General features: G+C 67.8%; 52 protein-coding genes and 2 tRNA genes. 36 read left to right on the top strand and 18 right to left on the bottom strand.

Annotated elements, in window-relative coordinates; genetic code table 11:
* Positions 1 to 484: 484 nt before the first annotated feature.
* From Q0Z66_RS05960 to Q0Z66_RS05900, 13 genes are all read left to right on the top strand, one after another.
* Entirely contained in the window at positions 485 to 1,369 is an 885-nt protein-coding gene (locus Q0Z66_RS05960) for a TadA family conjugal transfer-associated ATPase (RefSeq protein ID WP_298038915.1), read from the top strand.
* The gene (locus tag Q0Z66_RS05955) at positions 1,363 to 2,253 is read left to right on the top strand and encodes a type II secretion system F family protein (RefSeq protein ID WP_298038911.1); all 891 of its coding nucleotides are present in this window, start codon (positions 1,363 to 1,365) and stop codon (positions 2,251 to 2,253) included. The genes Q0Z66_RS05960 and Q0Z66_RS05955 overlap by 7 nt, the downstream gene beginning before the upstream one ends.
* 26 nt (positions 2,254 to 2,279) lie before the next feature.
* The gene (locus tag Q0Z66_RS05950; protein ID WP_298038910.1) at positions 2,280 to 2,477 is read left to right on the top strand and encodes a DUF4244 domain-containing protein; all 198 of its coding nucleotides are present in this window, start codon (positions 2,280 to 2,282) and stop codon (positions 2,475 to 2,477) included.
* 1 nt (position 2,478) lies between these two features.
* A complete protein-coding gene (locus Q0Z66_RS05945; RefSeq protein WP_298038907.1) occupies positions 2,479 to 2,823 on the top strand; it encodes a TadE family type IV pilus minor pilin in 345 nt (114 codons plus the stop codon).
* On the top strand, positions 2,823 to 3,149 hold the full coding sequence (locus tag Q0Z66_RS05940; RefSeq protein ID WP_298038905.1) for a helicase: 327 nt from the start codon (positions 2,823 to 2,825) through the stop codon (positions 3,147 to 3,149). Before Q0Z66_RS05945 ends, Q0Z66_RS05940 begins: the two co-directional genes overlap by 1 nt.
* Before the next feature lie 94 nt (positions 3,150 to 3,243).
* Positions 3,244 to 3,870: a YceI family protein gene (locus Q0Z66_RS05935; RefSeq protein WP_298038902.1), complete on the top strand. Its 627-nt coding sequence runs from the start codon at positions 3,244 to 3,246 to the stop codon at positions 3,868 to 3,870.
* Positions 3,871 to 4,040: 170 nt separating this feature from the next.
* Positions 4,041 to 6,866 carry a type I DNA topoisomerase gene (gene topA / locus Q0Z66_RS05930; protein WP_298038899.1) on the top strand — a complete coding sequence of 942 codons (2,826 nt, stop codon included), beginning with the start codon at positions 4,041 to 4,043 and terminating at the stop codon, positions 6,864 to 6,866.
* Complete coding sequence (gene tmk, locus Q0Z66_RS05925; RefSeq protein WP_298038897.1) at positions 6,863 to 7,489, top strand: dTMP kinase; 627 nt, start codon at positions 6,863 to 6,865, stop codon at positions 7,487 to 7,489. The genes topA and tmk overlap by 4 nt, the downstream gene beginning before the upstream one ends.
* Before the next feature lie 45 nt (positions 7,490 to 7,534).
* Entirely contained in the window at positions 7,535 to 8,689 is a 1,155-nt protein-coding gene (locus Q0Z66_RS05920) for a DNA polymerase III subunit delta' (protein ID WP_298038894.1), read from the top strand.
* A gap of 2 nt (positions 8,690 to 8,691) precedes the next feature.
* Positions 8,692 to 10,251 (top strand): alpha/beta hydrolase, encoded by a 1,560-nt coding sequence (locus Q0Z66_RS05915; RefSeq protein WP_298038891.1) that lies wholly within the window; start codon positions 8,692 to 8,694, stop codon positions 10,249 to 10,251.
* 58 nt (positions 10,252 to 10,309) lie between these two features.
* Positions 10,310 to 10,382: transfer RNA gene (locus tag Q0Z66_RS05910), tRNA-Thr, on the top strand.
* 122 nt (positions 10,383 to 10,504) lie between these two features.
* On the top strand, positions 10,505 to 11,038 hold the full coding sequence (locus Q0Z66_RS05905) for a DUF1697 domain-containing protein (RefSeq protein ID WP_298038889.1): 534 nt from the start codon (positions 10,505 to 10,507) through the stop codon (positions 11,036 to 11,038).
* The gene (locus Q0Z66_RS05900) at positions 11,035 to 11,682 is read left to right on the top strand and encodes a YigZ family protein (RefSeq protein WP_298038887.1); all 648 of its coding nucleotides are present in this window, start codon (positions 11,035 to 11,037) and stop codon (positions 11,680 to 11,682) included. Before Q0Z66_RS05905 ends, Q0Z66_RS05900 begins: the two co-directional genes overlap by 4 nt.
* A gap of 820 nt (positions 11,683 to 12,502) precedes the next feature.
* On the opposite strand, the gene Q0Z66_RS05895 is transcribed toward Q0Z66_RS05900, so the two are convergent.
* Positions 12,503 to 13,144 (bottom strand): TRIC cation channel family protein, encoded by a 642-nt coding sequence (locus tag Q0Z66_RS05895; protein WP_298038884.1) that lies wholly within the window; start codon positions 13,142 to 13,144, stop codon positions 12,503 to 12,505.
* A gap of 79 nt (positions 13,145 to 13,223) precedes the next feature.
* Positions 13,224 to 13,880 carry a fasciclin domain-containing protein gene (locus tag Q0Z66_RS05890; protein WP_298038883.1) on the bottom strand — a complete coding sequence of 219 codons (657 nt, stop codon included), beginning with the start codon at positions 13,878 to 13,880 and terminating at the stop codon, positions 13,224 to 13,226.
* Positions 13,881 to 14,033: 153 nt separating this feature from the next.
* Here Q0Z66_RS05890 and Q0Z66_RS05885 point away from each other — a divergent pair, with 153 nt between their 5' ends.
* The 5 genes from Q0Z66_RS05885 to Q0Z66_RS05865 all read left to right on the top strand — a co-directional run bounded on the left by Q0Z66_RS05885 (position 14,034) and on the right by Q0Z66_RS05865 (position 18,855).
* Positions 14,034 to 15,740, top strand: coding sequence for a cytochrome c biogenesis protein DipZ (locus Q0Z66_RS05885; protein ID WP_298038881.1), 1,707 nt, complete (start codon positions 14,034 to 14,036; stop codon positions 15,738 to 15,740).
* Positions 15,741 to 15,784: 44 nt separating this feature from the next.
* Positions 15,785 to 16,384, top strand: a complete 600-nt coding sequence (gene sigK / locus Q0Z66_RS05880; RefSeq protein WP_298038879.1) for an ECF RNA polymerase sigma factor SigK — start codon at positions 15,785 to 15,787, stop codon at positions 16,382 to 16,384.
* On the top strand, positions 16,381 to 17,136 hold the full coding sequence (locus tag Q0Z66_RS05875) for an anti-sigma factor (protein ID WP_298038876.1): 756 nt from the start codon (positions 16,381 to 16,383) through the stop codon (positions 17,134 to 17,136). The genes sigK and Q0Z66_RS05875 overlap by 4 nt, the downstream gene beginning before the upstream one ends.
* A 20-nt stretch (positions 17,137 to 17,156) precedes the next feature.
* On the top strand, positions 17,157 to 17,786 hold the full coding sequence (locus tag Q0Z66_RS05870) for a DNA-directed RNA polymerase subunit beta (RefSeq protein WP_298038873.1): 630 nt from the start codon (positions 17,157 to 17,159) through the stop codon (positions 17,784 to 17,786).
* 184 nt (positions 17,787 to 17,970) lie between these two features.
* Positions 17,971 to 18,855: an aminodeoxychorismate lyase gene (locus tag Q0Z66_RS05865; RefSeq protein ID WP_298038870.1), complete on the top strand. Its 885-nt coding sequence runs from the start codon at positions 17,971 to 17,973 to the stop codon at positions 18,853 to 18,855.
* 9 nt (positions 18,856 to 18,864) lie between these two features.
* Here Q0Z66_RS05865 and pstB read toward each other — a convergent pair whose 3' ends face one another.
* The 7 genes from pstB to Q0Z66_RS05830 all read right to left on the bottom strand — a co-directional run bounded on the left by pstB (position 18,865) and on the right by Q0Z66_RS05830 (position 26,928).
* Entirely contained in the window at positions 18,865 to 19,644 is a 780-nt protein-coding gene (gene pstB, locus Q0Z66_RS05860) for a phosphate ABC transporter ATP-binding protein PstB (RefSeq protein WP_298038867.1), read from the bottom strand.
* A gap of 28 nt (positions 19,645 to 19,672) precedes the next feature.
* Entirely contained in the window at positions 19,673 to 20,752 is a 1,080-nt protein-coding gene (pstA, locus tag Q0Z66_RS05855; protein WP_298038864.1) for a phosphate ABC transporter permease PstA, read from the bottom strand.
* Between the two features lies 1 nt (position 20,753).
* A complete protein-coding gene (gene pstC, locus Q0Z66_RS05850; protein WP_298038862.1) occupies positions 20,754 to 21,725 on the bottom strand; it encodes a phosphate ABC transporter permease subunit PstC in 972 nt (323 codons plus the stop codon).
* Between the two features lie 116 nt (positions 21,726 to 21,841).
* Entirely contained in the window at positions 21,842 to 22,948 is a 1,107-nt protein-coding gene (locus Q0Z66_RS05845) for a phosphate ABC transporter substrate-binding protein PstS (protein WP_298038860.1), read from the bottom strand.
* A 118-nt stretch (positions 22,949 to 23,066) separates the two neighbouring features.
* Positions 23,067 to 24,029 (bottom strand): NUDIX hydrolase, encoded by a 963-nt coding sequence (locus tag Q0Z66_RS05840; protein ID WP_298038858.1) that lies wholly within the window; start codon positions 24,027 to 24,029, stop codon positions 23,067 to 23,069.
* Positions 24,026 to 26,191 carry an RNA degradosome polyphosphate kinase gene (locus Q0Z66_RS05835; RefSeq protein WP_298038854.1) on the bottom strand — a complete coding sequence of 722 codons (2,166 nt, stop codon included), beginning with the start codon at positions 26,189 to 26,191 and terminating at the stop codon, positions 24,026 to 24,028. The genes Q0Z66_RS05840 and Q0Z66_RS05835 overlap by 4 nt, the downstream gene beginning before the upstream one ends.
* Positions 26,192 to 26,244: 53 nt before the next feature.
* Entirely contained in the window at positions 26,245 to 26,928 is a 684-nt protein-coding gene (locus Q0Z66_RS05830) for a response regulator transcription factor (RefSeq protein ID WP_298038850.1), read from the bottom strand.
* A 138-nt stretch (positions 26,929 to 27,066) separates the two neighbouring features.
* Between Q0Z66_RS05830 and Q0Z66_RS05825 the strand changes: the two genes are divergently transcribed.
* From Q0Z66_RS05825 to Q0Z66_RS05815, 3 genes are all read left to right on the top strand, one after another.
* Complete coding sequence (locus tag Q0Z66_RS05825) at positions 27,067 to 27,357, top strand: hypothetical protein (protein WP_298038848.1); 291 nt, start codon at positions 27,067 to 27,069, stop codon at positions 27,355 to 27,357.
* 160 nt (positions 27,358 to 27,517) lie between these two features.
* A complete protein-coding gene (locus Q0Z66_RS05820; protein ID WP_298038846.1) occupies positions 27,518 to 28,135 on the top strand; it encodes an FABP family protein in 618 nt (205 codons plus the stop codon).
* A 1-nt stretch (position 28,136) separates the two neighbouring features.
* Positions 28,137 to 29,255: a glycine cleavage T C-terminal barrel domain-containing protein gene (locus tag Q0Z66_RS05815; RefSeq protein WP_298038844.1), complete on the top strand. Its 1,119-nt coding sequence runs from the start codon at positions 28,137 to 28,139 to the stop codon at positions 29,253 to 29,255.
* Positions 29,256 to 29,289: 34 nt separating this feature from the next.
* On the opposite strand, the gene Q0Z66_RS05810 is transcribed toward Q0Z66_RS05815, so the two are convergent.
* Entirely contained in the window at positions 29,290 to 30,111 is an 822-nt protein-coding gene (locus tag Q0Z66_RS05810) for a class I SAM-dependent methyltransferase (protein ID WP_298038841.1), read from the bottom strand.
* A 47-nt stretch (positions 30,112 to 30,158) separates the two neighbouring features.
* On the opposite strand from Q0Z66_RS05810, the gene Q0Z66_RS05805 reads away from it, so the two are divergent.
* Positions 30,159 to 30,905 (top strand): phosphoglyceromutase, encoded by a 747-nt coding sequence (locus Q0Z66_RS05805; RefSeq protein WP_298038839.1) that lies wholly within the window; start codon positions 30,159 to 30,161, stop codon positions 30,903 to 30,905.
* Between the two features lie 120 nt (positions 30,906 to 31,025).
* On the opposite strand, the gene phoU is transcribed toward Q0Z66_RS05805, so the two are convergent.
* Positions 31,026 to 31,724, bottom strand: coding sequence for a phosphate signaling complex protein PhoU (phoU, locus tag Q0Z66_RS05800; protein WP_298038836.1), 699 nt, complete (start codon positions 31,722 to 31,724; stop codon positions 31,026 to 31,028).
* A 194-nt stretch (positions 31,725 to 31,918) separates the two neighbouring features.
* Here phoU and Q0Z66_RS05795 point away from each other — a divergent pair, with 194 nt between their 5' ends.
* Positions 31,919 to 33,136, top strand: a complete 1,218-nt coding sequence (locus Q0Z66_RS05795) for an ATP-binding protein (RefSeq protein WP_298038834.1) — start codon at positions 31,919 to 31,921, stop codon at positions 33,134 to 33,136.
* Complete coding sequence (locus Q0Z66_RS05790; protein ID WP_298038832.1) at positions 33,133 to 33,816, top strand: response regulator transcription factor; 684 nt, start codon at positions 33,133 to 33,135, stop codon at positions 33,814 to 33,816. The genes Q0Z66_RS05795 and Q0Z66_RS05790 overlap by 4 nt, the downstream gene beginning before the upstream one ends.
* Before the next feature lie 69 nt (positions 33,817 to 33,885).
* Here the strand turns inward: Q0Z66_RS05790 and Q0Z66_RS05785 are convergent, their stop codons facing one another.
* Positions 33,886 to 34,383 carry a DNA modification methylase gene (locus Q0Z66_RS05785; protein WP_298038830.1) on the bottom strand — a complete coding sequence of 166 codons (498 nt, stop codon included), beginning with the start codon at positions 34,381 to 34,383 and terminating at the stop codon, positions 33,886 to 33,888.
* A gap of 135 nt (positions 34,384 to 34,518) precedes the next feature.
* Here Q0Z66_RS05785 and Q0Z66_RS05780 point away from each other — a divergent pair, with 135 nt between their 5' ends.
* From Q0Z66_RS05780 to Q0Z66_RS05760, 5 genes are all read left to right on the top strand, one after another.
* On the top strand, positions 34,519 to 35,001 hold the full coding sequence (locus tag Q0Z66_RS05780; RefSeq protein ID WP_298038829.1) for a CarD family transcriptional regulator: 483 nt from the start codon (positions 34,519 to 34,521) through the stop codon (positions 34,999 to 35,001).
* A 92-nt stretch (positions 35,002 to 35,093) separates the two neighbouring features.
* Entirely contained in the window at positions 35,094 to 36,275 is a 1,182-nt protein-coding gene (gene ispD, locus Q0Z66_RS05775; protein WP_298038827.1) for a 2-C-methyl-D-erythritol 4-phosphate cytidylyltransferase, read from the top strand.
* Positions 36,276 to 36,309: 34 nt separating this feature from the next.
* A complete protein-coding gene (cysS, locus tag Q0Z66_RS05770) occupies positions 36,310 to 37,719 on the top strand; it encodes a cysteine--tRNA ligase (protein ID WP_298038824.1) in 1,410 nt (469 codons plus the stop codon).
* The gene (gene rlmB, locus Q0Z66_RS05765; RefSeq protein WP_298038821.1) at positions 37,712 to 38,719 is read left to right on the top strand and encodes a 23S rRNA (guanosine(2251)-2'-O)-methyltransferase RlmB; all 1,008 of its coding nucleotides are present in this window, start codon (positions 37,712 to 37,714) and stop codon (positions 38,717 to 38,719) included. The genes cysS and rlmB overlap by 8 nt, the downstream gene beginning before the upstream one ends.
* 65 nt (positions 38,720 to 38,784) lie before the next feature.
* Positions 38,785 to 39,423, top strand: a complete 639-nt coding sequence (locus Q0Z66_RS05760) for an NAD(P)-dependent oxidoreductase (protein ID WP_298038818.1) — start codon at positions 38,785 to 38,787, stop codon at positions 39,421 to 39,423.
* 3 nt (positions 39,424 to 39,426) lie between these two features.
* On the opposite strand, the gene Q0Z66_RS05755 is transcribed toward Q0Z66_RS05760, so the two are convergent.
* Together Q0Z66_RS05755 and ugpC are read right to left on the bottom strand one after the other, a co-directional pair.
* Positions 39,427 to 40,731: a DUF4032 domain-containing protein gene (locus tag Q0Z66_RS05755; protein WP_298038815.1), complete on the bottom strand. Its 1,305-nt coding sequence runs from the start codon at positions 40,729 to 40,731 to the stop codon at positions 39,427 to 39,429.
* A 67-nt stretch (positions 40,732 to 40,798) separates the two neighbouring features.
* On the bottom strand, positions 40,799 to 41,902 hold the full coding sequence (gene ugpC, locus Q0Z66_RS05750) for a sn-glycerol-3-phosphate ABC transporter ATP-binding protein UgpC (RefSeq protein ID WP_298038813.1): 1,104 nt from the start codon (positions 41,900 to 41,902) through the stop codon (positions 40,799 to 40,801).
* A gap of 290 nt (positions 41,903 to 42,192) precedes the next feature.
* Here ugpC and Q0Z66_RS05745 point away from each other — a divergent pair, with 290 nt between their 5' ends.
* The gene (locus tag Q0Z66_RS05745; protein WP_366938977.1) at positions 42,193 to 43,041 is read left to right on the top strand and encodes a thioredoxin domain-containing protein; all 849 of its coding nucleotides are present in this window, start codon (positions 42,193 to 42,195) and stop codon (positions 43,039 to 43,041) included.
* A gap of 40 nt (positions 43,042 to 43,081) precedes the next feature.
* A tRNA-Thr gene (locus tag Q0Z66_RS05740) sits at positions 43,082 to 43,157 on the top strand.
* 62 nt (positions 43,158 to 43,219) lie between these two features.
* Here the strand turns inward: Q0Z66_RS05740 and Q0Z66_RS05735 are convergent.
* The gene (locus tag Q0Z66_RS05735; RefSeq protein WP_298038808.1) at positions 43,220 to 43,519 is read right to left on the bottom strand and encodes a hypothetical protein; all 300 of its coding nucleotides are present in this window, start codon (positions 43,517 to 43,519) and stop codon (positions 43,220 to 43,222) included.
* Between the two features lie 75 nt (positions 43,520 to 43,594).
* On the opposite strand from Q0Z66_RS05735, the gene Q0Z66_RS05730 reads away from it, so the two are divergent.
* A complete protein-coding gene (locus Q0Z66_RS05730; protein WP_298038806.1) occupies positions 43,595 to 44,314 on the top strand; it encodes a tyrosine-protein phosphatase in 720 nt (239 codons plus the stop codon).
* A gap of 4 nt (positions 44,315 to 44,318) precedes the next feature.
* Here the strand turns inward: Q0Z66_RS05730 and Q0Z66_RS05725 are convergent, their stop codons facing one another.
* The gene (locus Q0Z66_RS05725; RefSeq protein WP_298038803.1) at positions 44,319 to 44,972 is read right to left on the bottom strand and encodes an SOS response-associated peptidase family protein; all 654 of its coding nucleotides are present in this window, start codon (positions 44,970 to 44,972) and stop codon (positions 44,319 to 44,321) included.
* Between the two features lie 80 nt (positions 44,973 to 45,052).
* Between Q0Z66_RS05725 and Q0Z66_RS05720 the strand changes: the two genes are divergently transcribed.
* Positions 45,053 to 45,997 carry a DMT family transporter gene (locus Q0Z66_RS05720; RefSeq protein WP_298038800.1) on the top strand — a complete coding sequence of 315 codons (945 nt, stop codon included), beginning with the start codon at positions 45,053 to 45,055 and terminating at the stop codon, positions 45,995 to 45,997.
* Here Q0Z66_RS05720 and Q0Z66_RS05715 read toward each other — a convergent pair whose 3' ends face one another.
* Together Q0Z66_RS05715 and msrB are read right to left on the bottom strand one after the other, a co-directional pair.
* Complete coding sequence (locus Q0Z66_RS05715; RefSeq protein ID WP_298038798.1) at positions 45,998 to 46,540, bottom strand: nitroreductase family protein; 543 nt, start codon at positions 46,538 to 46,540, stop codon at positions 45,998 to 46,000.
* Positions 46,537 to 46,950 (bottom strand): peptide-methionine (R)-S-oxide reductase MsrB, encoded by a 414-nt coding sequence (msrB, locus tag Q0Z66_RS05710; RefSeq protein WP_298038796.1) that lies wholly within the window; start codon positions 46,948 to 46,950, stop codon positions 46,537 to 46,539. Before msrB ends, Q0Z66_RS05715 begins: the two co-directional genes overlap by 4 nt.
* Positions 46,951 to 47,030: 80 nt before the next feature.
* On the opposite strand from msrB, the gene Q0Z66_RS05705 reads away from it, so the two are divergent.
* The 3 genes from Q0Z66_RS05705 to Q0Z66_RS05695 are packed head-to-tail and all read left to right on the top strand — an operon-like array spanning position 47,031 to position 48,926.
* On the top strand, positions 47,031 to 48,023 hold the full coding sequence (locus tag Q0Z66_RS05705; RefSeq protein ID WP_298038795.1) for a DUF2332 domain-containing protein: 993 nt from the start codon (positions 47,031 to 47,033) through the stop codon (positions 48,021 to 48,023).
* A 9-nt stretch (positions 48,024 to 48,032) separates the two neighbouring features.
* A complete protein-coding gene (locus Q0Z66_RS05700; protein ID WP_298038792.1) occupies positions 48,033 to 48,290 on the top strand; it encodes a DUF3263 domain-containing protein in 258 nt (85 codons plus the stop codon).
* 60 nt (positions 48,291 to 48,350) lie between these two features.
* The gene (locus Q0Z66_RS05695; RefSeq protein ID WP_298038788.1) at positions 48,351 to 48,926 is read left to right on the top strand and encodes a LytR C-terminal domain-containing protein; all 576 of its coding nucleotides are present in this window, start codon (positions 48,351 to 48,353) and stop codon (positions 48,924 to 48,926) included.
* Positions 48,927 to 49,169: the final 243 nt, after the last annotated feature.

The following is a 49,169-nucleotide window of genomic DNA, read 5'->3' as shown; positions in this document are numbered from 1 at the left end:
CATTGGCACGCGCTCCTTTGCGGCGGGACATGGTCGCGCAGGGAACACGACCGTGAGGGCGAATCTAGCCTTCGGGCGTTTTCGTCAATACTGCCGAAAGTCGGTAGTCGGATGGGTTTTGCAGGGCGGGGCGGCTTGCGTACACTCGACGACAGCCGAAATTCTCTTTCCGGCCTGGGCACGCTCATCCTCCCCCGGACGGGGCGTGCCTATGGCGGCACCTCATTCCCCCCGTGAGGTGCCGCCTTCATCGTCTTCGACGAGGACCGCCGCGAGTCTTTCTGCACGTCTCGCTCGCGCATGGAGTTGCTCACAGGGCGCACGGATCCGATCTGACCGCGGATGCTGCGGCGCCTACTTTCGTGGCATGACGACGCCCTTCATCATCCAGCCCCGCGAGAGCATCCGCATCGCGCCCGGCGGTGCGCGCACCGCGGATCTCGACCCGGCGTTCGGGCCGATCGCCGAGCACTGCGCCGATCCGATGGTCACCGACGTCTTCGTCAACGGTTCCGAGGGGCTTTTCGTCGATCGCGGAGAGGGCGTCGAGCGCATCCACGGATGGACGGCATCCGAGAGGGAGGTGCGCGACTTGGCCGTCGCGCTGATCGGTGCCGGGGGTCGGCACCTCGATGACCAGTCGCCGTGCGTCGATGTGCGTCTCGCTTCCGGGGTTCGGGTCCATGCCGTGCTCGCTCCGGTGTCCACCGCCGGCACCGCCATCTCCGTGCGCATCCCGCGGGTCGATGCCGATGATCTCGAAGCTCTCGCCGCGCTCGGCACCTTCGACGCCCGCCAGCGCATCTGGCTGGAGACGCTCGTCGCCGAGCGCGCGAACATCCTGCTCACCGGAGGGACGGGCACCGGCAAGACGACTCTTCTCGCGGCGCTCCTGCGAACGGTGCCTCCCACGGAGCGCATCGTCACGATCGAGGATGTCGCGGAGCTCCGCCCCGGGCATCCTCATCACGTCGCCCTCGAAGCGCGTCAGGCGAATCTCGAAGGGGCAGGATCGATCACCCTCGCCCGTCTGGTGCGCGAATCATTGAGAATGCGCCCTGACCGGCTCGTCGTCGGGGAATGCCGCGGTGAAGAGGTGCGCGAGCTGCTCTCGGCGCTGAACACCGGTCATGACGGCGGCGCCGGCACACTGCATGCCAGCGGTCTTGTGGATGTCCCCGCGCGTCTGGAGGCGCTCGGGGCGTTAGCGGGTATGGATGCCACGGCGCTCGCCCGTCAGGCGGTGAGCGCTTTCACGATCGTGGTCCACTTGGCTCGCGGGGCCGATGGCGTGCGCCGCATCGCCCAGGCCGGTCGTCTCGTCCTGCGCGATGACCGTCTGGCGATCGAGGACGTTCAGCCATGGTGAATCAGCGCGAACTGCCCGCCACAGCCGAGGCCGCGGCGGTGGCCGTGCGCACCCTCGCTGTGCTGCTGCAAGCAGGTGCGGCGCCTGCGGCGGCCTGGAGGCACCTCGCTGAGTCGGGAGACCCGCACGCCGAGCGCGTGGTCTCGCGGTGCGATGCCGGTGCACCCCTTTCTCTGGCGATCGAGGAGGAGGGCGGTGCGTGGTGCGATGTCGCGGCTGCCTGGGAGATCGCCACGACGGTCGGGGCGCCGCTCGCCGAGGTGCTGCGCTCGCTCGCCGAGACGATGCGCGACACAGCCAGCGCCGCCGACGATGTGCGCATCGCGCTCGCCGAGCCCGCCGGTACGGCACGGCTGCTGCTCTGGATGCCGTTGGCCGGGCTCCTGCTCGGATTCGCCCTCGGATTCGACACGCTCGGTGTGCTCGTCACACAGCCCATCGGCACAGCCTGCCTGGTCGCGGGTCTGCTCCTCGTCCTCGCGGCGCGGCTGTGGACCCGTCGTCTGCTGCGTCGAGCGCAGCCCGATCCCGGGACCCCCGGAATGCACGCCGAGCTCGTCGCCGTCGGAGTCTCCGGCGGTGCATCCATCGAGCGCACGCTCCGGCTCATCGGCGACAGTGCAGCGGCTGATCGGCTCTGCGGCGACCGTACCGACGACGTACTGCGGCTCTCGCGCGCAGCCGGTGTTCCGGCCGGAGAGCTGCTGCGCGCCGCGGCCGCACTCGAGCGCCACGAGTCCCGCGTCGCCGGCCGGCTTCGCGCCGCGAAGCTCTCATCCCAGCTGCTCATCCCGCTGGGCGTGTGCACGCTGCCCGCGTTCCTGCTGCTGGGCGTCGCCCCACTCATGATCTCCGTGCTCACCTCGACCCCGCTGCCGGTCTGACGGCGGCCAGAAGAAAGAAGGAACACATGAACACGCTCCCACCGCTGACCCGGCGCCGGGCCATCACGCTCTTCTCCGATGAGGCAGGCGCGGCGACCGCAGAGTATGCGATAACCACGATGGCGGCAGTCGCCTTCGCGGGCCTCCTCGTCGTCATCATGCGGTCCGATGAGGTGCGCGGGATCCTCACCGATCTCGTGCGTCGCGCACTGACCGTCTCCTGATATGCGTCGGCTCTGCGCGGATGAGCGCGGTTCCGTCGCCGCGGAGCTCGCGCTCGCGCTGCCGGCGGTTGTGATCACTCTGCTCCTGGGGGCGAGCGTGCTCGGTGCGGCGGCCCAGCAGGTGGCGTTGCAGGATGCGGTGGCGGATGCCGCCCGGCTGCTGGGGCGCGGGGAGAGCGCGGCCTCAGCCCAGGCCGTCGTCGCCGCGGCCGTGCCCTCCGCGCACATGTCGGGCCACACCCGCGGCGAACTCATCTGCGCGAGCGCGCAGGTCGATGCTCGCATCGGCGCGCTGATCAGAATCCCGCTGTCGGCGTCGAGCTGCGCGTTGTCCGGCGGGCTCTGATGGCGGGGACGGCGCTCGCCGCAGGCGTGCTGGCGGTCTCCGCGACGCTGACGATGGGCCTCGCCGGCTTCGGCGGGGCGGCTGTGACCGCTCAGCGCGCAGCGGGGGCGGCGGATGCGGCGGCGCTGGCCGCGGCGGATGCCGCCTCCGGAGCCGTCATCACTGCGGAGGAACCGTGTGCGCTTGCCGCGCGGGTGGCAGCGGCATCCGCCGCCCGGCTCACCTCCTGCGTGCTCGTGGGGGTCACCGCAACGGTCGAGGTGCGTGTCGCTTTCGGGGTCCTCGCTGCCGGCTCCCGGGCTCGGGCGGCGCCTGCTCCCGGGTGACGGAGGGAAGCGCCCGACGGACTTGGTAGACTTACACGGTTGCGGACACGTGCGATGCCAGTATCGCCGTGTCGTTTTCATACGGGGAGTTCTGATGGTTGATCGGGAAAAAGTAAACGGGCATTGGGAAATCGACCCGGACCACACGCGGATCGGTTTCTCTGCGCGCCACGCGATGATCACATCGGTGCGCGGCTCGTTCAACGAGATCAAGGGAAAGCTGAAGGTCGACGTCGATGACCCCACCGCTTCCTCCGCGGTCGTCAGCCTGAGCGTCGCCAGCATCGACACGCGTAACACCAAGCGTGACGAGCACCTGTGCAGCGCAGACTTCTTCAACGCAGAGAAGTGGCCGTCGATCACGTTCGTCAGCACGAGCATCGAAGAGGTCGACGAGAACGCGATCGCCGTGATCGGCGACCTCACCATCCGCGACGTCACCCGTCAGATCATGATCCCTCTGGCCGTCACCGGTGTGCAGGAAGACTCCTTCGGGATTCTCCGTGCCGGCTTCGAGGGAACGCGTCGTCTGGAGCGCCGCGACTACGGCCTCGAGTGGAACATGCCGCTCGACACCGGCGGTGTGCTGATCTCCGATCGGATCACGCTCGAGTTCGAGATCTCTGCGATCAAGAGCGACGCCTCGGCCGTCGCGAGCGACGTCGCGGAGAGCGACGAACCCGCCGCCGAGGCTGACGAATCCGCTCCCGAGAGCGACTGACCGCCTCTCGGGTTCATTCGGCGTACGCTGGTCTTGTAGCCGTCTCCCGCGCCCTTCAGGGGCCACCCGAGGGATTCTGACGGCATATACCCGAGACTGCACGCACAGCTCCGCTGTGAGCTCACCACCACCGTGGTGTGTATGGTGTGCTTCGAAGAAAGGACGCACCCTTGACTGAAGGCAAGAAGCTCGTCATCGTCGAGTCGCCGACGAAGATGCGGTCGATTCAGGGGTACCTCGGCGATGGCTACGAGGTGCTCAGCTCTGTCGGTCATATCCGTGACCTCGCAGACAAGAAGGACATCCCCGCGGCTGACAAAGCCGCGTACGGGAAGTACTCGATCGACATCGACAACGGCTTCGACCCGTACTACGTCGTCTCCGATCGCAAGACGAAGACGGTGGCCGAGCTCAAGCGTGCGCTGAAGACCGCCGACGAAGTCCTGCTCGCCACTGATGGTGACCGCGAGGGCGAGGCGATCGCCTGGCATCTGCTCGAGACGCTGAAGCCGAAGGTCCCGGTCAAGCGGATGGTCTTCCACGAGATCACGAAGGACGCCATCCAAGCGGCGATCGGCAATACGCGTGAGCTCGATCTCGCGCTCGTCGACGCGCAGGAGACACGACGCATCCTCGACCGCCTCTACGGCTGGGACGTCTCGCCGGTGCTCTGGTACAAGGTCAAGACGGGGCTTTCGGCCGGGCGTGTGCAGTCCGCAGCCACCCGCATGATCGTGGAGCGCGAGCGCGAGCGCATGGCGTTCGTCTCAGCCGACTACTGGGACGTCACCGCGTCCGCAGCGGCAGGCAGTGCCTTCGGCGTGCGTCTCGTCCGCGTCGACGGCGGACAGCTCGCTCGAGGGACCGACTTCGATGACACCGGAAAGCTCAAGAAGGCCGTCGTCGTCCTCGACGAGGGGAAGGCCACAGCTCTTGCGCATGCCGTCGACGCCGTCGGCGCCGGCACCGTCACCAAGGTCGAGGCCAAGCCGGGAACACGCAGTCCCTACGCGCCCTTCACAACGTCGACGATGCAGCAGGAAGCCGGGCGCAAGCTGTCGATGAGTGCCAAGCAGGCCATGAGCGTCGCTCAGCGTCTGTACGAAAAGGGTTTCATCACGTATATGCGTACCGACTCGGTCGCGCTGAGCACCCAGGCCGTTCAGGCCGCGCGCAGTCAGGCCGTGGCGCTCTACGGCGACAACGCGGTTCCGCTGAAGCCCCGGGTATACAAATCCAAGAGCAAGAACGCGCAGGAGGCGCACGAGGCGATCCGTCCCTCGGGCGACAACTTCCGCAAGCCCGCATCGGTGTCGGGCGAGCTCGATCGTGAAGAGCTGCGCCTGTACGACCTCATCTGGAAGCGCACGGTCGCGAGCCAGATGTCCGATGCCAAATACGAGACGACGACCGTGACGCTGTCGGTGGATGCCGCAGGGCAGAACGCCGAGTTCACAGCATCCGGAACCGTCTACACCTTCAAGGGCTTCCTCGAAGCCTATGAAGAGGGGCGCGATGAGAAGCGCGCCGATGCCGATGCCGACTCCAACCAGTCGCTGCCGGCTGTCGCCGTCGGCGATGAGCTCACGATGTCGGATGCTGAGCCGAAGGGCCATAAGACCAGCCCGAAGCCGCGCTTCACCGAGGCCTCGCTCGTGAAGGCTCTGGAGGAGCGGGGGATCGGCCGTCCCTCGACGTTCGCCAGCATCATCGGCACCGTGATCGATCGCGGCTATGCGACCAAGCGCGGTCAGGCGCTCGTGCCGACGTGGATGGCGTTCAGCGTCGTGCGTCTGCTCGAGGAGCACTTCACCGACCTGATCGACTACGACTTCACCGCGGCGCTCGAGGACGACCTCGATGCGATCGCCACGGGGGAGCAGAAGCGCGTCGAATGGTTGACGTCGTTCTACTTCGGCTCCGATGAGCACACCGGTCTGCGTCAGATCGTCGACAACCTCGGCGAGATCGATGCGCGCGCGCTGAACTCGACGAAGATCACCGACAACGCAACGCTCCGGTTCGGCAAGTACGGTCCCTACCTCGAGGTCATCGACCCGGCCAAGCCCGATGAGCGCGGCCGCATCGTCAACGTCCCGGAAGAGCTCGCGCCCGATGAGCTCACGCCGGAGAAGGCCCTCGAACTGATCGACGCGCCGGTCGCCGGTGATCGTGTCCTCGGCACGAACCCGGAGAACGGCCGGGAGATCGTCGTGAAGGACGGCCGTTACGGACCCTATGTGCAGGAGAACCTGCCGGAGGAGCCGGTCGACGTCGACGCGGCGACCGGTGAGGTCATCGAGAAGCCGAAGAAGAAGACGGCGAAGAAGGACGCGCCCAAGCCGCGCACCGGATCGCTGTTCCGTTCGATGTCCGTCGAGACTGTCGACCTCGAAACGGCGCTGCAGCTGCTGAGCCTGCCGCGCGTCGTCGGCACGGATCCGGAGACGAATGACGAGATCACGGCGCAGAACGGCCGGTACGGTCCGTACCTGAAGAAGGGCACGGATTCGCGTTCGCTGGAGAGCGAGCAGCAGATCTTCGACGTCACCCTCGAACAGGCGCTGGAGATCTACAAGCAGCCGAAGTACGGTGCCGGTTCGCGTCGGGCCTCCAGCGCGCTCGCGGAGTTCGAGGCCGATCCGGTCAGCGGCAAGCCGATCCGCATTCGCGATGGCCGCTTCGGTGCGTATGTCACCGACGGTGAGACGAACGTCACGATTCCGCGCGGCCAGAAGCCCGAGGACATCACGTTCGAGATCGCCGTTCAAATGCTCGCCGATAAGCGAGCCAAGGGGCCCGCCCCCAAGCGCGGCGCGAAGAAGGCTCCTGCCAAGAAGACGGCGGCGAAGAAGCCCGCGGCGAAGAAGGCTCCCGCGAAGAAGGCGGCGCCCAAGACCGACGAGGAGAAGGCTGCAGCGCGGTCGGCTGCGGCGAAGAAGGCTGCGGCGACGCGTGCGGCCAATGCTGCGGCGAAGAAGGCAGCCGCTTCGTGACCGAGCGCCCGGGACTCTGGATCACGCTCGAGGGCGGCGATGGCTCGGGGAAGACGACGCAGGCTCAGCTGCTGGAAGCATGGCTCGGCGAGACGGGCCGAACGGTCGTGCGCACGCGCGAGCCGGGCGGCAGCGAGGTCGGTCAGCTGATCCGCGACATCGTCCTGCATCACCGGGGGGACATCGCGCCGCGCGCCGAGGCGTTGCTGTACGCCGCGGACCGTGCGCACCACGTCGCGACGGTCGTGATGCCGGCGCTGGAGCGCGGGGAGGTCGTGCTGCAGGATCGCTACCTCGATTCCTCCGTGGCCTATCAGGGCGCTGGACGGGTGCTGGACGCGGACGAGGTCCGCGCCCTGTCGCTGTGGGCGGCCGAGGGGGCTCTGCCGGATCTGACGGTGCTGCTGGACTTGGATCCCGCGGCGGCGCGGTTGCGCCTGGACGCGGCCGACAAGCCCTTCGACCGGCTCGAGGCGGAGAAGCTCGACTTCCACGTGCGGGTCCGGGATGCCTTCCGGAAGCTGGCGGATGCGGAGCCGGAGCGGTTCCTGGTTCTGGATGCCGCGGCATCCGTCGAGGATATCTCCGCGGCGATCCGGTCCCGGGTCGCCGACCTGATCTGACGAGTGGGCACGGGCGCTGTCGGCGGCGCCGGTTAGGCTGAGTACATGACCGTCACGCTCGCCCCCTTCCCGTGGACGGATGTCTGGGGGCAGGATGCCGCGGTCGAGACGCTGCGCGATGCGGCCGCTGATCCTGCGGCGCTGTCGCACGCATGGTTGATCACCGGGCCGCCCGGATCGGGGCGTTCGACGCTCGCGCATGCCTTCGCGGCGGCTCTCATCGCCTCCGGGCCCGATGACGAGCACACCATGCGCCAGGTCCTCGCAGGTACGCACCCCGATGTCACGGCTCTGCGCACCGATAAGGTCATCATCACGATCAAAGAGGCCCGTGCGCTGGTCGAGCGATCGTATTTCGCCCCTTCGGCGGGCCGGTACCGCGTGATCGTCGTCGAAGACGCCGATCGCATGGTCGAGCGCACGTCGAACGTGCTGCTCAAGGCGCTGGAGGAGCCGCCGGAGCGCACGGTGTGGGTGCTGTGCGCGCCGAGCGAAGCAGATCTCCTCCCGACGATCCGCTCCCGCGTGCGGCCGCTGCGCCTGCGCGAGCCCGACGTCGACGATGTCGCACGGCTCATCGTGCAGCGCACGGGCGCCGAACCGGGGATCGCCGAGCAGGCGGCGCGCCACGCTCAGCGGCACATCGGTATGGCGCAGCGCTTGGCGACGGATGAGGCGGCGCGCCGCCGCCGGGCGACGACCCTGCGCGCAGTGCTCGATGTCCGCGGCGTCGGCACCGCGGTGGAGACGGCGGGGGAGATCATCCAGGCGGCGACCGATGACGCGAAGGCCCTGACCGCCGAGCGAGATGCCGCCGAACGCGCGTCACTGCTGCGCACGGTGGGCATCGCCGAGGGACAGGCCGTGCCCCCGGCCGTCCGCTCACAGATCTCAGCGTTGGAAGACGACCAGAAGAAGCGCGCGACGCGCAGCCTTCGGGACGGGATCGACCGTGTGCTCACCGATCTGCAGTCGCTGTTCCGCGACGTCATGATGCTGCAGTACGGCCGCGGAGACGATCTGATCAACCGTGAGCTGAACACCGACCTTGCGGCGTTGGCCGCAGCCTGGCCCGTCGATCGAACGCTGATCGTGCTCGATCATCTGGCCGATACCCGCGAGTCCCTGGAGCGCAACGTCGCTCCGACGCTCGCGCTCGAGAGTTTGCTCGTGACCGTCGCGAGCGGGAGGAAACCGTGACCATGCGAAAGACGTCCCGCGGACGACGCCTCATCCCCATGATCGCCGGTCTGGCGGTGGCCACGGTCACCCTCAGCGGTTGCCTTTACGCGGCGATCCCCGAGCAGGCGCAGCCCGCGCCCTCCACGACGAAGGCGCCCGACACCGCGGGGGTCGCGGCTGATCTCTTGCCGTTCTACTCCCAGACGCTCGAGTGGACGAGCTGTGATGGCGGCGGGGTCGGCTTCGACTGCACGATGGTGACGGCGCCACTGGATTGGGAGAACCCCGCCGACGGCGAGATCGAACTGGCCGTCGTCAGGCACCAGGCGACGGGGTCTCCCATCGGGTCACTGCTGACCAACCCCGGTGGCCCGGGCGGCAGCGGACGAGATTTCATCCTCGACAGCCTCGGCTACGCCGTCGGGCAGGATCTGATCGACAACTACGACGTGATCGGCTTCGATCCGCGCGGTGTGGGGTCGTCGACGGCCGTGCGCTGCTTCGTTGCCGCCGAGATGGATGTGCACCTCTACGACATCCCGGAGGCTCCGCGGGGCAGCGACGAGTGGGAGGCCGAGCTCACGGAGCGCAATCAGGCGTTCGCTGAGGCCTGCGAGGCGAACAGCGACGGCATTCTGCCGTTCATCACAACGGTGAACTCCGCCCGCGATATGGATCTGCTGCGTGCGGTCCTGGGCGATGATGAGCTGAACTACCTCGGGTTCTCCTACGGCACATTCCTCGGCGCCACCTACGCGAACCTGTACCCCGAGAAGGCCGGGCGCCTCGTGCTCGATGGCGCGATCGATCCTTCCGTTCCCGGTCTCGAGGTCGGCACGACGCAGGCTCTCGGCTTCGAGTCGGCGCTGCGCGCGTATATGGAGGACTGCCTCGATTCCGGCGCGTGCCCGTTCAATGGCACGGTCGATGAGGCCATGGCCGATCTCGGCGCGCTGCTGGCGAGTGTGGAGCGCAGCCCCTTGAAGAACGGCGACGGCCGGATGCTCGGCGCGGACTCGCTCATGACGGCGATCATCGTGACGCTGTACTCGCAGGACAACTGGACGATCCTCACGCAGGGGCTCGAGGGCGTGCTGCAGGGCGACCCGTACATCGCCTTCTACCTCGCCGATGCCTATAACGGGCGTGAGGACGGCGTGTACCTCGACAACTCGACGGAGGCGTTCCTCGCCTACAACTGCGTGGACTATCCGTTGGAGGATGACACCGCGGCCGAAGATGCGGCGATGAAGAGGATCGAAGAGGGCGCGCCGACGATCGCTCCGTATTGGAGCGGCCCCGACACCTGCGCGGTCTGGTCGACTCCGCCGACGGGAACCCGCGATGAGATCCATGCGGCCGGAGCCGGCGAGATTCTCGTCATCGGCACGACCAATGACCCGGCGACTCCCTACGAGTGGTCGGTGGCGCTCGCCGAGCAGCTGGAGGGCGGCATCCTCATCACCCGCGTGGGAGAGGGGCACACCGGTTACAACAAGGGGAACGTCTGCGTCGACGAGGCCGTGGAGAGGTATCTCATCGACGGCATCAGTCCCGATGGTGACCTCATGTGCGACTGATTTCGCATTACGGCGTCGACAGGGTAATATTATTGATCGTGCCGCTAACGCGTCGCACGCCGCTTTAGCTCAGTCGGCAGAGCATTTCACTCGTAATGAAAAGGTCGTCAGTTCGATTCTGACAAGCGGCTCATGAGAAGGGGATCCGGGAAACCGGATCCCCTTCGTCGTTCCCGCGCACGGCGTACGCTCGAAGCATGACCAGCGCTCTTCTCCTCGTCGATCTGCATGACGAATCCATCGAGGAATCGTCATGAGCCGGAGCGTCCTGCTGCTGCGCGCCGTGAACGTCTCCGGACGCAACCTCGTGCCGATGGCGAAGCTCCGCGCGGTTCTGGGGGTCGAAAGCGGCTTGACGGGTGTCTCGACGTACATCGCCAGCGGGAACATCATCTGTGATTCGCCGGCGGATGCCACGGCGGCCTGTGCACGCGTGCGCGAAGTCATCGAACGGGAGTTCGATGTCGACACTCCGGTCATCGCGCGTACGCATGAGGAGCTCGTCGCTTCTGAGTCGACATCGCCGTTCCGCGACGGCGGGGAGAAGTCCGTGCACGCGATGTTCCTCGAGTCCGTCGCCGCCGAGGGGGCTTCGGGTGCGCTCGAGGGTCGGCTGCTCGCGGGGGAGAGGATCGCGTTGATCGGGCGGGATCTGTGGATCGACTACGGCGATGGTGGAGTCGGGCGCACCAAGCTCACGAAGGCCGTGCTCGATGGTGCTCTGCGCACACCGGGGACGGCTCGCAATCTGCGCACCGTGCGCACGCTGATCGAGCTGACGGCATGAGGGTGCATCCGGCGACGATCGCCGCAGCCGTTGATCATGAGCTCGTCATCAAGAAGTCCCGTTTCATCACCCACGTCGCGCCGGTGTCCTCGCCGGAGGACGCGGATGCGGTGATCGCGGCGATCAAGAAGCAGTACTGGGATGCCCGGCACAACTGCTCTGCGCAGGTGACGGGGGCGCTCGGCGACCGGGCGCGCTCCTCGGATGACGGCGAACCCTCGGGAACGGCCGGGGTGCCGATGCTGGAGGTGCTGCGGCGCCGCGAGCTGACGGATGTCGTGGCGGTCGTCACGCGCTACTTCGGAGGCATCAAGCTCGGCGCGGGCGGGCTCGTTCGCGCCTACTCCTCGGCGGTCTCCGAGACGCTGGATCTGGCGCGCCTCGTGGATCGCCGTGTTCTCGCCGAGGTCATCGTCTCGGTCGATCATGCGGATGCGGGCCGTTTCGACAACCTGCTGCGCGACTGGGTTCGCAACAACGACGCCGTGCTCGGAGAGCCCGACTACGCGGCACGCGCATCGTTCGCGGTGTGGGCGTCACCGGAATCGGTGCCGCTTCTACGCACGGATATCGCCGCGGCATCCGCCGGCGCCGTCGAAGCCGTCCCGACCGGGGAAGAGCGTCTGCTCGACGTTCCGCGGTGACGGAAACTGCTATAGCTCGATGCGCGCAGCTGCAGCAGATGAAGAAACAGCGGTGAGTCGCCAGGTCGAGCCTGCTCGCTCATAGGTGATGATCGCGTGACAGTTGCGGCATCGCACATCGCATTTTTCTATCTCTGCGGATACAGCCTGCAGACTGTATCCGTCGTGGACAAGTGTCATGACTGCGGCACGTTTCGTCTGTCCGGGGCGGTGATCGAAATCGAGCACGCGTATGTCTGCGTTACTGCAGTCGACGCAGGAATGTGATTGGAGATGCGTAAAGACGTAGTCCAGGTTCCGCCGGCGCTGCGCTGACGTTCGAGCGCGAATTACGCGCAGATGGTGCTCACGATTCTGCTGATGATAGGCACGGGAAGAGGCCCTGTTGCAACTACGGCAAACCTCTTGCAAGCCATCAGGGCGCGAGGTTTGCCGATTGAATTCGGAGAAGGATTTTTTCTGAGAACAGGTGCCGCACATCTTCATGCGAGCACCGTAACGCCAAGCACTGACGTCTTATGCGGTGGGCCCCATGGGGCTCGAACCCATGACCCGCGGATTAACATACCACTTCGGTTTTCACCGCCGTCCGGAGACGTTCGTGGTCTGGACTGTCCCTTCACCGTAGCTTTCGCTTTAGGTGCCACCCGTCCAGTCTCTACACCTTCCGGACTCGCGTCCGGCTTGGCTCGGGATTGCCATCTGGTTTACCAGGAAGGGTTCCCCGACTTTGAGTGGTGTCATCCCCGAGGTTTCCCCCGGGGCGCTCCTATTTTGTTGAAGTCCGATGCTCTGCCAACTGAGCTAGAGGCCCGCACGTTCAGTCTAGCCGGAGATCATGCCCGCTCGCGCCCGCCCGGCCGTGGGCGTGGGGGATGTGCCAGCGGAAGCGCAGCGACAGCACGCGGAACACGAAGACGACGACGGCCCCGATGAGCGCTGAGAACACGTTGGCGAGCGGGGTGAGCCAGATGGTTGCGACGATGATCGCCCCGAGGAACGCGGGGACGGCGTAGAGGTCGTCGGAGGTGAACAGCTGCGGGTCGCGGTTGGCGACGACATCCCGCAGCAGGCCGCCGCCCACACCGGTGGTGACCCCGAGCAGCACAGCGGCGACGGGGTTCATTCCGCTCTCGAGGGCTTTGATCGTGCCGGTGGTGCAGAACAGCGCCAGCCCGCCGGCGTCGAAGATCAGCAGCGGCCGGGAGTAGCGTTCGCTGCGGTGCGCGAAGAAGAAGACGAGGATGGCCGCGGCGACGGGGGCGATGAGGTGGATCGGCTTGTCGAACGCGACGGGCGGTGTGCCGATGATGAGGTCGCGGATGACTCCGCCGCCGAGCCCCGTGAGGCTGCCGAGCAGCAGCGATCCGACGATGTCATAGCCGCGGTGGGCCGCCAGCAGGCTGCCGGAGATGGCGAAGAAGAACGTTCCCAGCAGGTCGAGTGCCAGCGCCCAGGTCATGCGCACAGCCTAGTCATGGCAACGCAGAACGGGACGCCGCCGGCCGAAGCCGTGGCGTCCCGTATGGGAGCCTGCGTGTTTACTCTGCCGGCGGCATCAGGACCGTGTCGATGAGGTAAACGGTGGCGTTGGCGGTCTGGACGCCGCCGCAGATGACCATCGAGTCGTTGACCATCCACTCCTCGCCCGAACCGGTGACCTCGACATCTGCACCCTGCACGGTGGTGTGCGTGCCGGCGATGTCGGCGGGCTCGATCTGGCCGGGAACGACGTGGTAGGTGAGGATCGACGACAGCGTCTCGGTGTCGGTCTTCAGCGACTCGATCGTGGCTGCGTCGATCTTCCCGAAGGCGTCATCGACGGGGGCGAAGACGGTGAACTCGTCACCGTTGAGCGTGTCGACGAGGTTGACGTCGGGGTTGAGCTGGCCGCTGACGGCCGCGACGAGCGTGGTGAGCAGCGGGTTGTTGGATGCCGCGACGGCGACCGGGTCCTGGGACATCCCCATGATCGATCCGTCGCCCTCCGGGACGGTCTCGGCGTACGCCTCACAGCCGGGGCCGACGAGGTTCGCCGCCGGGTCCATCATGTCGGTGGCCTCTTCCGAGGCCTCCGGCATCGTGGAGTCCATCGGCTCCTCGGCGGTGTCGCCGCTCATGGAACAACCCGACAGCACGAGAACGCTCGCGAAGCCGAGCGACAGAGCTGCGGTGATCTTCTTCTTGGTGCTGAACATGTCTACCTCCGGATGCTTGCAGCCGCGGAATTCCCGCGGCGTCGATGATTCTTCGGAACCCCCGATCGATCGGATGGGAACTCGACGAAAAAACTTCTCGGCAATCCGATTCGACCTCCGGGAGCGAATGACCGTGTGACGGAAGGCGAGGACATGGACCTCATCATCATCGGACTGCTCGGCGGTCTCATCACGGGAATCTCGCCGTGCATCCTGCCGGTGCTCCCGGTCATCTTCCTCACGGGAGGCGCGCAGTCCGCGCGCTTCGACGGCGAGGCATTGCCAGCCCGGCGCAGCCGCCCCTATCTGGTGATCGCGGGCCTGGTGTTCAGCTTCACGCTGGTGACGCTGCTCGGATCGATCGTGCTGGGCCTGCTCAATCTGCCGCAGGACATCCTCCGCTGGGCGGGGATCATCGTGCTGATCGTGATCGGCGTCGGCCTTCTCATCCCGCGGTTCGAGCAGTTGCTGGAGAAGCCGTTCCAGTGGTTGCCGCGGAGAGAGGTGCAGAACCGCGGGACGGGCTTCGGCGTCGGCCTCGCCCTCGGAGCCGTATTCGTGCCCTGCGCCGGCCCCGTACTGGCCGCGATCATCGTGGCGGGGGCGACAGGTCAGATCGGCGTCGGCACCGTCCTTCTGACGGTGTCGTTCGCGATCGGCGTCGCGATCCCCTTGCTCGTCTTCGCGCTCGCCGGACGCGGTCTCGTCGAGCGCATCCGTGCCTTCCGCAGTCGTGAGCGGGGTCTGCGCATCACGGCGGGCATCGCGATGATCCTGCTCGCCGTGGGGCTCGTCTTCAACGTTCCGCAGATGCTGCAAAGGCTTCTCCCGGACTACACCGCGGGTATTCAGGAAGATCTCGCCGACAAGCAGGCGGATGCGCTGGATCTCGGTGGCCTCGTCACGGATGAGAACCGTGAACTGTCGAATTGCACGAATGGTGCCGAGGAGCTCGAAGCCTGCGGCACGGCCCCGAGCATCCGGGGGATCGAGCAGTGGCTGAATACATCCGATGGCGCGGGCATCGATCTCGACGAGCTGCGCGGACAGGTGGTGCTCATCGACTTCTGGGCGTACTCGTGCATCAACTGTCAGCGCTCCATCCCGCACGTCGTCGCCTGGGATGAGGCCTATCGCGACGCGGGGCTCCAGGTCATCGGCATCCACTCGCCCGAGTACGCCTTCGAGAAGGACGCCGGAAACGTCGCATCCGGCATCCGGGACTTTGGCATCGAATACCCCGTCGCGCTCGACAATCAGCTCTCGACCTGGACCAATTACCGCAACCGCTACTGGCCCGCCCACTACCTGATCGACGCCGAAGGAGTCGTGCGCCACATCTCCTTCGGAGAGGGCAATTACGCAGCGACCGAGAAGATGATCCGGGAGCTCCTGCAGGATGCCGACGCGACGGTCGACCTTCCTTCCTCCACCGATGTCGTCGATGAGACACCCGAGAGGGGAACGCTGACCCGCGAGACCTTCCTCGGCTCGTCGAAGGACGTCAACTACGGCGGCGACGACGGATACCGTGCCGGCACGGGCGACTTCGGCTTCCCCGATGAGCTCGCCATTGATGCCTTCGCGCTGGAGGGGCGATGGGAGATCGCCACCCAGTACGCGGAACCGACCGCGGCATCCGGCCGAATCCAGCTGAACTACCGTGCCGCGGAGGTGCGGATGGTGCTGGCGGGAAGCGGCGAGATCGTCGTCACGGGCGACGACGGCGAGACACGGAGGATCGCCGTCGACGGAGCACCGCGGTCCTATGAACTCCTCTCCCAGGACTCCCTCGGCGACGGAACGATCACCGTCGAGGTGCCCGCCGGCATCCAGGCCTACTCGTTCACGTTCGGATGATCCACGAACCGGCGCGTGCGCGCGCCCGAGGGAGATGATGCGGCATGCTTGTGGAGATGGTGATCGACGGCGTGGAGATGCCGGAGGACGGCACAGCGGGAGACCCCGTCGCCGACCTCCTCATCCGTGTCGCCACCGGCGATCAGACGGCCTTCGCCGAACTCTACGATCTGCTCTCCGCCCGTGTCTTCGGGCTCATCCTGCGCGTGCTCGTCAACCGCTCCCAGAGCGAAGAAGTGCTGCAGGAGGTCTTCCTCGAGATCTGGCAATCCGCCGGGCGCTTCGCTCCGAACAGAGGACAGGGACGCACCTGGGTCCTCACCATCGCACACCGGCGGGCCGTGGACCGTGTGCGGGCATCTCAGTCGAGCACCGACCGCGACATCCGCATCGGCATCCGCGATGTCGGCGTCGCCCATGACAGCGTCGCCGAGCAGGTGGAGCTCAGCCTCGAGGGCGAACGGGTCGTCGCGGCATTGGGGGCCCTGCCCGAGGCCCAGCGCGAAGCGATCGTGCTCGCCTACTACGGCGGTTACAGTCAGAGCGAGATCGCCGTCCTCACGGGCGCTCCGCTGGGAACCATCAAGACACGCATGAGAGACGGACTCTCGAGACTTCGCAACGAAATGGGGGTGAACGCATGAACGAGAAGGAATTCTCCGAGTTGGCCGCCGGCCGCGCGCTGAACGCGCTGTCGGATGCTGATCATCAGCGCTTCACGGACGCCCTCCGTGCGCACCCCGAGTGGTCGGCGATGCTCGAGCACGACCGCGAGACTGCTGCAGCTCTTGCCTCGAGCGCCGCCGCAGAGACACCGCCGCCGGCTTTGCGCGCAGCGCTTCTTGCCGAAATCGCGTCGACGGCTCAGGGGGAGGCGGAACCGGAGGGCGCTCCCGCCGCACCCGTCTCGAAGACCGCTTCTTCCACCGGCCGACCGAAGCGCCGCAACCGTGCGCTCTTCGCGCTCGCCGCAGCCGTGGTTCTCATCGCCGGTATCGGGATCGGCAGCGCGGTGCTCCTCCCACAGCTCACCGCCCCGGCATCCGTCGTCGCGCTGCAGGAGATCGAAGCGGCATCCGATGCGCAGCAGGTCACGGTCGAGCTCGAATCCGGCGCCCGGGCGACCGCGCACTGGTCCACGACGGTGGGCAATGCGGTGCTCGTCACCGACGGCCTCGACGACCTCGACGAAGGCCTGACCTACGAGCTCTGGTTCGTGCGCGGCGAGCAGCCGATCGCCGCGGGCGTGTTCGATCCCGACGCCGGGAGCGCGACCGCGCTGCTGGAAGGCGAGATGCACGCAGGCGACGTCATTGCCGTGACGGTCGAACAGGACGGCGGGTCTCCCGACGGACAGCCCACGACCGATCCGGTGATCGTCATCCCGACCGCCTGATCGGCGAGTAGCCTGGACGGATGCCCGAGCAGTTCCATCGCCCCGTCCGCCGCCCCTCGGCGTCCTTCGACAAGCTCGTCGGCGCGCGCGACTCGGCGGAGACGGCACGGGTCGCTCATGCCACAGCATCCGCTCTGCTCGCCCGTGCTCGCGCCGACGAGAGCGGGGAGAGCACCCGGCGACTGATCGCCTTCACCGCCGAGCACGGGATCGACGACATCGCCGAGCTCTGGGCGAGCGCCCCGGGCATCTCGCTTCCGGGTGCGTTGTGGCGGCTGTATCTGCTGCAGCTGTCGATCCACAACGACCCCGCCACCTCAGCGCTGCTTTACGAGCGCGGGCGCAACGAGCTCGCCTCGGCCGATGCCGTCATCGCCGGAGCGCCGATGCCCGCGTCTCCCGAGGAGATCGTCGCCCTGATCGACACGATCCTGCGCGGCGTCTTCCAGGGGGACTTCGCGGTCGCGCTCGAACGCGCCGCGGCATTCTGCCGCGTGCAGGTGTCGGGCGCCACGCACATCGCCGACGACTACGAGATGACGGAGCCCGAGCGTGCGAGTGAGCTGACTGCACGGGCGCGACGGCTGCACAGCTATTCCGGCGATCTCGCGGCGGCCGCGGGCCTCTGGCGCGTCGGCGATCTCGCCTGAGCGAGGCCTCCGCAGCATCCGCGCCCGGAGAGGGAAAGACCGGGCCGCAATAAACGCCTCTCGGCGGAAGGCCGCTCGCAGCGGCAGAATTTGGAGCCCGGGGTTATGCGGCCCGGCCACTCAATTGTAACGTGCTGCGGCACGCGCTATTCCCACCGCCCGGCTTCCCCGTAGAGTCGGGCGCATGGCACAGCGCTTCGCCCTCATCATCGCGCCCGTCGACGCCGCTGATCCGCGCGATGATTTCTCCGAGACGTTCTCGGTCATCGATCCGGAAGCTCCGGCCCTCAGCGTGGGTGAGTTGAGCACGCAGCGCGGCGATGGGGTGTTCGAGACGATCGGCGTGATCGATGCGCACCCGCAGGAGGTCGTCCCGCACCTGGAGCGGCTGGCGAACTCGGCGCGGCTGTGCGACCTTCCCCTGCCGAATCGTGAGCAGTGGCGGCAGGCGATCGCCATGGCCGCCGCCCAGTGCCCGCCGGGGGAAGCCACGATCAAGCTCATCCTCAGCCGAGGTGTGGAGCACGGTCCGACCCCGACCGCCTGGGTCACCACGGGGCCGGCCTCGGACTTCTCTGCCGTGCGCGCCGCCGGCGTGCGTGTCGTCACTCTCGACCGAGGGTATTCGCTCGATGTCGCCGAACGTGCGCCCTGGCTCCTGCTCGGTGCGAAGACGCTGTCGTACGCCGTCAACATGGCGGCACTGCGTGAAGCGCGCCGCCGCGCCGCCGATGACGCGATCTTCCTCTCCAGCGACGGATTCGTCCTGGAGGCGCCGACGGCGTCATTGATCCTGCGGTACGGGGACCGCTTCGTGACGCCGGCGCCGAGCGGCGGCATCCTGCATGGGACGACGCAGCTCAGTGCTTTCGAATTCCTGACCGAGCGGGGCGTCGAAACCGGCTATGAGAGGATCCCGGCATCCGCGCTCGGCGAAGCCGATGCCGCCTGGCTCGTCTCCAGCGTCCGCCTCGCTGTCGCGGTGACCGCCATCGACGGCCATCCGCTCCCGGTCGATGCCGCTCTCACGGCCGAGCTCAACGGATATCTGCTCTCGCCGCGCGACTGACCGCCGGGCTCAGCCGAAGCGGCCGGAGACGTAGTCCTCGGTCGCCTGCACGCTGGGGGTCGTGAAGATCGTGGAGGTGTCGTCGTACTCGATGAGCTTGCCCGGCTTGCCGGTGCCCGCGATGTTGAAGAACGCGGTGCGATCCGAGACGCGCGAGGCCTGCTGCATGTTGTGGGTGACGATGACGACCGTGTACTCGTTCTTCAGCTCGCCGATCAGCTCTTCGATCGCATAGGTCGAGATGGGGTCCAGGGCCGAGCAGGGCTCGTCCATGAGGATCACCTCGGGGGAGACGGCGATCGCACGGGCGATGCACAGACGCTGCTGCTGACCGCCCGAGAGGCCGGAGCCGGGGCGGTCGAGGCGGTCCTTGACCTCGTTCCACAGGTTCGCTCCGGTGAGCGCCTTCTCGACGAGCGCGTCCTGGTCGCTCTTGGCCATGCGGCGGTTGTTGAGCTTGACCCCGGCGAGCACGTTCTCCTTGATCGACATGGTCGGGAAGGGGTTCGGGCGCTGGAAGACCATTCCCACCTGGCGGCGGACGAGCACCGGGTCGACGCCGGGGCCGTAGAGGTCCTTGCCATCGAGGAGGACTTCGCCCTGCACGCGGGCACCGGGGATGACCTCGTGCATACGGTTCAGGGTGCGCAGGAAAGTGGACTTTCCGCAGCCGGACGGACCGATGAACGCGGTGACGCTGCGCGGCTGGATGTCGAGGGAGACGCCTTCGACGGCGAGGAAGTCGCCGTAGTAGACGTTGAGGTCGTTGACTTCGATGCTCTTGGACATGTGCGGTCTCTTTTCGGGTCGGAACGGCTCAGCGGCCGGAGGTCTTCGGGGCGAACCACTTGGCGATCAGACGCGCGGCGAGGTTCAGCACCATGACGATCAGGATCAGGGTGAGGGCGGACGCCCAGGCGCGGTCGAGCGCGGCCCCGGGGTTCGTGCCCTGGTTCATGTACTGGTTGTAGGCGAACACCGGCAGCGTCATCATCTGCCCGTTGAAGATGTTGGTGTTCATGCTCATGGTGAATCCGGCGGTGAGCAGCAGGGGTGCGGTCTCGCCGATGACGCGGGAGATCGAGAGCATGACGGAGGTCATGATGCCGGCGATCGACGTGGGCAGGACGACCTTGAGGATCGTCAGCCACTTCGGCACGCCGAGTGCATAGGATGCTTCGCGCAGCTCGTTCGGAACGATCTTCAGAAGCTCTTCGCTACCGCGGACGACCACCGGGGTCATGAGCACGGCGAGGGAGAGGGCGCCCATGATGCCCATGGAGATGCCGGGGCGGAAGAGCAGCGAGAAGACGGCGTAGATGAACAGGCCCGCCACGATCGAGGGGATGCCGGTCATCACATCGACGAAGAACGTGATGCCGCGGGCGAGCTTGCCGCGGCCGTACTCGACGAGGTAGATCGAGGTCATGAGCCCGACCGGCACCGAGATGACGGCGGCGGTGAGGGTGATGAGCACGGTGCCCCAGATGGCGTGCACGATGCCGCCGCCCTCGCCGACGACGTTGCGCATGGAGAAGGAGAAGAACTCGGCGTCGAAGCGGTGCAGGCCGTTCGTGACCACGGTCCACAGCAGCGAGACCAGCGGCAGCAGGGCGATGAGGAAGGCGGTGGCGACGAGCGCCGTCATCAGCCGGTCGACGGCCTTGCGACGGCTCTCGGCGATCGCCGAGGTGACGGTGACGAGCACCATGTAGATGAGGATGCCGACGATCGAGGCGCCGACGATGTTGAAATCGGCGAGGTCTTCGCCGATGCTCGCGACGCCGAAGACGGCGAAGGAGATGACGAAGGATGCCAGCAGCAGGGCCCACGGGGCCCACTTCGGCAGGCGGCCGGAGGTGAGGGATGCGGAGGCGGGGACGGTGATGACGGTCATGTCAGTTCGCTCCGGAGAACTCGGCACGGCGGGCGACGATCCAGCGTGCGAGGGCGTTGACCGCGAAGGTCACGATGAACAGGATGAGGCCGGTGGCGATCAGCGTGTTGACGCCGGTGCCGTGCGCTTCGGGGAAGGCGAGCGCGATGTTCGCGGGGATCGGCGTGGGGTTCGTGGCGGTGAGGACGAGGAAACTGACCACGGCCGAGGGCGAGAGCACCATCGTCACGGCCATCGTCTCGCCGAGAGCGCGGCCGAGGGCGAGCATGGCGGCGGAGACCATTCCGCCGCGGGCGAAGGGGAGCACGGCCATGCGGATCATCTCCCAGCGTGTCGCGCCGAGGGCGAGGGCGGCTTCCTCGTGCAGCGTCGGGGTCTGCAGGAAGACCTCACGGCAGATGGCGGTCATGATCGGGATGCACATGACGGCGAGGACGAGCGCCGCGGTCATGATCGTCTTCCCGGTGGAGGAGACCTGCCCCTGGAAGAAGGGGATCCAATCGGCGTTCTTGTTGAGCCACGCGTAGACGGGCTGCAGCATCGGCGCCAGGACGAGCCCGCCCCACAGGCCGAAGACGACGGAGGGCACCGCGGCGAGCAGGTCGATGATGTAGCCCAGCAGCGAGGCGAGGCGGCGCGGCGCGTAGTGCGAGATGAACAGCGCGATGCCGATCGAGATCGGCGCTGCGATGAGGATCGCCATGAACGAGGCCCACAGCGTTCCGAATACGAGCGGCCACACATAGCTGAGGAACGACTCGCCCCGCAGGATGTGGTTGTCGCTCGTGTCGATCTGGAATGCCGGCAGGCTCTGGATGATCAGGAACGTCGCAACGGCGGCGAGCACGATGAGGATGACGATCCCGGCCCCCAGAGCGGTGCCGGAGAACACGCGGTCGCCGAGGCGCTTCTTGGCCTGGATCGGCGCGGGTGGATCTGTCAGCGCGGGCGGCGCCTGCTCGGTCGTGCTCATGGTCTCCCTGTCTCGGGCGGAAGAGTGCGGATGGATCGGATCGGGTGTAGCGGCCGTGCTCGTGAATGCCCCCGCGTCACGGTGGACGCGGGGGCATTCACGTCAGAGGACGGTCATCAACCTGCCTGGATCAGGTCGACCGCGGCGATGACCTGCTCGCGCAGACCATCGGAGATCGGGGCGTTGCCGGCGTTCTCCTCGGCTGCGGCCTGTCCCTCGGCGCTGACGACGTAGCTGAAGTACTCCTTGACGAGCTCTCCGGTGTTCGCATCGTCGTACTGCTCGCAGGCGATCAGGTAGCTGACGAGTGCGATCGGGTAGGCGCCGCCGGTCGCTGCTGCGGGGTCGACGTCGAACACGAGGTCGCCGGCGCCGCGGCCTTCTGCGAGCGGGGAGTTCTCCACCAGCTTGGATGCCGCATCGGCGGAGTAGGCGACGTACTCGCCGTCGACCTCGACGTGGACCTGGCCGAGGTCGCCGACCTGCGAGGCGTCCGCGAAGCCGATCGCACCGTTGCCGGCGGTGATGGCCTGGACGACCCCGGAGGTGCCCTGGGCGGCTTCGCCGCCGGAGATGGGCCACTCGTCGGAGACCTCATAGGTCCAGACCTCGGGTGCGGCGGAGGCGAGGTAGGTGGTGAACGTCTCCTGCGTGCCCGAGGGGTCGGAGCGGTGCACGGGCGAGATCGCCAGATCGGGGAGCGTCGCGTCGGGGTTCTGCTCCGCGATGGCGCTGTCGTTCCAATTGGCGATCGTGCCGGCGAAGATGCTCGCGATGGTGTTCGCGTCGAGGTTGAGCGTGTCGACTCCGTCGATGTTGAACGCGAGGGCTACGGGGGAGATGTAGGCGGGGATCTCGACGATGTCGTCGGTGGTGCAGGCGCCGAAGCCGCCGGCGGCGATCTCGTCGTCGTTGAACGCGCGGTCGGAGCCGATGAAGTCGCTGCCGCCCTCGAGGAAGTTCTCGCGGCCGGTGCCGGATCCGGTGGGTTCGTAGTTGACGGTGACACCCGTGTGGGCGGTCTGGAATGCGGCGACCCAGGCCTCCTGGGCGGCGGCCTGCGAGGAGGCGCCGGTCGCGTCGATGGTGCCGGAGAGCGTCGAGCCGTTGCCCTCGTCGGTCGAGCCACCGGTCGAGCCGCCTTCGTTCGCGGCGCAGCCGGCGAGCGCGAGAGCGGCGACGGCGCCGATGGCGCCGATACGTGCGATTCGGGAGATCTTCACTGTGGATCCTTCGATCGTGGATGGTTGGGCCCGGTGCAGGGCACACAGTGACGCTAAGCGCGACGGTTAACGAGACTCTCCCGTGCAGGTAAACGGAAGGTGAACGGGGAGCGAACCGTCAGATCTTGGGAACGTGCGTTTCGATGGAGATGATGCCGGAGCCCGGGTTGGTCGATGACAGGTGGACGACCGAGAATGCGGCCAGATCCAGGGCTGAGGCGCTGCCGAGGTAGGAGCCGTGCATCGTGCCGGTCGCCAGGGCGATCTCGGAGAGGATGCCGGGGAGCACCGGTCCGTGACTGCACAGAACGGCGGGCTTGCGGGATCGTACGCGCTTGCCGATGACGCTGCGGATGTCGGCGACGCCGTCCTCCCAGGCGTCCTGGCTGATGTTCTCCGTCAGCACGGGTTCCCGCTTTAGCGCTTTCGCGAGCGGAGCGATCGTCTGCTGGCAGCGTTCGGCGTCGCTGGTGATGATCCGACGAACGCCGAATGCACGCAGGGGCGCCACGATGGCGCGCGCCTGCTTCTGTCCGCGTTCGATGAGCGGACGCGACGCATCCGACCGATCCCACTCCGAGCGGGACACAGCCTTCGCATGGCGCAGCGCGATCAGGGGGAACGTGTGCAGCACACCGTCGTCGACGAGCCGCTCGAACTCGTCGAGGATCTCGAGGTCGACCGGATAGCTCAAGAGCTTTCGGGCCTTCTTCAGCCCGACCCACTCCAATGCGGCGATCTCGCTGTTGGGAACGAAGCTCGACGCCCGGATGGCCTTCTCCGTGGCTTCGGCGGCCCAATAGTGAACGACCTTCTGTCGCTTCGGGCGCATGAAGTAGCGGCTCACACCGACGGGAACTCCGAGGTTCACCCGGATGCCGGTTTCTTCGAGCACCTCGCGCACCGCGGTCTGCGCGAGCATCTCGCCCGGGTCGACCTTGCCTTTCGGGAGGGTCACATCGCGGTACTTCGTCCGGTGGATCAGCAGGATCCGCAGTTTTCCCTCGACCAGGCGCCACACCACGGCGCCGGCGGCGTAGACGGCCTTGTCGTCGTTCATCTTCAGGGTCGTGGCCGTCATCGCACCGAGCGGGATCGGCGCCGGCGCCGGATCTGATTCATGGTCTTGTCCTGCAGGTCGATGAGCGGGTTTCCTTCGGAGTCCTCCGAGTGGCGCGTCCAGACGCCGCCCTCGCCGAGATGCCACGAATCGGTGCGGTCGTCCATGGCGAGGTCGAAGAACGCCAGCAGTTCGGCGATGTGCGCGGGGTCGGTGACGCGTACCAGAGCCTCAACCCGTCGATCGAGGTTGCGGTGCATCATGTCGGCACTGCCGATGTAGGCCTGCGGGTCGCCGTCGCCGCCGAAGGCGAAGATGCGCGAGTGCTCGAGGTAGCGCCCCAGGATGCTGCGCACGGTGATGTTGTCGCTCACACCGGGCAGGTCCACGCGCAGGCTGCAGATGCCGCGCACCCACACATCGACCTTCACCCCGGCCTGGCTGGCCCGGTACAGCGCGTCGATGATCTCCTCATCGACCATCGAGTTGACCTTGATGCGGATGCGCGCGGGCTTGCCGGCCTCGGCGATCTTGCGCTCGGCGTTGATGAGGCGCAGCAGGCCCTTGCGCAGGTGCAGCGGTGCGACGAGGAGACGCTTGAACTTCTTCTCGATCGCATAGCCGCTGAGCTCGTTGAACAGACGGGTGAGGTCCTTGCCGACCTGCGCATCGGCGGTGAACAGGCCGAAGTCCTCGTAGACCCGGCTGGTCTTGGGGTTGTAGTTTCCTGTCCCGACGTGGGAATAGTGGCGCAGCATGCCCTCCTCCTCGCGGATGACGAGGGCGAGCTTGCAGTGGGTCTTGAGGCCGACGAGCCCGTAGACGACGTGGACTCCGGCCTTTTCGAGCTTGCGCGCCCAGACGATGTTGTTCGCCTCGTCGAAGCGGGCCTTGACCTCGACGAGCGCGAGGACCTGCTTGCCGGCCTCAGCGGCGTCGATCAGCGCCTGCACGACGGGGCTGTCTCCGGAGGTGCGGTACAGGGTCTGCTTGATGGCGAGGACGTGCGGGTCGCGCGCTGCCTGTTCGAGGAAGGCCTGCACGCTCGTCGCGAACGACTCGTACGGGTGGTGCACGAGCACGTCGCTCTTGCGGATCGCGGCGAAGATGTCTGCGCGGGTGCTTGATCCCGCCGGCTGGAACGGCAGGGCCGTCGTGGGCAGGTGCGGGGGATAGCGCAGATCGGGGCGATCGACCTTCGACAGGGAGAACAGGGCGCGAAGATCGAGCGGTCCGGGGAGGCGGTAGACCTCCTGATCCGTGATGTCGAGCTCGGTGATCAGCAGATCGAGCGTGACATCATCCATGTCGTCGGTGATCTCGAGGCGGATCGGCGGACCGAAACGGCGCCGGAGGAGCTCGGCTTCGAGGGCCTGGATGAGGTTCTCGCTTTCATCCTCCTCGATCTCCACATCTTCGTTGCGGGTGAGGCGGAACGCGTGGTGGTCGAGCACCTCCATGCCGGGGAACAGGTCGTCGAGATGGTTGGAGAGCAGATCTTCCAGCGGGAGGAAGCGCTTGATCTCGCTGGTGCCGGGAACCTCGACGAGGCGCGGCAGCATCGCGGGCACCTTGAGTCGCGCGAACTCCTGGCGCCCGGTGCGGGCGTTGCGGATGCGGATGGCGAGGTTCAGCGACAGCCCGGAGATGTAGGGGAAGGGGTGCGCGGGGTCGACCGCCAGCGGCATGAGCACGGGGAAGACGTGCAGCTGGAAGTACTCGGTCAGGGCGCTGCGCTCGCTGTCGCTGAGCGCATCCCATTCGGAGATCTCGATCCCGGCATCCGCGAGTGCCGGGCGGACGAGATCGGTCCACGCGGCGGCATGGCGCAGCTGCAGAGCGTGCGCCTCGCGGGAGATATCGGCGAGCACGTCCGAGGGGGAGCGGCCGACGTTGGTCGGCACTGCGAGGCCGGTGAGGATGCGGCGCTTGAGGCCCGCGACGCGCACCATGAAGAACTCGTCGAGGTTGCTGGCGAAGATCGCCAGGAAGTTCGCCCTCTCCAGCTCGGGGAGCGAGGGGTCCTCGGCGAGCTCGAGAACCCGCTGGTTGAACGCCAGCCAGCTCACCTCGCGGTCGTGGTAGCGGTGATCCGGCAGCATCGAATCCGGCTTCTCGACGGCATCGAAGTCATCATCCTCGGCGTCGCCGAGTCCGGCGTCAGGGAAAGCGGGATCGATCATGCACTACATCTTGTCACCGGAGCGCGACGAGCGGGTGAATGAGATGCGACGGTTCAGCGCACCGGCGCGGGCGTCTGCTCGTCGTCGTAGACGTTGAAACGGTAGCCGACGTTGCGGACCGTGCCGATGATCTGCTCCTGATCGCCGAGTTTGGCGCGCAGACGGCGCACGTGGACGTCGACCGTGCGGGTGCCGCCGAAGTAGTCGTAGCCCCATACCTCGCTGAGCAGCTGTTCCCGGGTGAACACCCGAGAAGGGTGGGTGGCGAGGAAGTGCAGGAGCTGGAACTCCTTGTAGGTGAGGTCGAGAGGTTTGCCGTGAAGCTTCGCCGAATAGGACTGCTCGTCGATCGTGACGCCGGATGCCTGCACCCGGGCCGGAGCGGAGCTCTCGGCGCTGCGTGCCAGGGCGAGGCGGATGCGCGCATCGGTCTCGGCGGGGCCCGCATCGGCGAGCAGCACATCGTCGATGCCCCAGTCCCCGGAGACCGCGCTCATACCGCCCTCCGTGACCGCGAGGATCAGAGGCGCGTCCTGCCCTGTCGTGCGCAGCAGCTTGCACAAGGACTTCGCTGCGGCGAGATCTGTGCATCCGTCGACGATGACGATGTCGCTCTCGGGCGCGCTGACGAGCTGAGCCGGTTCTGCGGGGATCTGGCGCACGTGATGGCTGAGCAGCTCGAGCGCGGGAAGCACCCGTTTCGCGGGCGCGGGTGTCAGAACCAGGATCAGTGCCATGCGCACTCCTTCCCGGCGACGGATCCGGCGCCCTGAGCGGCGTTCGGGTACGGCGCCGTGGGCCCATGATATCGATCCCGAGAACCCGACTCGACGTCGCTGGGGCTGGTTCTGCGTCGGATGAGTAACAATGGAGTCATGTCCGAACCCGCACTCGCGCCGCGCAACCCTCTCATCGGCGTGGTCGCCGTCTGGGGTGCGGCGCTCATCGCTGCGATCGCCATCGGGGTCTTCGTGCCTGAGACATGGCGCATGCAGTGGCTGATCGTCGGCTTCGGCGGAGCCGTGCTGTTGTCCTTCGTGGTGCAGCTCGCGCACGGGCAGACGTCGGGCTTCATCTTCCGGACGGCGGCGAGCGTGACCGGCTCCCTCCTCCTGCTCGGCATCGTCTCCGCGGCCTTCGGGCTCGTCGCTCTGATCCCGGTCTGAGACGCGCACGGCCGAGAGGGGTAGAGTGGTGGCCATGGACCTCGTCGCTCTCGAATTCTTCTTCATCGGCCTGCTCGGTCTTGCAAGTCTCGCGATCGTTTTCGTGGCCGGTGTCGTGCTGCGCAACCTGTTCCGCGGCCAGCGCTGATCCGAGTCTGCCGTGCTCGAAATCCCCACCGATCTCCCCGCTGATCTCGCTCCGCTGAGCTGGCTCATCGGCGTCTGGGAGGGCTCCGGTGTGATCGACTACACCGCCGGCGACCAGCGGTATCAGGGCGAGTTCACGCATCGCGTGAGCTTCAGCCATGACGGTGCGGGCTATCTGAACTATTCGGCCACGGCGACGCAGACCTCCTCCGGTGCTCCGGATGAGGCCGTCGAGGTGTCGATCCCCCTCGTAGCCGAGACGGGGTTCTGGCGCCTGGCACGTCCGGCCGAGGCGACGGATGCCGGACCGGCGCTGCTTCCCGCCGTGGAGTCCGCGGCGGCGCGGACCGTCGACGACGTCGAGGCGCTGCGCGCAGCATCCGGCGGGTTCCCGATCGAAGTCTCGATCGCGCATTCCGACGGCGTGCTCGAGCTGTACATCGGCGAGATCAACGGCCCGCGCATCGACATCGGCAGCGACGCCATCGTCAGCCCGCCCGCGGGCAAGGCCTATGGCGCAGCCAGCCGCATGTACGGACTGGTCGACGGGCACCTCCTGTGGGCCTGGGACATCGCGGCGGTCGGCGGAGCGATGTCTTCGCACGCCTCTGCGCGCCTGGCCCGGGTCTGACATGACTCTTCTCGATTCCTTCGCCGCACGTCCGGCGGCCGTGGTCGCCGACGGCGTCCTCGCCCATCTCGGCGATCCCCTGCGCGAACAGCGCGATCTCGCGCGCGGATCCGCGGTGGCACTGCTGGGCGATCGCGCGGTCATCGAGGTCTCCGGCGAGGATCGTCTCAGCTGGTTGGACTCGGTCACCTCTCAGTCCGTCGCGCGCCTGCGCGCCGGCGACAGCACGGAGCTCCTCGTGCTCGATCCGCAGGGGCGCGTCGAGCACGCCGCCGGCGTGCTCGAAGACGGAGCCTCTGTCTGGCTCATCGCCGACGCTGAGGATGCCCCGGGGCTGAGCACCTGGCTCGGCCGCATGGTGTTCCGCTCGCGGGTGACGGTGACGCCGCGCCCCGATCTCGAGCTCCTCGGCTTCTTCTCCGGAGGCGACGCCGAGCCTGTTGTGAGAGGGGCCGCCGCGTCGCCGAACGGCACGCCGCTGGTGTGGGCCGACCCCTGGGTTGCCGTCCAGGCCGGAGGTCATCAGTATTCCGCCGCCGCCGACCATCCGGCTGCCGAGTACGCGTGGCGTGTGGCGATCGTCGGCGCGGAGGCCGAGGCATCCGCTGTGTCTGATCTCCCCGTCGCCGGACTGCTCGCCGCCGAGGCGCTGCGCGTCGCCGCGTGGCGTCCGCGCTGGTCGGCCGAGGTCGATGAGCGGTCGTTGCCGCACGAGGCCGATTGGATCCGCAGCGCGGTGCACCTGAACAAGGGCTGCTACCGCGGGCAGGAGACGGTCGCGAAGGTGCACAACCTCGGGCATCCGCCGCGCCGTCTGGCGGCTCTGCACCTCGATGGCAGCGATGCCGTGCTGCCCGAGCGGGGTGCGCCGGTGTTCGCCGGCGAATCCGAGGTCGGCAGCATCACATCGGTGGCACGCCATTACGAGGACGGCCCGATCGCTTTGGCGATCCTGTCGCGACGTGCGCCGACCGGCGATCTGACGGTGCGTATCGACGGCGTCGAGATCTCCGCAGCGCAGCAGGTCATCGTCCCGGCTGATGCGGGAGCCGTCGCCGACGTGCCGCGTCTGACGCGTCTCTCGCGTCGCCCGGAGGGCCAGGACCCCCGCAAGGCCTGAGCTGCTCGCATCGCTCGGGTCGGTGGGAATCCGCTCAAAGAGGGCGGACGGCATCCCACGGCACGGTGAGCTCGCCGAGGCGCCAGCGGCGCGGACCACCGAGAACCGGCCACCCGGCATCGCGCACCGCGCGGACCGTCGCGAGGAAGCGCTGGGTCGCCCCGAAGGCAGACAGCGCGGCGGAGCGGTCCCACTCGCGGTCGAGAGCCGTGAGCAGATCGTGGATGCGCTCACCCGGCACGTTGCGGTGGATGAGTGCCTTCGGGAGGCGTTCGGCGACGATCCCCGGATGCTCGAGCTCGGCGAGGCGCAAGGAGATCGTGAACCGCAGAGGCTCGGCGGCGGAGGAGACGTCGACCCAACTGGCGATGCGGCCGATCTCGTCGCACGTGCCCTCGAACAGCATCCCGCCGGGGGCGAGGCGCGCGCTCATCGACCGCCAGGCGTCGGCGACGTCGGACTCGTCGTACTGGCGGAGAACGTTCATCGCGCGGATCGCGGCCGGCCGGCGATCTGCGGTGAGAGGCACCTCGAAACCACCACGGGAGAAGGCGACCCGCAGGTCGGGGGAGAACGGGGTTCGGCCCGCGCGGATGTCCTCGAGCTGCGCGGACGCGGTCGCGACGCGTGCCGGGTCGAGTTCGAAGCCGATCACCTCGGCGTCCGTCCGCACCTTCGAAAGGCGCGTCGCCAGCTCGAACGCGGTGACGCCGCTGGCCCCGTACCCGAGGTCGATCACGAGTGGGTCAGCGGCCCGGAGGAAAGCGTCGGATGCGGCGATCCACCGGTCGTTGCGGCGAAGCCGATTTGTTCCCGTGGTGCCTCGGGTGGGGTGTCCGAGGGGAGATGACGCCATGCTTCCATCCTGCCATCGCGGCGGAGCCCGCTGGATAGACTGGTGCCATGACGACGCGCACCCTGATCCTGCTCCGCCACGGCCAGAGCGAATGGAATGAACTGAACCTCTTCACCGGATGGGTGGATGTCCGCCTGACCGAGCAGGGCAAGGCCGAGGCCCAGCGCGGCGGCGAGCTGCTCGCCGAGACCGGCATCCTGCCCGATGTGCTGCACACGTCGCTGCTGAGCCGCGCCATCCAGACCGCGAACATCGCGCTCGACGCCGCCGACCGCCTGTGGATCCCGTTGACCCGCACCTGGCGCCTCAACGAGCGCCACTACGGCGCGCTGCAGGGCAAGGACAAGGCGCAGACGCTCGAGGAATTCGGCCCCGAGCAGTTCCAGCTGTGGCGCCGTTCGTTCGACGTGCCGCCGCCCGTCCTCGACGCCGACAGCGAGTTCAGCCAGGTGAACGACCCGCGCTACGCCGGCATCGACGGCGAGGTTCCCGGCACGGAGTCGCTGAAGATCGTCATCGACCGCATGCTGCCGTACTGGCACGAGTCGATCGTTCCCGACCTCGAGGCCGGCAAGACGGTTCTCGTCGCGGCGCACGGCAACTCGCTGCGAGGCCTGGTCAAGCACCTCGAGGGCATCAGCGATGATGACATCGCATCCCTCAACATCCCCACCGGCATCCCGCTGGTCTACGAGCTCGACGAGAACAACGTTCCCACGGGCCCGGGCCGTTACCTCGACCCCGAGGCCGCTGCCGCCGGTGCTGCCGCGGTCGCTTCGCAGGGCAACAAGTAACAGCGAGCCCCGTCTTACCGTCGAGCTCCCGCCGTACCTGCGCAGGTACGGCGGGAGCTCGACGTATAAGCCGGTGCTCGGCGAGGGCAGCAGACTCCGGCGATGACCGGATGCCGCGGATCAGTCCTCGAGCGTCGCGGCGTGCGCTTCGACCGCGAGGGGGATGTCCTCCTCTTCGACGGCCCAGTCGCCGGTTGCGAGATAGACGACCTTCTTGGCGATCGCGACCGCGTGGTCCGCGAAGCGCTCGTGGTAGCGGCTGGCCAGGGTGGCGTCGACGGTCGCCTCCGCCTCGCCCTTCCAACTGTCGCTGAGGACCTTCTCGAAGACGCGCGCGTGCAGTTCGTCGACGTCATCGTCCGCGTTGCGGATGTGGTCGGCCAGACGCAGATCTTGCGTGCGCAGCAGTTCGGACAGAGTACGGGCGATCTCGACATCCTGCTCGCCCATCTTCGTGAAGGTGCTCTTGAGGCCCTTCGGGATGGCGCGCTCGGGGAAGCGCAGGCGGGCGAGCTGGGCGATGTGCTCGGACATGTCGCCCATGCGCTCGAGCGAGGCGCTCACCCGCAGGGCGAAGACGACGATCCGCAGGTCGCGGGCGACCGGCTGCTGACGGGCGAGGATCTCGATCGCCTGCTCGTCGAGGGCGACGGCCTTCTCGTCGATGAGGCTGTCGTCGGCGATGACCTCTTCGGCGAGTGAGACGTCGCTCTGGGCGAAGGCTCGGGTGGCCTTGTCGATGGAGACCGTGACGAGATCGGCGATCTCCACGAGGCGGGACTGGAGGTCCTCGAGGGACTGGTGGAAGACTTCGCGCATAGCGACTCAACCTTTCATTCGATCGTGGATGCTCCGTGGCATCAGACGCAGGACTTACGGCGATTCGCGCCCGCGTCGATTCTCTGCGGCGAAGGTTAACGAATGGTGCCTGTTAGGTGAATAGTAGTTCTCCGCTTCGCGTTCTGGCGCGGAAACCCGCCGGAGGCGAGGTGAACGCGGCCTACGCTGTAGGCATGACCTCGCCGCAGATCGGGCTCCTGGGCCTCGCCATCGGACTGGTGATCGGCATCGGCCTCGTGGTGCTGATCCTGTGGGCCTTCCGCGCCCGGGCGCAGGCCGCCGAGCAGTCCTCGACGCAGGTGCCCCAGGGCACGGTCGATGTGCTCGACAGCATGGATGACGCGGCCTGCGTCATCGATGCATCCGGTCTGGTCCTGGCCATCTCGCATGCGGCGGCGCGCTTCGGAATCGAACCGGGATCGACGATCGACAACACGGAGCTGCGGCAGCTGGTGCGCACGGTGCGCACGACCTCGGCATCCATCACCGAGACGATGCGCATCACCCGGCCGGGCGTCAGCCTCGATCCGCGATCGGTCTCGGCACGGGCGAGCGCGCTCGGGGCGCGTCTGACCCTCCTCATCATCCGCGACGTCACCGAGCAGGAGCGCCTCGAGCAGGTGCGCCGGGACTTCGTCGCGAACACCAGCCACGAGCTGAAGACGCCGGTGGGGGCGGTGAGCCTGCTCGCCGAGGCGATCGAATCGGCTGCGGACGATCCGGCCCAGGTGCGCATCTTCGCCTCGCGGATCTCCGCCGAGGCCGAGAGGCTGGGGAACCTGACCGGTCGCATCATGAGCCTGTCACGACTGCAGGCGGCGGATGGCGTGGCCGATTTCGATCCGGTCCCGATCGATGAGGTCATCGCGACATCCATCGAGGCGCACGGCGTGCAGGCCGACTCCGCCGGCGTATCCCTGGTGCGCGGCGGCGATCGGGGAGCGTTCGTGCGCGGTGACGCGCAGATCCTGGTCGAGGCCGTCAGCAACCTGATCGCGAATGCGATCGTCTACTCGTCGCAGAACTCGAGCGTGGGAATCGGCGTCCGTGTGGTCGGCGATACCGTGGAGATCGCCGTCTCGGATCAGGGCATCGGCATCACCGAATCCGACCGCGAGCGCATCTTCGAACGCTTTTACCGAGCCGATGAAGCCCGATCCCGTCGAACGGGCGGCACAGGACTCGGCCTCTCGATCGTCAAGCACGCGACCCAGCGCCATGGCGGCGAGGTGCGGGTATGGTCGCGCCCTGGCCACGGCTCCACCTTCACCATGGTCCTCCCGCGCATCGAGGCGCCGGCTGTGGATGAGAACGAACGCAAGAAGAAGAAGCGCGCGCGCAAAGCGCCCCTGACCGCACCGGTGCGCATCCGGAACGGAGAGAAAGCATGACTCGAATCCTTCTCGTCGAAGACGAGCCCGACCTCGCCGACCCGCTGGCGTATCTGCTGCGCCGCGAGGGGTACGAGGTCGAGATCGCCGAGGACGGGCCCGGGGCGCTCGCCGCATTCCGCACCGGTGGCGCGGATATCGTTCTACTGGATCTCATGCTCCCCGGGATGCCGGGGACCGAGGTGTGCCGGCAGATCCGCACGACGTCGTCGGTGCCGATCATCATGCTCACCGCCAAGGACTCCGAGGTCGATATCGTGGTGGGTCTCGAGCTCGGGGCTGATGATTACATCACCAAGCCCTATTCCTCTCGCGAGCTGCTCGCGCGCATGCGGGCCGTTCTGCGTCGCATCGTTCCCGGTGAGGATGACGTCGATGAGCGCATCCTCGAGGGCGGCCGGGTGGCGCTGGATATCGACCGGCACACGGTCGAGGTGGCGGGCGAGGAGATCAACATGCCTCTGAAGGAGTTCGAGCTGCTCGAGGTCCTCATGCGCAATGCCGGCCGCGTTCTCACGCGCGGCCAGCTGATCGACCGGGTGTGGGGGAGCGACTACTTCGGCGACACGAAGACGCTCGATGTGCACATCAAGCGGATCCGCTCCCGGATCGAGGAGAACCCCGGAGAGCCGGTGATGCTCGTCACCGTCCGTGGTCTGGGGTATCGCTTCGAGGGGTGAGAGCGAGAAGGACGAGAGAGGCCGTCACCCCGCGGGGTGACGGCCTCTCTCGTTGTCTGCGGGACGCGATCAGGCGTCGCCCTCGTCTTCCTCGTCGTCCAGGGGTGCCGGAACGAGGTCGCTGTAGTAAGGAGTCGTGCCGTCGAGCACGGGGACGGCGATGACCTCGCCCGTCTCGTCGCCGGACTGGAAGTAGACCTCGATGGTCGAACCCGGGATCGAGTCGAGGTCATCGATGCGGATGGGCTCGGCGTTCGTGCCGAGGCTGAGGACCTCATTGCCGCCGACGCGCACGGTGAACGGCTCGAGTCCGTCGATCTCGAACGTGAGGGTGGCGTCAGCGGCGCCCGGGTTAACGATGGCCGCGACGAGGTTGCCGGTCGAGCCGTCTTCGTTCGCCACGATGAGGGCGTTGCGCACCTCGAGGGGCCCGCCGGTGTTGACGTTGACGCCGTCGGAGGCGGCGTATTCGATCGTCGTCGACTGCGGGGTGATGAACGTGCATCCCGTCGCGCCGAGCAGAACGAGGGCGCTGATGGCGGCAGACGCTACAAGGCGCGATTTCACGAGTCCTCCTGGGAGCTTGGGGATATCCGCATCCATTCTAGGCGCATCCGAGGGGTGCTCCGGTATCGACGAGGGGGCAAACCTTAGCGCATGTCGCCTGTGGTATTCTGGAGGTTGCCGAAAGGACACGATTTTATGCTTTTTGAAGTTGGCGAGACGGTCGTCTACCCGCACCATGGCGCAGCGACGATCATCGAGGTCAAGGATCGCGTCATCAAGGGCGAGACCAAGAAGTACCTCAAGCTCAACGTGACGCAGGGCGATCTGATCATCGAGGTTCCGGCCGAGAACGTCGACCTGGTCGGCGTCCGCGATGTGATCGGCCAGGAGGGTCTCGACCACGTGTTCGAGGTGCTCCGCGCACCGTTCACCGAGGAGCCCACGAACTGGTCGCGCCGGTACAAGGCGAACCTTGAGAAGCTCGCCTCCGGTGATGTCATCAAGGTCAGCGAGGTCGTGCGCGACCTGTGGCGCCGCGATCAGGACCGCGGACTGTCGGCGGGTGAGAAGCGCATGCTCGCGAAGGCCCGTCAGATCCTCATCTCCGAGCTCGCGCTCGCAGAGAAGTGTGATGAGGAGAAGGCCGGCGAGCTGCTCGACAAGGTGCTCGCCTCCTGATCTGAAGATTCTCACGAAGGGCGGATGCTGCGGCATCCGCCCTTCGTCGTATCCGGGCTCATCCGGCAGAGCCCGGGCGGTAACGTGAGCACGTGAGCCTGATTCCCGTTCCCACGACCGCGATCATCGTCGTCGCCGCCGGTTCCGGCGCCCGTCTGGGCGCCGATGCGCCCAAGGCCTTCGTCGGCATCGATGACCGTAGTGTTCTGCGCCATGCGCTCGACGGCGTGTTCGCCGCGCAACCGATGCAGGTCGTCGTCGTCGCACCCGACACCCATGTCGGCGTCGCGCAGGCGGAGCTGCTCGCCGCGGCAGGCGATCGTGCCGAGCTCGGCAGCGTCGTTGGCGGCGGCGCCACTCGTCAGCAGTCCGTCGCGGCCGGCCTCGCCGCGCTGTGGGGCGATGTGACCCGCGTGCTCATCCACGATGCGGCGCGCGCCCTGACGCCGTCGGCGCAGATCGACGCCGTCGCCGGCGCCGTGACGGACTCCGGCATCATCCCCGCGCTCCCGGTGGTCGACACGCTCAAGCGGGTCGACGGCGATGATGTCGTCGCCGCCGTCGACAGGGAGGTGCTCGCGGCGGCTCAGACCCCGCAGGGCTTCCCGCGCCGGGCGCTCGACGACGCATACCGCACAGCCGCGGCATCCGGTGTCGAGTACACCGATGATGCCGCCCTGTTCGCGGCGGCCGGCGGCGCCGTGCGCCGGATCGCCGGAAGCGAGCGGGCCTTCAAGATCACCACCCCCGCCGACCTCGCCCGCGCACGGCAGCTGCTCGAGCCCGCCGTGCCACAGGGCATCGGCCGGGTCGGGATCGGCACCGACGTGCACGCCTTCGGGGGTGAGGGCCCGCTGTGGCTCGCCGGTCTCGAATGGCCGGGGGAGCCCGCGCTGTCCGGGCACTCCGACGGGGATGCCGTCGCCCACGCCATCGTCGACGCGCTGCTGGGCGCCGCCGGGCTCGGCGATATCGGCGAGCACTTCGGCACCGCGCATCCGGAGTACGCCGGCGCGCACGGCGCGGTCTTCCTCGCCCGCACCCGCGAGATCCTCGCCGAGGCCGGATTCGCGATCGGCAACGTGTCCGTGCAGTTCCAGGGCAACCGGCCCCGGTTCAGCGCGCGCCGGCTCGAGGCGGAGCGCGAGCTGTCGGCCGCCCTGGGCGGAGCGCCGGTGGCGGTGACCGCGACGACGACCGACGGCCTGGGCTTCACGGGCCGTGGCGAGGGCATCTCCGCGACCGCGATCGCCCTCGTGCACCGCATCGGGTAGGAAACGCCCAGCGGGGCACCGGTATCCTTGAGCGGTGACTCTCCGCCTCTATGACACCCGTGCAGCCTCGCTGCGGGACTTCGTGCCTCTCGACCCCGAGAACATCACGATGTACGTCTGCGGACCCACCGTGCAGTCCGGCCCCCACATCGGTCATGTCAGGGCGGCTCTGGGCTTCGACATTCTGCGCCGTTGGTTGACGCACCGCTACGGACGAGTCACCTTCGTGCGCAACGTCACCGACATCGACGACAAGGTCATCGACAACGCCACCGCCACCGAGCCGTGGTGGGCGCTCGCGTACCGCATGGAGCAGGAGTTCACCGCGGCGTACGCCGGTGTCGGCATCCTGTCGCCGACGTACGAGCCGCGGGCGACGGCATCCATCCCGCAGATGCAGGAGCTCATCGCGACCCTCATCGAGCGTGGGCACGCGTACCCGGCATCCGACGGCTCCGGCGACGTCTACTTCGACGTGCGCTCCTGGTCCGATTACGGATCGCTCACCCATCAGCGTCCCGAGGACATGGAGGCTGCCGCCGACGCGGACCCCCGTGCCAAGCGCAGCCCGCAGGACTTCGCGCTGTGGAAGGGCGCCAAGCCCGGTGAGCCGGCGGATGCCACGTGGCAGTCCCCCTGGGGCGCAGGGCGTCCCGGCTGGCACATCGAGTGCTCGGCGATGTCGCGGCGCTACCTCGGAGCAGAGTTCGACATCCACGGCGGTGGCCTCGACCTCCGCTTCCCGCACCACGAGAACGAGCTCGCCCAGTCGACCGCCGCGGGCGACGCCTTCGCGCGCTACTGGGTGCACAACGGCCTGGTCACAGTGAACGGGCAGAAGATGTCGAAGTCGCTGGGCAACTTCACCCTCGCCGCCGATGTGCTCGCCGAGCGCGACCCCCTCGTCGTGCGCTACGCGCTCGCCGCCGCGCACTACCGCTCGAGCCTCGACCTCAGCGAGTCCTCGTGGACCGAGGCCGAGGCTGCTCTCGATCGCATCGAGACGTTCCGCCAGCGGGTGCTCCGCCAGACGGATGCCGCGCCCGCCGCGGTCGCCGCCGGCGAGATCCCCGCAGCATTCGCCATCGCGATGGACGACGACCTCGGCGTGCCGCAGGCCCTCGCGGTCGTGCATGAGACGGTGCGCGCCGGCAACACCGCGCTCGATGCCGGAGACGCGGTCGCCGCGACGGGGGCCGCGGGCGCGGTCCAGGCGATGCTCGCGGTGCTCGGACTCGACACCGCGACCGCTGCGACGGGCGAGGGGAGCGGTGTCGAAGCATCCGCCCTCGACGCCCTCGTGCAGGCGATGATCACGCAGCGTGCGCAGGCGCGCGCTGACAAGGACTGGGCAGCGGCCGATCGCATCCGTGATGCGATCGCCGCTGCAGGAATCACGCTGGAGGACACTCCGGCCGGAACTCATTGGAGTATCGATGGCTAAGCCGAGTCGCCCCGGAGCGGGCAACAGCAAGAAGAAGGGTGCTCAGAAGGGCACCGGAGGAAACGGGCGCAAGTCGCTCGAGGGCCGCGGCCCGACCCCGAAGGCGGAGGACCGCGCCTGGCACGTCGCCGGCAAGCGCAAGGCGGCCCAGGAGCGCTTCGCGGCGGCGGGAGGCAAGGTGCGCCCCAGCGGCACGCGCACTCAGGGCGGCAACCCCAACCGCACTTCCCGAGCCAAGGCGAACGACGACATCGAGACGGTCACCGGCCGCAACTCGGTGCTCGAGGCCCTGCGCACGAAGATCCCCGCGACGGCGTTCTACATCGCGCAGCGCGTCGAGATGGACGACCGCGTCAAGGAGATGCTCTCGATCGCTACCGGCCGGGGCATCCCCGTGCTCGAGGTGACGCGACAGGAGCTCGACCGCATGGCCGGCTTCGACGGCGTGCACCAGGGCGTGGCCATCAAGGTTCCCGCCTACGAGTACGCGCATCCGCAGGACCTGCTCGAGCAGGTCATCGATCGCGGTGAGACACCGCTCTTCGTCGCGCTCGACGGCATCACCGACCCCCGCAACCTCGGTGCGATCATCCGCTCGACCGCGGCGTTCGGCGGCCACGGCATCATCCTGCCGCAGCGTCGTTCCGCGAGCGTCAACTCGGCGGCGTGGAAGACCAGCGCCGGCGCCGCTGCACGCCTGCCCGTCGCGATGGCCACGAACCTGACCACCCAGCTCAAGGAATTCAAGAAGCAGGGCGTCTTCGTCATCGGCCTCGATGGCGGCGGCGACGTTCAGCTTCCCGAGCTGCAGCTGTCGGATCGCCCCGTGGTGATCGTCGTCGGTTCCGAGGGCAAGGGCCTCTCGCGCCTGGTGACCGAGCACTGCGATCAGATCGTCTCGATCCCGATCTCGGCGGCGACCGAGTCGCTCAACGCCGGTATCGCGACCTCGGTCGCGCTGTACCAGGTGGCCACGGCTCGCGCCGCGAAGGGCATCTGAGCGGGAATAAACGCGCCCTTCCGGCGATTGGATGCTCAGTAAGACCCATCGTCGGAAGGAAGAGCATGTCCCGCATCGCTGTCATCGGAGGAACCGGTTACGCCGGATCGCACATCGTGAACGAGGCGGTGTCGCGCGGGCACTCGGTCGTCTCCGTCGCCCGAAGCGTTCCGGCCGATCGTGTCGAGGGCGCCGTGTATGTCGAGGGGACGATCCTCGACGTACCCACGCTCCTCACGCAGATCGGGGAGGCCGATGTCGTGGTCGCCGCGCTGTCGCCGCGCGGCGTGATGGCCGGCCAGGTACGCCCCGCTATTTCGGAGCTGCGTGCTGCGATGCCTGAGAACGTGCGTCTCGCGGTCGTCGGTGGCGCCGGCGGTAGCCTCGTCGCCGAGGGCGGACCGCGCCTCGTCGACACCGACTTCCCCGAGGACTACAAGGCCGAGGCGCTGGAGATGGCCGGTGTCCTCGAAGACCTGCAGACGGATGCCGGGGGAGCGGACTGGTTCCTCATCCACCCCGCCGGCGGCTTCGGCGCCTGGAACGTCGGTGAGCGCACCGGAGAGTATCGCGATGGCGGCAAGGTGCTCGTCACGGATGCTGCGGGTGAATCCTTCATCTCCGGCCCCGACCTCGCGGTCGCGGTCGTCGACGAGATCGAGAACCCGAAGCACAGCCGCGACAACTTCGCCGTCGGCTACTGACCCTCAGACGAGGTCGCGCCAGTCGATCTCCTCGTCGTCATCCGGCAGGAGCATCGCGCCGGTGACGACGGGGAGCGACATCGTCTCGGTCGGCGGCCCCATGATTGTCGCCTCATCGCGGCGGTGGCGGAGCACGTCGTTGATGTACGAGGTGAGCACTTCGGCCAACGGAACGGATCGTCTGCCCGCCTGCGAAAGGTACCAGCGGTGCTCGAGGACCTGGTGGAAGACTTCGGCGGGTTCGAGCTTGGCGCGCAGGTCGTAGGGGATCGCTCGAACCACGGGCTCGAAGACCCGGGTCAGCCACTCGTGGGCGTACATCTCCTCATCCGCCCAGTCCTTCTTCGAACGTGCGCGGAACTCGTCGAGATCGTTGAGCAGGCGCCGTGCCTGATTCTCCTCCACATCGAGGCCCGTGAGACGGATCAGGCGACGCTGGTGGTGTCCGGCATCCACGACCTTCGGCTGGATCTCGACACGCGTGCCATCGGCGGCGGCCGTCATCGACATCTCATCGATGTCGAAGCCGAGCGCGTTGAGGCGCTCGACGCGCTCGGTGATGCGCCAGGTCTCGCCCGCGGAGAACGATTCCTCGGCGGTCAGCGCCGCCCACAGCGAATGGTATGAGGAGACGATGCCGTCGGCGATGGCGACAGCATCCACTCCGTGCTCCAGGCGACCGCCCGCGGCGAGATCCATGATCTCGCCGGCGATGTTGGTGCGCGCCAGATCCAGGTCATAGAGGCGCTGCCCCTCGGTGAGACCCTCCTCGTGCAGCTCGCCGGTCTCGGCATCCACGAGATAGGCGGCGAAAGCGCCGGCGTCCCGTCGGAAGAGCGTGTTCGACAGCGACACGTCGCCCCAGTAGAAGCCGACATTGTGCAGACGCACGAGCAGCAGCGCGAGCGCATCCACCAGGCGCGTCGCCGTGTCGGGGCGGAGAACCCGCGTGAACAGGGCGCGGTAGGGCATCGAGAAGCGCAGGTGCGAGGTGACCAGGGCAGCGGCGAGGGCGTCGCCGCGCTCGTTGCTGCGACCGGCGATGACGGCGACACGTTCGACGCAGGGCACATCCAGGCGGGCGAGGTTGCCGAGCATGTCGTACTCGCGCTGGGCCATCTCCCCGGTGGTCTCCTTCACGGCCACCACACGACCCGACAGGTCGGCGAAACGGACGAGGTGGCGGGAGAGGCCCTTCGGCAGCGAGACGATCCGCTCCGACGGCCACTTCGCGAGCGGGGTCGACCAGGGAAGCGCGAGCAGGCCCGGATCGATCTGGCTGGCGGTGATGCGCAGGGATTCCGGCATGATGCTCCTGGGATGACGACGCGGCGCGGGCGGCCCGAAGGCCGGCCCGCGCCGCGTGGGAGAGAGGTCAGGAAGCGACGATGGCTTCCTTGTTCAGACGCTCGCCCGACTCGAGGTCGAAGGCGTGCACGTGGCCGGGGTTGGCCGCGAGGGTCACCGTCTCGCCCGCGTTCGGGTGGTTGCGGCCGTCGACGCGTGCGACGATGTCGGTGCGCTTGCCGGCGATCTCCGCGTGGCCGTAGAGGTAGCCGTCGGCGCCGAGCTCCTCGACGAGGTCGACGTGGACCGAGAGGCCCTTGCCGTCGGCGGGGCCGACCGTGATGTCCTCGGGGCGCACACCGATCGTGACCTGCGTGCCCGTGGCGCGGGCGACGATGTCACGGTCCAGCGGAACGATCTCCGAGCCGAACTGCACGCCGCCCTCGGCGAGGTCTGCGGTGAAGAGGTTCATGGCGGGGGAGCCGATGAAGCCGGCGACGAAGACGTTGCTGGGCTGCTCGTACAGGTCGCGCGGGGTACCGACCTGCTGCAGGAGGCCGTCCTTGAGGACGGCGATGCGGTCGCCCATGGTCAGAGCCTCGGTCTGGTCGTGCGTGACGTACACGGTCGTGACGCCGAGGCGGCGCTGCAGCGATGCGATCTGCGTACGGGTCTGGACGCGGAGCTTCGCATCGAGGTTCGACAGCGGCTCGTCCATGAGGAACACCTGCGGCTGACGGACGATCGCGCGGCCCATGGCGACACGCTGACGCTGACCGCCCGAGAGGGCCTTCGGCTTGCGGTTCAGGTACTCCTCGAGGTCGAGGAGCTTGGCGGCCTCGAGAACGCGTGCAGCACGCTCCTCCTTGCTGACGCCGGCGATCTTGAGCGCGAAGCCCATGTTCTCGGCGACGGTCATGTGCGGGTACAGCGCGTAGTTCTGGAAGACCATCGCGATGTCGCGGTCCTTCGGAGGCACGTCCGTGACGTCACGGTCTCCGATGAGGATGCGGCCGTCGTTGACCTCTTCGAGGCCGGCGAGCATGCGCAGCGACGTGGACTTGCCGCAACCGGAGGGGCCGACCAGGACGAGGAACTCGCCGTCTGCGACCTCGAGGTTCAGCTTGTCGACGGCCGGGCGGGTTCCGCCGGGGTACAGACGCGTTGCGGCGTCGAACGTGACAGATGCCATTGTTTTCTCCTTCACCGGCAGGTACGTGCCGGACGATCCGTTGTGATGGATGCGGCGGTGCGAGGCCCGCCGTGACCCGCCATCGGGTCGGAATCAGTATGGCACGAACCGCGGTACCTGGGTATTTCCCAGCTGTGCTGGTTAACATCGAAGGCGGCCCTGCTTCTGTTCGGGGTCATGGGGAGCCCGTCCCCACCAGACTTTCAAGAGGAACGATGTCGAGCGACGAAACGCCGAACGTCCCCGCCCCTCGCAATACTCGTGAGGCGGTTCGGGAGAAGGCCCAGCAAGTGAGTGCACAGCAGTCGCGTGCGCGTCTGATCCGACGGTTCACGATCGGTGCGATCGTGGTGGTCGCGGTTGCCGCGATCGGAACGGCGGTGACGCTCACCGTGTCGTCGTCGGTTTCCCAGCCCACGCTGAACCCGAGCGGCATGAGCGGCGACGGAATCGTCGTGCGCAGCGTCGCCGTCGCCGATGACGGCGCCGATGAGGTCGCCGAGGGCGAGGAAGGCGAGGCGGAGGGCGCCGAGTCGACGCCCGAGCCCGCAGAGTCCACCGCGGCCGTCGACGTGCACATCTACGTCGACTACCTCTCGCCCGGTGCCGGAGAATTCGAGCGCGCGAACACCCCTCAGCTGGCTGGGTGGATCAATGAGGGCGTCGTCTCGGTGACCTACCACCCAGTGTCGATGCTGACGGCGAGCTCGAACGGAACGAAGTACTCCCTGCGCTCCGCCGCAGCCGCCGCCTGCGTCGTGACGCACGCGCCGGAGTACTTCTACGCCTACAACCACGAGCTGCTCATCGACCAGCCCGCGGTCGACAGCAATGGCCGCACCGACGTTGAGCTCGCCGATCTCGCGGTCGCCGTGGGAGCGGAGAACTCCGACGTCCTGCGCGACTGCATCGAAGACGGCGACTTCACCTCCTGGGCCAAGGAGGCGACCTCGCGGGCGCTCGCCGGCCCGCTCGAGGGATCGAAGGATCTGGTTCTGACCAGTGCGCCGATGGTCGTCGTCAACGGCGAGGCCTATGTGGGCTCGCTCAAGGATCCGGCCGAGTTCTCGCACTTCGTGCTGACGGTCGCCGGCTACACCGAGATCACGCCGGCTCCCACGCCGACCGCGACCCCCTGAACTCAGGACCCTCCGGCGTATCGCTAAGCTGGAGGGGTTCGCCGACTTAGCTCAGCTGGTAGAGCACCTGTCTTGTAAACAGGATGTCACGGGTTCGAATCCCGTAGTCGGCTCCAATTGCTCTCGCGGCACTTCCATTTCATGCCGATGGTGGGAGCACGATCGTCGCAGCCGGACGCTACTGAGCGCTGTTCGGCTTGCGGCCGCGGCGGGGGCGGTTGTGCCAGGCCTCGACCGCTTCGGGGGTCAGATCATCGCGGTCCCAGAGGTAGCCGGAGACGTTGCCGATCGGGTCGATGAACGCGTCGCTGGCCGAGGACGCTTCACCGGCGTCACGGCGGCGCATCGTCTGGCGAAGCGATACGGGTGTGACGCCGAGGATTTCGGCGACTTCGTCGATCGTCGCGTAGCGGGCTGCGAAGCGCGGCTCGGCGGTGGCGTCGCGCAGAGCACGCGGTCGTGGCTTGTCCTCGGTCATCGAGTTCTCCTCGCTGTCTGCGGCTGTGCCCCTCACGATAGCCGGGCAGGGGTGAGTCGTGGCTAGCATGTCGGCATGGACGATGTGGTCACCCGTTTGGACGTTCCGGGCACCTTCAACTTCCGGGAGGTCGCGCCGGGCGTGCTGACCCCGGGCCTTCTCTTCCGCTCGGACGCTCTGAACCGGCTCACCCGTGACGGACGCCGCAGCCTCGTGGATCTCGGGATCCGGGAGGCGATCGATCTGCGTTCGGGTTTCGACCGGCGCATCGGCGGTCGTGATCGTCTGCGCGGTACCGGCATCGAGCTGTTGCGCGTGCCGATGGACGGCGCCCCGCACGGCGTCGATCCGCGCACGCTCACCCTGCCGGTGGTCTACGCCGTCGTGCTCGATCGCCACCAGCAGGACATCGGCACGGTGATCCGAACGATCGCCGATGCCGAGGGCGGGGCGGTCGTGCACTGCACCGCGGGCAAGGACCGCACGGGGCTGGTCGTTGCCCTCCTGCTCACGGCTCTCGGCATCGACAGGGACGTCATCGTCGCGGACTACGCGGCGACCGCCGCGAACCTGTCGGGCGAGTGGACGGAGCGGATGCTGCGCAAGATCCGCCGCTTCCGGGTGCCCGTCACGGACGAGCTCATCGAGGTGCTCGCGGGGTCGCCGCCGGATCTCATGACGCGGACACTCGCAGAGCTGGATGCTCGAGACGGCGGGATCGACGGGTATCTCTCCCGCGCCGGCGTCGATGATGGTGTGAAGAGCCGTCTCCGCACACGACTTCTGGCGGGCTGAAACGTCAGAAGAGGCGTTCTGCCGCGCCGCGGTCATCGGCACGCGCGGTCGCACGCACACGTTCGTCAAGGGATGCTGCAGCCACGAGCGCATCGTCGATGACACCGCGCCCGGCACCCGCTCGAAGCCACTCGTCGGCGAACGACGTCGGGATGAGAACAGGCATCCGGTCATGCACATCCGCCAGGTGCGGGGGAGAGGGGCGCATCACGAGGGAATAGCAGGTGTACTCCTCTCCGTCGGCGGTGCGCCCGTGCTGGGTGACGGCCGCCATGCCGAAGACGATGCCCGGGCCGAGCCCGAACTCGTGCCAGACCCGTTCCGGCTTGCGCATCTCCAACCATCCCGACGCCGGAACGATCGCCCGGTGACGGAGCGCCCCGGGCCGTTGCTGCAGTCTTTCTGAGCGCGTGTTGATGGATGGGTACGGTGCCGGGGCGCCATCGACGAGGTGCCCCCACCAACCGGGCTGCAGCACGGGCGGCGGCCCCGGGGCGATCAGCGGATTCAGGTTGCGCCGGTTGCGGCCGGTCGGCCGCAACGTCTCACCGGCGTTGTGCTCGGCCCACTCGCGCAGACCCTCGAGCATCGCGGCATCCTGCTCGGCCAGCAGCTCAACATCGGTGAATCGCGGATCCAACCCGTAGCTCGCGCACATGTCGTCAGCGTATCCCCGGCCACGGACACTGTGCACGCCGCCGTGTCCGGGTGGCCTGCGCATTTCGATAGGGTTCTGTAGTGTCCGAGACCCGCAGAATCCCCGCGCCGCTCGCGATCGCCGCAGCGGTGTCGATCGGGGCCATGACCGCGATCCAGGCCCGCATCAACGGCGTGCTCGGGGTGCGCCTGGACGACGGAATCGTCGCCGGGCTCATCTCCTTCGCCGTCGGGCTCGCGATCCTCATCGTCGTCGTCTCGCTTCGGGCGCGGCACCGCGCGGCCTTCGCGCGTCTGCGCACCGGCGTGCGCACGCGCACGATTCCTCCCTGGATGCTCGTGGGCGGTGCCTGCGGGGCGCTCACGGTCTCCACGCAGGGGCTCACCGCCGGGGTGCTCGGCGTCTCTCTGTTCACGGTCGGCGTCGTGGCGGGTCAGACGATCCATGGTCTCGTGCTCGACCGGATCGGGTTCGGGCCGGCCGGCGTCGTGGCCGTCACACCGGGCCGTGTGCTCGGCGGCGTCTTCGCCCTCGCCGCGGTCGGCATCTCGCTCAGCGGCGACGTGCTCGACAACGCACCGCTGTGGATGCTCCTGCTGCCCTTCGCCGCCGGAGTCGGCATCGCCTGGCAGGCGGCGACCAACGGGCGCCTCGCGCAGCGCGTGCAGTCGCCCATGGTCGCGACGCTCACGAGCTTCATCGCCGGAACGACCGTCCTGCTGGCGGCGGCGACGGTCAGCGTCCTGCTGCGCGGTGCGCCGCAGGCGCTGCCGACCGAGCCCTGGCTCTATGTGGGCGGATTCCTCGGCTTCGTCTACATCCTGCTCGGCGCGGCGATCGTCGCGCACACCGGGGTGCTCCTGCTCGGGCTCGGGTCGGTACTGGGCCAGCTGACGGCCTCGGTCGTCATCGATGTGCTGTGGCCCGCGGCATCCGGCCCCGCGCTCTGGCAGCTTCTCGCGATGATCGTCGTCGCGGTGGCTTCCGTCCTCGTGGCTCTGCCCTGGCGACGTCGCCGGAACTGATCAGCCGGATTCGGGCATGCGGGTGAGCATGCTCTCCGCATCGATGGGTTTGCGGCGTCCGGGGGTCTTGCCCTCGGGTTTGCCGCCGACGTAGAGCCAACCCAGCAGCTCCTCGTTCTTCTTCAGCCCGTGCGCCTTGCGCAGTGGCTTGGTGCGGGTGTGCGACCCGGTTCGCCAGATCACGCCCCAGCCGGCATCGTCCAGCAGCAGGCTGAGCGTGTGAGCGACGCCGGAGGCGACAGCCTCCTGCTCCCAGTGCGGAACTTTGTCGCTCTTGCGAAAGCTGGCGACCACGGCGATCAGCAGGGATGCGCGCAGCGGCTTCGTCGACGGCTTCTTGTCGCCCTGCGCCTTCGCGATCGCCGCACCCAACCGTTCACGGTCGGCGCCGCGCAACTCGATGAGTCGCCAGGGCTGCAGGGATGAATGGTCGGCGACGCGGCCCGCGGCGGCGACCAGCGGCAGCAGCTCCTCGCGGGTCGGGGCCTGCTCGGTGACCTTGGACCACGACTGCCGCGCACGCACAGCGTCGAGCGCGCTCACTCCGAATCGGACCCGGGCGTGAAGTTCAGAGCCAGCGAGTTCATGCAGTAGCGGTCGCCGGTCGGCGTGCCGAAACCGTCGGGGAAGACATGGCCGAGGTGGGAGCCGCAGTTCGCGCAGCGCACCTCGGTGCGCTGCATGCCCAGGGTGGTGTCCTCGAGGAGCTGGACCGCATCGGGGCGGATCGATTCGTAGAAGCTGGGCCACCCGCATCCGGAGTCGAACTTCGTGCCGCTCTTGAAGAGCTCCGCGTTGCAGGCGCCGCACGTGTAGAGGCCCGCACGGCTCTCATCGAGCAGCTCGCCTGTCCAGGCGCGTTCGGTCGCCGCCTGACGGAGAACGGCGAACTGCTCATCGCCGAGCTCTTCGCGCCACTCGTCGTCGGTCTTCTTCACGGTGTAATCCGTCATCACGCCTCCTGAGGTCTCTTCCATTGTGCCCCCGGGAACGTGTGCGCGGGTCATCCATGACGACGCGTGACAATGGATGCATGACGGATGCTGTTCGTGAACGCTACGCCCGCTTCGCCGAGGACGAGGCGCCCGGGCGCTCCGACCTCTACGCGGAATGGGCCCGCGGCGTGGCATCCGATCCGGTCGTGCAAGCAGTGCTCGCACGGATTCCGGCCATCCATCGCCAGCCTCCGCTCGTGTTCGCCGTGACCCGCATGCTCGGCGCTCCCCTTGTCGGATACGACGGCTGGCGCCGGTTCGTGATCGACAATGCCGATGACGTCGTCGCCGAGAGCAGCGCGCGCCGGGTGCAGACCAACGAGCCCCTGCGTCTGGCGGCCCTGCTTCCGGTGCTGTCCGAGATCGACGGACCGATCGCCCTGCTCGAGGTCGGCGCGTCGGGAGGCCTGTGCCTGTACCCGGACCGCTACTCCTACCGCTTCGTGGACGACGCTCGAACGGTGCGCGCCGCCCTCGACCCCGAGGACGGGCCGAGCCCCGTCGTCCTCACCAGCACCGTGCGCGGAGAGCTCCCGCCGCTGCGCATGCCGGAGATCGTCTGGCGCGCGGGAATCGACCTCGACCCGCTCGACGCCCGCGACGCCCGCGACCGCGCCTGGCTGCGCGGCCTCGTCTGGCCCGGGGAGACCGGGCGCGAGGAGCGGATCACGGCGGCGCTGGATATCGTCGCCGAGGATCCGCCGCTGATGGTGGGCGGGGATGCCGTCGACGGGATCGGTGCGCTCGCAGCATCCGCACCCGCCGATGCGACGCTCGTGATCACCACGCCGGGCGTCCTCGTGCACATTCCGCGCTCGCGGCGCGAACAGCTCATCGATGGCATCCGCCGTCTGCCCGCGCGCTGGATCACGATCGACGCCCCGGCCCTTCACGACGGATGGAATCCGCCTGTGGACGCGCAGAATTGGCGCGGATCCGTCGTCGCCCTCGACGGATGCGTGCGCGCCGCAGCGGACCCGTTGGGCCGGTGGTGGGAGTGGCGTGCCGCCGGCGGCACGACGGACGCTTAGCCTGAAGACATGCTCGGAGACCTCACCGATCGCGATCGCGCGATCCTGACGCTGGAAGGCGCCTGGCCGCGTCACAACGGCGCGAAGGAGGAGGCGATCCGGTCGAACCTCGGTATGAGCCCGGCGCGGTACTACCAGTTGCTCGGCAGGCTCATCGACACCGAGCAGGCGCTCGAGTACGACCCGCTGCTCGTTCGCCGTCTGCGTCGGCTGCGCGAGAACCGCACCGACAAGCGCGTGTCGCGGATGCGCGGCTTCGCGGGCTGATCCGGCATGCTCCGGCCCGCTGTGTGGGGATTCCGAGGCATTGCCGGATAACATCGACGGGTGCCCAAGCCCGACAGAGACCGTTTCGATGATGTTCCCCGTTCGCCCGGACGCGTCGGAGCGCACCGCGCCGAAGCCCCGGGGATGAACGGTTGGGTCGTTCTGCTGTGGTCGGTCGTCGCCGCGCTCGTCATCGTGGTCGTCGGCATCTTCGTCTCGCTCGTCCTGATGGGACGCATCGTCCTGTCGCCCGAGGTCGAGCCGACCGTTGCGCCCGCGCCGCAGGAGACCGGCGTCGTCGACACGAGCTATTCGGTGCTCGTGCTCAACGCCACCTCCGAGGAGGGCCTCGAGGTCCAACTGCGCGACACCGTCATCAACGGGGGCTGGCCGGCGGAGGACGTGAGCTCGGGCAGCACGGGTGCGGAGGACTTCCCGGAGACGACCGTCTACTACGTATCCGAGGATGACGCACTCGCCGCTCTGGGCCTGGCCGAGCTGATCGGCGGCGCGCGCATCGAGCAGAGCGACTTCTACGCCGACCCCAACGATCCCGAGCTGAAGCAGCTCGTCATCGTCGTCGGCCTCGACCGCGCGAGCAGCGCTCCGCAGTCCGATGAGGAAACCGTCGAATAGTCTCCCTCCGCGGCTTGCACTCGCTGGGGTCGAGTGCCAGAATGGGCGTTAGCACTCTCGTACTGTGAGTGCTAAACAGAACGTCTACGTCCAGGAGGGACGACAAAACTCATGGCAAAGATCATCGCTTTCGATGAGGAGGCCCGTCGCGGTCTCGAGCGCGGCCTGAACATCCTCGCCGACGCTGTCAAGGTGACCCTCGGCCCGCGCGGTCGCAACGTCGTGCTCGAGAAGAAGTGGGGC

It is taken from the genome of uncultured Microbacterium sp. (genome assembly GCF_947632095.1).
Lineage (GTDB): Bacteria > Actinomycetota > Actinomycetes > Actinomycetales > Microbacteriaceae > Microbacterium.
Note: the sequence above shows the minus strand (reverse complement) of the source record. Positions and strands in the feature narration are given on the sequence as shown.

Excerpts from the sequence above, each read along its gene's own strand:
- Q0Z66_RS05885 (WP_298038881.1), top strand. The coding sequence starts at position 14,034 with ATGGACCTCATCATCATCGGACTGCTCGGCGGTCTCATCACGGGAATC.
- Q0Z66_RS05955 (WP_298038911.1), top strand. The coding sequence starts at position 1,363 with ATGGTGAATCAGCGCGAACTGCCCGCCACAGCCGAGGCCGCGGCGGTG.
- phoU (WP_298038836.1), bottom strand. The coding sequence starts at position 31,724 with ATGCGCGAAGTCTTCCACCAGTCCCTCGAGGACCTCCAGTCCCGCCTC.
- msrB (WP_298038796.1), bottom strand. The coding sequence starts at position 46,950 with ATGACGGATTACACCGTGAAGAAGACCGACGACGAGTGGCGCGAAGAG.
- Q0Z66_RS05865 (WP_298038870.1), top strand. The coding sequence starts at position 17,971 with ATGGCACAGCGCTTCGCCCTCATCATCGCGCCCGTCGACGCCGCTGAT.
- Q0Z66_RS05815 (WP_298038844.1), top strand. The coding sequence starts at position 28,137 with ATGACTCTTCTCGATTCCTTCGCCGCACGTCCGGCGGCCGTGGTCGCC.
- Q0Z66_RS05730 (WP_298038806.1), top strand. The coding sequence starts at position 43,595 with ATGGACGATGTGGTCACCCGTTTGGACGTTCCGGGCACCTTCAACTTC.
- Q0Z66_RS05940 (WP_298038905.1), top strand. The coding sequence starts at position 2,823 with ATGGCGGGGACGGCGCTCGCCGCAGGCGTGCTGGCGGTCTCCGCGACG.
- Q0Z66_RS05945 (WP_298038907.1), top strand. The coding sequence starts at position 2,479 with ATGCGTCGGCTCTGCGCGGATGAGCGCGGTTCCGTCGCCGCGGAGCTC.
- Q0Z66_RS05735 (WP_298038808.1), bottom strand. The coding sequence starts at position 43,519 with ATGACCGAGGACAAGCCACGACCGCGTGCTCTGCGCGACGCCACCGCC.
- Q0Z66_RS05920 (WP_298038894.1), top strand. The coding sequence starts at position 7,535 with ATGACCGTCACGCTCGCCCCCTTCCCGTGGACGGATGTCTGGGGGCAG.
- Q0Z66_RS05950 (WP_298038910.1), top strand. The coding sequence starts at position 2,280 with ATGAACACGCTCCCACCGCTGACCCGGCGCCGGGCCATCACGCTCTTC.
- pstB (WP_298038867.1), bottom strand. The coding sequence starts at position 19,644 with ATGTCCAAGAGCATCGAAGTCAACGACCTCAACGTCTACTACGGCGAC.
- Q0Z66_RS05725 (WP_298038803.1), bottom strand. The coding sequence starts at position 44,972 with ATGTGCGCGAGCTACGGGTTGGATCCGCGATTCACCGATGTTGAGCTG.
- Q0Z66_RS05890 (WP_298038883.1), bottom strand. The coding sequence starts at position 13,880 with ATGTTCAGCACCAAGAAGAAGATCACCGCAGCTCTGTCGCTCGGCTTC.
- Q0Z66_RS05700 (WP_298038792.1), top strand. The coding sequence starts at position 48,033 with ATGCTCGGAGACCTCACCGATCGCGATCGCGCGATCCTGACGCTGGAA.
- sigK (WP_298038879.1), top strand. The coding sequence starts at position 15,785 with ATGCTTGTGGAGATGGTGATCGACGGCGTGGAGATGCCGGAGGACGGC.
- Q0Z66_RS05795 (WP_298038834.1), top strand. The coding sequence starts at position 31,919 with ATGACCTCGCCGCAGATCGGGCTCCTGGGCCTCGCCATCGGACTGGTG.
- Q0Z66_RS05905 (WP_298038889.1), top strand. The coding sequence starts at position 10,505 with ATGAGCCGGAGCGTCCTGCTGCTGCGCGCCGTGAACGTCTCCGGACGC.
- Q0Z66_RS05895 (WP_298038884.1), bottom strand. The coding sequence starts at position 13,144 with ATGACCTGGGCGCTGGCACTCGACCTGCTGGGAACGTTCTTCTTCGCC.
- Q0Z66_RS05900 (WP_298038887.1), top strand. The coding sequence starts at position 11,035 with ATGAGGGTGCATCCGGCGACGATCGCCGCAGCCGTTGATCATGAGCTC.
- Q0Z66_RS05935 (WP_298038902.1), top strand. The coding sequence starts at position 3,244 with ATGGTTGATCGGGAAAAAGTAAACGGGCATTGGGAAATCGACCCGGAC.
- pstC (WP_298038862.1), bottom strand. The coding sequence starts at position 21,725 with ATGAGCACGACCGAGCAGGCGCCGCCCGCGCTGACAGATCCACCCGCG.
- Q0Z66_RS05835 (WP_298038854.1), bottom strand. The coding sequence starts at position 26,191 with ATGATCGATCCCGCTTTCCCTGACGCCGGACTCGGCGACGCCGAGGAT.
- ugpC (WP_298038813.1), bottom strand. The coding sequence starts at position 41,902 with ATGGCATCTGTCACGTTCGACGCCGCAACGCGTCTGTACCCCGGCGGA.
- Q0Z66_RS05705 (WP_298038795.1), top strand. The coding sequence starts at position 47,031 with ATGACGGATGCTGTTCGTGAACGCTACGCCCGCTTCGCCGAGGACGAG.
- Q0Z66_RS05780 (WP_298038829.1), top strand. The coding sequence starts at position 34,519 with ATGCTTTTTGAAGTTGGCGAGACGGTCGTCTACCCGCACCATGGCGCA.
- Q0Z66_RS05805 (WP_298038839.1), top strand. The coding sequence starts at position 30,159 with ATGACGACGCGCACCCTGATCCTGCTCCGCCACGGCCAGAGCGAATGG.
- Q0Z66_RS05810 (WP_298038841.1), bottom strand. The coding sequence starts at position 30,111 with ATGGCGTCATCTCCCCTCGGACACCCCACCCGAGGCACCACGGGAACA.
- pstA (WP_298038864.1), bottom strand. The coding sequence starts at position 20,752 with ATGACCGTCATCACCGTCCCCGCCTCCGCATCCCTCACCTCCGGCCGC.
- rlmB (WP_298038821.1), top strand. The coding sequence starts at position 37,712 with ATGGCTAAGCCGAGTCGCCCCGGAGCGGGCAACAGCAAGAAGAAGGGT.
- Q0Z66_RS05840 (WP_298038858.1), bottom strand. The coding sequence starts at position 24,029 with ATGACGGCCACGACCCTGAAGATGAACGACGACAAGGCCGTCTACGCC.
- Q0Z66_RS05790 (WP_298038832.1), top strand. The coding sequence starts at position 33,133 with ATGACTCGAATCCTTCTCGTCGAAGACGAGCCCGACCTCGCCGACCCG.
- Q0Z66_RS05875 (WP_298038876.1), top strand. The coding sequence starts at position 16,381 with ATGAACGAGAAGGAATTCTCCGAGTTGGCCGCCGGCCGCGCGCTGAAC.
- Q0Z66_RS05825 (WP_298038848.1), top strand. The coding sequence starts at position 27,067 with ATGTCCGAACCCGCACTCGCGCCGCGCAACCCTCTCATCGGCGTGGTC.
- Q0Z66_RS05760 (WP_298038818.1), top strand. The coding sequence starts at position 38,785 with ATGTCCCGCATCGCTGTCATCGGAGGAACCGGTTACGCCGGATCGCAC.
- Q0Z66_RS05960 (WP_298038915.1), top strand. The coding sequence starts at position 485 with ATGGTCACCGACGTCTTCGTCAACGGTTCCGAGGGGCTTTTCGTCGAT.
- Q0Z66_RS05870 (WP_298038873.1), top strand. The coding sequence starts at position 17,157 with ATGCCCGAGCAGTTCCATCGCCCCGTCCGCCGCCCCTCGGCGTCCTTC.
- Q0Z66_RS05755 (WP_298038815.1), bottom strand. The coding sequence starts at position 40,731 with ATGCCGGAATCCCTGCGCATCACCGCCAGCCAGATCGATCCGGGCCTG.
- Q0Z66_RS05915 (WP_298038891.1), top strand. The coding sequence starts at position 8,692 with ATGCGAAAGACGTCCCGCGGACGACGCCTCATCCCCATGATCGCCGGT.
- Q0Z66_RS05830 (WP_298038850.1), bottom strand. The coding sequence starts at position 26,928 with ATGGCACTGATCCTGGTTCTGACACCCGCGCCCGCGAAACGGGTGCTT.